Source organism: Taklimakanibacter albus, assembly GCF_016595235.1.
Taxonomy (GTDB): domain Bacteria; phylum Pseudomonadota; class Alphaproteobacteria; order Rhizobiales; family Aestuariivirgaceae; genus Taklimakanibacter; species Taklimakanibacter albus.
In genome coordinates this window covers 1-54,913 of sequence record NZ_JAENHL010000006.1, presented here as the reverse complement: position 1 = coordinate 54,913, position 54,913 = coordinate 1, and the positions used below count along the sequence as shown (strand labels likewise).

At 62.3% G+C, this 54,913-nt stretch carries 57 protein-coding genes, 1 pseudogene and 1 riboswitch (1 of these 59 cut by a window edge); of the genes and pseudogenes, 26 read left to right on the top strand and 32 right to left on the bottom strand.

Annotated elements, in window-relative coordinates; translation table 11 throughout:
* The 3 genes in view from JHL16_RS04910 to JHL16_RS04900 are tightly spaced (at most 12 nt apart) and all read right to left on the bottom strand, a layout consistent with a single transcriptional unit that may run on beyond the window.
* Positions 1-459, bottom strand: partial view of an ABC transporter permease gene (locus tag JHL16_RS04910; RefSeq protein WP_200183776.1) — the 5' portion only. It extends 273 nt beyond the left edge of the window; 459 of the gene's 732 nt are visible here — the first part of the coding sequence; its start codon is at positions 457-459; its stop codon lies beyond the left edge, outside the window.
* A 12-nt stretch (positions 460-471) separates the two neighbouring features.
* Entirely contained in the window at positions 472-1,131 is a 660-nt protein-coding gene (locus JHL16_RS04905; protein ID WP_200184939.1) for an ABC transporter permease, read from the bottom strand.
* Positions 1,132-1,133: 2 nt separating this feature from the next.
* A complete protein-coding gene (locus tag JHL16_RS04900; RefSeq protein WP_200183775.1) occupies positions 1,134-1,964 on the bottom strand; it encodes an ATP-binding cassette domain-containing protein in 831 nt (276 codons plus the stop codon).
* Between the two features lie 211 nt (positions 1,965-2,175).
* On the opposite strand from JHL16_RS04900, the gene JHL16_RS04895 reads away from it, so the two are divergent.
* Entirely contained in the window at positions 2,176-3,126 is a 951-nt protein-coding gene (locus JHL16_RS04895; protein WP_246770803.1) for a LysR family transcriptional regulator, read from the top strand.
* A 9-nt stretch (positions 3,127-3,135) separates the two neighbouring features.
* Here JHL16_RS04895 and JHL16_RS04890 read toward each other — a convergent pair whose 3' ends face one another.
* Complete coding sequence (locus JHL16_RS04890) at positions 3,136-3,978, bottom strand: heme/hemin ABC transporter substrate-binding protein (RefSeq protein WP_200183774.1); 843 nt, start codon at positions 3,976-3,978, stop codon at positions 3,136-3,138.
* A gap of 254 nt (positions 3,979-4,232) precedes the next feature.
* Between JHL16_RS04890 and JHL16_RS04885 the strand changes: the two genes are divergently transcribed.
* A complete protein-coding gene (locus tag JHL16_RS04885; RefSeq protein ID WP_200183773.1) occupies positions 4,233-6,380 on the top strand; it encodes a TonB-dependent receptor domain-containing protein in 2,148 nt (715 codons plus the stop codon).
* Between the two features lie 14 nt (positions 6,381-6,394).
* Positions 6,395-7,471 (top strand): siderophore-interacting protein, encoded by a 1,077-nt coding sequence (locus JHL16_RS04880; protein ID WP_200183772.1) that lies wholly within the window; start codon positions 6,395-6,397, stop codon positions 7,469-7,471.
* A gap of 27 nt (positions 7,472-7,498) precedes the next feature.
* Here the strand turns inward: JHL16_RS04880 and JHL16_RS04875 are convergent, their stop codons facing one another.
* The 5 genes from JHL16_RS04875 to JHL16_RS04855 form a co-directional block, all read right to left on the bottom strand.
* On the bottom strand, positions 7,499-7,972 hold the full coding sequence (locus JHL16_RS04875; RefSeq protein ID WP_200183771.1) for a HEAT repeat domain-containing protein: 474 nt from the start codon (positions 7,970-7,972) through the stop codon (positions 7,499-7,501).
* A gap of 30 nt (positions 7,973-8,002) precedes the next feature.
* On the bottom strand, positions 8,003-8,350 hold the full coding sequence (locus JHL16_RS04870; RefSeq protein WP_200183770.1) for a hypothetical protein: 348 nt from the start codon (positions 8,348-8,350) through the stop codon (positions 8,003-8,005).
* 68 nt (positions 8,351-8,418) lie between these two features.
* Positions 8,419-8,904: a hypothetical protein gene (locus JHL16_RS04865; protein WP_200183769.1), complete on the bottom strand. Its 486-nt coding sequence runs from the start codon at positions 8,902-8,904 to the stop codon at positions 8,419-8,421.
* A gap of 8 nt (positions 8,905-8,912) precedes the next feature.
* Positions 8,913-10,097: a class I SAM-dependent RNA methyltransferase gene (locus tag JHL16_RS04860; protein WP_200184937.1), complete on the bottom strand. Its 1,185-nt coding sequence runs from the start codon at positions 10,095-10,097 to the stop codon at positions 8,913-8,915.
* Between the two features lie 20 nt (positions 10,098-10,117).
* The gene (locus JHL16_RS04855; RefSeq protein WP_246770802.1) at positions 10,118-10,753 is read right to left on the bottom strand and encodes a thiamine diphosphokinase; all 636 of its coding nucleotides are present in this window, start codon (positions 10,751-10,753) and stop codon (positions 10,118-10,120) included.
* 58 nt (positions 10,754-10,811) lie between these two features.
* Positions 10,812-10,916, top strand: a riboswitch (TPP riboswitch).
* Positions 10,917-11,073: 157 nt separating this feature from the next.
* Between JHL16_RS04855 and thiB the strand changes: the two genes are divergently transcribed.
* From thiB to thiQ, 3 genes are read left to right on the top strand one after another with little or no spacing between them, the layout of a single operon-like run.
* Complete coding sequence (thiB, locus tag JHL16_RS04850; RefSeq protein WP_200183767.1) at positions 11,074-12,075, top strand: thiamine ABC transporter substrate binding subunit; 1,002 nt, start codon at positions 11,074-11,076, stop codon at positions 12,073-12,075.
* On the top strand, positions 12,072-13,628 hold the full coding sequence (locus tag JHL16_RS04845) for an ABC transporter permease family protein (protein ID WP_200183766.1): 1,557 nt from the start codon (positions 12,072-12,074) through the stop codon (positions 13,626-13,628). The genes thiB and JHL16_RS04845 overlap by 4 nt, the downstream gene beginning before the upstream one ends.
* Positions 13,625-14,320 carry a thiamine ABC transporter ATP-binding protein gene (gene thiQ, locus JHL16_RS04840; RefSeq protein WP_246770801.1) on the top strand — a complete coding sequence of 232 codons (696 nt, stop codon included), beginning with the start codon at positions 13,625-13,627 and terminating at the stop codon, positions 14,318-14,320. The genes JHL16_RS04845 and thiQ overlap by 4 nt, the downstream gene beginning before the upstream one ends.
* A gap of 9 nt (positions 14,321-14,329) precedes the next feature.
* Here the strand turns inward: thiQ and JHL16_RS04835 are convergent, their stop codons facing one another.
* The 7 genes from JHL16_RS04835 to JHL16_RS04805 form a co-directional block, all read right to left on the bottom strand.
* Complete coding sequence (locus tag JHL16_RS04835) at positions 14,330-14,884, bottom strand: hypothetical protein (RefSeq protein ID WP_200183764.1); 555 nt, start codon at positions 14,882-14,884, stop codon at positions 14,330-14,332.
* Between the two features lie 156 nt (positions 14,885-15,040).
* Positions 15,041-16,966, bottom strand: a complete 1,926-nt coding sequence (locus JHL16_RS04830; protein WP_246770860.1) for a DUF2207 domain-containing protein — start codon at positions 16,964-16,966, stop codon at positions 15,041-15,043.
* A gap of 2 nt (positions 16,967-16,968) precedes the next feature.
* Complete coding sequence (locus JHL16_RS04825; protein WP_200183762.1) at positions 16,969-17,532, bottom strand: LemA family protein; 564 nt, start codon at positions 17,530-17,532, stop codon at positions 16,969-16,971.
* A gap of 115 nt (positions 17,533-17,647) precedes the next feature.
* Entirely contained in the window at positions 17,648-19,462 is a 1,815-nt protein-coding gene (locus JHL16_RS04820; protein WP_200183761.1) for a trimethylamine N-oxide permease, read from the bottom strand.
* Positions 19,463-19,849: 387 nt separating this feature from the next.
* Entirely contained in the window at positions 19,850-21,664 is a 1,815-nt protein-coding gene (locus JHL16_RS04815) for a trimethylamine N-oxide permease (protein ID WP_200183760.1), read from the bottom strand.
* Positions 21,665-21,916: 252 nt separating this feature from the next.
* The gene (locus JHL16_RS04810; protein WP_200183759.1) at positions 21,917-22,402 is read right to left on the bottom strand and encodes a flavin reductase family protein; all 486 of its coding nucleotides are present in this window, start codon (positions 22,400-22,402) and stop codon (positions 21,917-21,919) included.
* A 43-nt stretch (positions 22,403-22,445) separates the two neighbouring features.
* Positions 22,446-22,823, bottom strand: coding sequence for a glyoxalase superfamily protein (locus JHL16_RS04805; RefSeq protein ID WP_200183758.1), 378 nt, complete (start codon positions 22,821-22,823; stop codon positions 22,446-22,448).
* 244 nt (positions 22,824-23,067) lie between these two features.
* Between JHL16_RS04805 and JHL16_RS04800 the strand changes: the two genes are divergently transcribed.
* Both JHL16_RS04800 and JHL16_RS04795 read left to right on the top strand, forming a co-directional pair.
* Positions 23,068-25,452: a trimethylamine N-oxide demethylase gene (locus JHL16_RS04800; RefSeq protein ID WP_200183757.1), complete on the top strand. Its 2,385-nt coding sequence runs from the start codon at positions 23,068-23,070 to the stop codon at positions 25,450-25,452.
* A gap of 145 nt (positions 25,453-25,597) precedes the next feature.
* Positions 25,598-25,855: a GIY-YIG nuclease family protein gene (locus JHL16_RS04795; protein ID WP_200183756.1), complete on the top strand. Its 258-nt coding sequence runs from the start codon at positions 25,598-25,600 to the stop codon at positions 25,853-25,855.
* A gap of 176 nt (positions 25,856-26,031) precedes the next feature.
* On the opposite strand, the gene JHL16_RS04790 is transcribed toward JHL16_RS04795, so the two are convergent.
* Entirely contained in the window at positions 26,032-27,141 is a 1,110-nt protein-coding gene (locus JHL16_RS04790; RefSeq protein WP_200183755.1) for a DUF2332 family protein, read from the bottom strand.
* Positions 27,101-28,471 carry an NAD(P)-binding domain-containing protein gene (locus JHL16_RS04785; RefSeq protein WP_200183754.1) on the bottom strand — a complete coding sequence of 457 codons (1,371 nt, stop codon included), beginning with the start codon at positions 28,469-28,471 and terminating at the stop codon, positions 27,101-27,103. Before JHL16_RS04785 ends, JHL16_RS04790 begins: the two co-directional genes overlap by 41 nt.
* 167 nt (positions 28,472-28,638) lie before the next feature.
* Here JHL16_RS04785 and JHL16_RS04780 point away from each other — a divergent pair, with 167 nt between their 5' ends.
* From JHL16_RS04780 to JHL16_RS04770, 3 genes are read left to right on the top strand one after another with little or no spacing between them, the layout of a single operon-like run.
* Complete coding sequence (locus JHL16_RS04780) at positions 28,639-29,205, top strand: hypothetical protein (protein WP_137858824.1); 567 nt, start codon at positions 28,639-28,641, stop codon at positions 29,203-29,205.
* Positions 29,206-29,209: 4 nt separating this feature from the next.
* A complete protein-coding gene (locus tag JHL16_RS04775) occupies positions 29,210-30,007 on the top strand; it encodes a helix-turn-helix transcriptional regulator (protein WP_200183753.1) in 798 nt (265 codons plus the stop codon).
* 60 nt (positions 30,008-30,067) lie between these two features.
* A complete protein-coding gene (locus JHL16_RS04770) occupies positions 30,068-30,418 on the top strand; it encodes a VOC family protein (RefSeq protein WP_200183752.1) in 351 nt (116 codons plus the stop codon).
* On the opposite strand, the gene JHL16_RS04765 is transcribed toward JHL16_RS04770, so the two are convergent.
* The 3 genes from JHL16_RS04765 to JHL16_RS04755 are packed head-to-tail and all read right to left on the bottom strand — an operon-like array spanning position 30,415 to position 32,049.
* Positions 30,415-30,834 (bottom strand): VOC family protein, encoded by a 420-nt coding sequence (locus tag JHL16_RS04765; protein WP_200183751.1) that lies wholly within the window; start codon positions 30,832-30,834, stop codon positions 30,415-30,417. The genes JHL16_RS04770 and JHL16_RS04765 overlap by 4 nt on opposite strands.
* 28 nt (positions 30,835-30,862) lie before the next feature.
* Entirely contained in the window at positions 30,863-31,501 is a 639-nt protein-coding gene (locus JHL16_RS04760) for an NrsF family protein (protein ID WP_200183750.1), read from the bottom strand.
* The gene (locus JHL16_RS04755; protein ID WP_200183749.1) at positions 31,498-32,049 is read right to left on the bottom strand and encodes a sigma-70 family RNA polymerase sigma factor; all 552 of its coding nucleotides are present in this window, start codon (positions 32,047-32,049) and stop codon (positions 31,498-31,500) included. Before JHL16_RS04755 ends, JHL16_RS04760 begins: the two co-directional genes overlap by 4 nt.
* Before the next feature lie 153 nt (positions 32,050-32,202).
* On the opposite strand from JHL16_RS04755, the gene JHL16_RS04750 reads away from it, so the two are divergent.
* From JHL16_RS04750 to JHL16_RS04730, 5 genes are read left to right on the top strand one after another with little or no spacing between them, the layout of a single operon-like run.
* Positions 32,203-32,472 carry a BufA1 family periplasmic bufferin-type metallophore gene (locus JHL16_RS04750; RefSeq protein ID WP_200183748.1) on the top strand — a complete coding sequence of 90 codons (270 nt, stop codon included), beginning with the start codon at positions 32,203-32,205 and terminating at the stop codon, positions 32,470-32,472.
* Positions 32,472-32,756: a BufA1 family periplasmic bufferin-type metallophore gene (locus JHL16_RS04745; RefSeq protein ID WP_200183747.1), complete on the top strand. Its 285-nt coding sequence runs from the start codon at positions 32,472-32,474 to the stop codon at positions 32,754-32,756. Before JHL16_RS04750 ends, JHL16_RS04745 begins: the two co-directional genes overlap by 1 nt.
* Positions 32,757-32,811: 55 nt before the next feature.
* A complete protein-coding gene (gene bufB / locus JHL16_RS04740) occupies positions 32,812-33,666 on the top strand; it encodes an MNIO family bufferin maturase (protein WP_200183746.1) in 855 nt (284 codons plus the stop codon).
* An 8-nt stretch (positions 33,667-33,674) separates the two neighbouring features.
* Positions 33,675-34,451, top strand: a complete 777-nt coding sequence (locus tag JHL16_RS04735; RefSeq protein ID WP_200183745.1) for an HvfC/BufC N-terminal domain-containing protein — start codon at positions 33,675-33,677, stop codon at positions 34,449-34,451.
* Positions 34,452-34,886, top strand: a complete 435-nt coding sequence (locus tag JHL16_RS04730) for a DoxX family protein (protein WP_200183744.1) — start codon at positions 34,452-34,454, stop codon at positions 34,884-34,886.
* Here the strand turns inward: JHL16_RS04730 and JHL16_RS04725 are convergent.
* The gene (locus JHL16_RS04725) at positions 34,883-35,710 is read right to left on the bottom strand and encodes an SDR family oxidoreductase (protein WP_200183743.1); all 828 of its coding nucleotides are present in this window, start codon (positions 35,708-35,710) and stop codon (positions 34,883-34,885) included. The genes JHL16_RS04730 and JHL16_RS04725 overlap by 4 nt on opposite strands.
* A gap of 132 nt (positions 35,711-35,842) precedes the next feature.
* On the opposite strand from JHL16_RS04725, the gene JHL16_RS04720 reads away from it, so the two are divergent.
* Positions 35,843-36,718, top strand: coding sequence for an arginase family protein (locus JHL16_RS04720; RefSeq protein ID WP_200183742.1), 876 nt, complete (start codon positions 35,843-35,845; stop codon positions 36,716-36,718).
* Here the strand turns inward: JHL16_RS04720 and JHL16_RS04715 are convergent.
* The 8 genes from JHL16_RS04715 to JHL16_RS04680 all read right to left on the bottom strand — a co-directional run bounded on the left by JHL16_RS04715 (position 36,715) and on the right by JHL16_RS04680 (position 44,360).
* A complete protein-coding gene (locus JHL16_RS04715) occupies positions 36,715-37,122 on the bottom strand; it encodes a GFA family protein (RefSeq protein ID WP_200183741.1) in 408 nt (135 codons plus the stop codon). The genes JHL16_RS04720 and JHL16_RS04715 overlap by 4 nt on opposite strands.
* Positions 37,119-37,529, bottom strand: a complete 411-nt coding sequence (locus tag JHL16_RS04710) for a GFA family protein (RefSeq protein ID WP_200183740.1) — start codon at positions 37,527-37,529, stop codon at positions 37,119-37,121. The genes JHL16_RS04715 and JHL16_RS04710 overlap by 4 nt, the downstream gene beginning before the upstream one ends.
* Before the next feature lie 51 nt (positions 37,530-37,580).
* Positions 37,581-37,997 carry a hypothetical protein gene (locus JHL16_RS04705; protein ID WP_137858809.1) on the bottom strand — a complete coding sequence of 139 codons (417 nt, stop codon included), beginning with the start codon at positions 37,995-37,997 and terminating at the stop codon, positions 37,581-37,583.
* A gap of 27 nt (positions 37,998-38,024) precedes the next feature.
* Entirely contained in the window at positions 38,025-39,515 is a 1,491-nt protein-coding gene (locus tag JHL16_RS04700) for an FMN-binding glutamate synthase family protein (RefSeq protein WP_246770799.1), read from the bottom strand.
* A 97-nt stretch (positions 39,516-39,612) separates the two neighbouring features.
* Positions 39,613-40,470 (bottom strand): GltB/FmdC/FwdC-like GXGXG domain-containing protein, encoded by an 858-nt coding sequence (locus tag JHL16_RS04695; RefSeq protein WP_200183739.1) that lies wholly within the window; start codon positions 40,468-40,470, stop codon positions 39,613-39,615.
* A complete protein-coding gene (locus JHL16_RS04690; protein WP_200183738.1) occupies positions 40,458-41,393 on the bottom strand; it encodes a glutamine amidotransferase in 936 nt (311 codons plus the stop codon). The genes JHL16_RS04695 and JHL16_RS04690 overlap by 13 nt, the downstream gene beginning before the upstream one ends.
* A gap of 51 nt (positions 41,394-41,444) precedes the next feature.
* Complete coding sequence (locus JHL16_RS04685; protein ID WP_137858805.1) at positions 41,445-42,917, bottom strand: glutamine synthetase family protein; 1,473 nt, start codon at positions 42,915-42,917, stop codon at positions 41,445-41,447.
* A 96-nt stretch (positions 42,918-43,013) separates the two neighbouring features.
* The gene (locus JHL16_RS04680) at positions 43,014-44,360 is read right to left on the bottom strand and encodes an NAD(P)/FAD-dependent oxidoreductase (protein ID WP_200183737.1); all 1,347 of its coding nucleotides are present in this window, start codon (positions 44,358-44,360) and stop codon (positions 43,014-43,016) included.
* Positions 44,361-44,540: 180 nt separating this feature from the next.
* On the opposite strand from JHL16_RS04680, the gene JHL16_RS04675 reads away from it, so the two are divergent.
* The 5 genes from JHL16_RS04675 to JHL16_RS04655 all read left to right on the top strand — a co-directional run bounded on the left by JHL16_RS04675 (position 44,541) and on the right by JHL16_RS04655 (position 48,541).
* The gene (locus JHL16_RS04675) at positions 44,541-45,272 is read left to right on the top strand and encodes a FadR/GntR family transcriptional regulator (RefSeq protein WP_200183736.1); all 732 of its coding nucleotides are present in this window, start codon (positions 44,541-44,543) and stop codon (positions 45,270-45,272) included.
* Positions 45,273-45,308: 36 nt separating this feature from the next.
* Positions 45,309-46,175, top strand: a complete 867-nt coding sequence (locus JHL16_RS04670; RefSeq protein ID WP_281435987.1) for an EamA family transporter — start codon at positions 45,309-45,311, stop codon at positions 46,173-46,175.
* A 7-nt stretch (positions 46,176-46,182) separates the two neighbouring features.
* The gene (locus tag JHL16_RS04665) at positions 46,183-47,049 is read left to right on the top strand and encodes a phytanoyl-CoA dioxygenase family protein (protein WP_200183734.1); all 867 of its coding nucleotides are present in this window, start codon (positions 46,183-46,185) and stop codon (positions 47,047-47,049) included.
* A gap of 95 nt (positions 47,050-47,144) precedes the next feature.
* Positions 47,145-47,612 carry a J domain-containing protein gene (locus JHL16_RS04660; RefSeq protein ID WP_200183733.1) on the top strand — a complete coding sequence of 156 codons (468 nt, stop codon included), beginning with the start codon at positions 47,145-47,147 and terminating at the stop codon, positions 47,610-47,612.
* Positions 47,613-47,635: 23 nt separating this feature from the next.
* A complete protein-coding gene (locus JHL16_RS04655; RefSeq protein WP_200183732.1) occupies positions 47,636-48,541 on the top strand; it encodes an MBL fold metallo-hydrolase in 906 nt (301 codons plus the stop codon).
* Between the two features lie 6 nt (positions 48,542-48,547).
* Here the strand turns inward: JHL16_RS04655 and JHL16_RS04650 are convergent, their stop codons facing one another.
* Positions 48,548-49,399 carry a carbon-nitrogen hydrolase family protein gene (locus tag JHL16_RS04650; RefSeq protein ID WP_200183731.1) on the bottom strand — a complete coding sequence of 284 codons (852 nt, stop codon included), beginning with the start codon at positions 49,397-49,399 and terminating at the stop codon, positions 48,548-48,550.
* Positions 49,400-49,469: 70 nt separating this feature from the next.
* A complete protein-coding gene (locus JHL16_RS04645) occupies positions 49,470-50,327 on the bottom strand; it encodes a LysR substrate-binding domain-containing protein (protein ID WP_200183730.1) in 858 nt (285 codons plus the stop codon).
* Positions 50,328-50,405: 78 nt separating this feature from the next.
* Between JHL16_RS04645 and JHL16_RS04640 the strand changes: the two genes are divergently transcribed.
* The 4 genes and pseudogenes from JHL16_RS04640 to JHL16_RS04625 form a co-directional block, all read left to right on the top strand.
* Positions 50,406-51,632, top strand: a complete 1,227-nt coding sequence (locus tag JHL16_RS04640) for a 2-aminoethylphosphonate--pyruvate transaminase (protein ID WP_246770798.1) — start codon at positions 50,406-50,408, stop codon at positions 51,630-51,632.
* 30 nt (positions 51,633-51,662) lie between these two features.
* Positions 51,663-52,928 carry a phosphonoacetate hydrolase gene (gene phnA, locus JHL16_RS04635; RefSeq protein WP_200183729.1) on the top strand — a complete coding sequence of 422 codons (1,266 nt, stop codon included), beginning with the start codon at positions 51,663-51,665 and terminating at the stop codon, positions 52,926-52,928.
* Between the two features lie 15 nt (positions 52,929-52,943).
* Positions 52,944-54,404, top strand: coding sequence for a phosphonoacetaldehyde dehydrogenase (phnY, locus tag JHL16_RS04630; protein ID WP_200183728.1), 1,461 nt, complete (start codon positions 52,944-52,946; stop codon positions 54,402-54,404).
* Positions 54,405-54,581: 177 nt separating this feature from the next.
* Positions 54,582-54,913: pseudogene (locus tag JHL16_RS04625) on the top strand (Na/Pi cotransporter family protein); the annotation flags it as partial.

Genomic DNA, 54,913 nt, shown 5'->3' with positions numbered 1-54,913 from the left:
AAGAACGCCTCGGAAGGCGATCGGCAAGATGATCTTGCGCTTCTGCTGGAGCGGCGTCATGCCGATCGCCTGCGCCGCATCGATCATGCCTGACGGTACGGCGAGGATCCCGCCCCGGAAGACCTCGGTCGTATAGGCGGCGCTGTTCAGCGAGAAAGCGAGAAGCGAACACCAGAACGGATCGCGCAGAACGTACCAGAGGCCACTCGACCGTATGAACTCGATCTGGCCGAGACCGTAGTAGATGATGAAGAGCTGGACGAGCAGCGGCGTTCCGCGGAACACATAGGTGTAGGCGAGCACCGGCAGTGAAAAATACTTGTTTCCGGAAGTCCGCAGGAACGCCAAAGGCACGGAAAGAACCAGGCCAATGACGAGGGACGCCAAGGTCAGGATCAGCGTCAGCGGAATCCCGGAAGCGAGGGTCATCATGCTGGTGAGGAGCAGTTCGGCATCCATGACGATGCTCCCTCAATGCCCGCGAACGGCAAAGCGCCGCTCGAGCAGGTTGAACACCACAAGCGCCAGGCTGGTCAGAAACAGATACAGCGCCGATGCCGCCAGATAGAAGGTCAAGGGCGCCCGCATCGATCCCGCGCCGACGGCGGCGACCCGCATGATGTCGGTCAGGCCGACGATCGAGATGAGAGATGTTTCCTTGATCAGGGAAAACCATTGATTGCCGAGCGCCGGCAGCGCGATGCGCATCATCAGCGGCAGAATGATCAACAGCCAGGTCTGCCACGGATGCAGCCCGAGCGACCGCGCAGCCTCGATCTGCCCGCGCGATATGCTGAGGACGGCGCCCCGGAAAATCTCGGCCGTGTAGGCGCCGAACACGATCGTCAGGGCCAGCACACCCGCCGAGAAAGCATTGATTTCGACATAGCGCCCGACGAACGAGCTGATGGCGACGGTGCCGCCGAAATAGATCAAGAGGATGATGAGCAGTTCGGGGACGCCCCGGACGATCGTCGTATAGGCGCCGACCACGACGCGGAGAGGTGCAAAGCGCGACAGCTTGGCGGCGGCCGCCAGCAGGCCGACGATCATGCCGAGCGCTCCGCTGACGAGGGCGAGCAGGACCGTGGTTTTCAGCCCTTCAACGAACTGCATGACGAAGCCGTCCATCGTCACGAATGCCTTTCATCATGCGCCGTGAGGAAGCGGCGGAGGCTGGCCGAAGTGGGGTTCAAGAAAAACGCCGGGCTCGATCCTTCCTCTTCGATGCGCCCCTGATGCATGAAAGCCGCCCGGCTTGAAACCTCGCGCGCGAAGGCGACTTCATGGGTGACGATCATCATCGTGCGCCCCTCTCCCGCGAGCGCGGTCATCACGCGGAGAACCTCCCCCACCAGCTCCGGATCGAGGGCCGAGGTCGGTTCGTCGAAGAGAAGGAGCTTCGGTTCCATCGCCAGCGCCCGCGCAATGGCGACGCGCTGCTGCTGGCCGCCCGACAAATGACGCGGATAGGAGCCGGCCTTGTCGGAGAGGCCAACCTTCGCGAGATACCCGCGCCCGAGCTCGGTGGCGGCCTTTCGGGTGAGCCGATTGACCAGGACAGGCCCCGCCGAAACATTCTCGAGCACGGTCATATGCGGCCAGAGATTGAAGTTCTGGAACACCATGCCGATGGAGGCGCGAACCCGCCGAACCTGATCGTGATCGAGTATCCTCGGCTCGGAATCGCGTTCCGATATCGGACGGAGCCTGAGGTGTTCGCCGTGAACCCAGATATCGCCCCGATCAGGAAGGGTCAGGAGATTTACGCAGCGCAGGAAGGTGCTCTTGCCCGACCCGCTGCTGCCGAGGATCGCGACGATCTCGCCGGCAGCGACGTCGAGAGTCACGCCGCGCAACACCTCGACATTGCCCAGCCGCTTTTCGATGCCGCGCGCCTGGACGCCGCCGGCCGCCGGAGCGATCTGCGATTCAGGCAACGACGTAGCAATTGCTGCACGCATGAAGCTGCACCATCCCTAGTGGTCTCAATTTTCGATTTTTTGCCGGGGCGTCCCGCCCCTGTCGCGTCGGACCGTGGGACAAGAATTGCCTGCTGCTTTGGCGCACGTCAATTTATAAGCAAGATTATTTCTTGATAATCCGTACTTATACTCTTGCCTTCAGGCTCATTCAGATAGCCAGTAGGCCATATCCGAGTATAAGCTGGACTTAATGGCCGGCCAGTTTCCGGCCACCCAAGATGGACCCTCGTTCATGGTGGAAATAGCCAAGACCGGCATCACCCTCCGACAATTGCAGATCCTTCGAGAGGTCGTCAGAACGGGCTCGGAACGCAGTGCCGCGAAGATGCTGGAAATCACCCAGCCGGCGGTCAGCCAGCAAATCAAGCAGCTCGAAACGATGCTCGGCGTTCAATTATTTCTCAGGGACAAGGGAAGGCTCCAGCCGACGAGCCAGACCATGATGCTGTTTCGCGACACGGACGCCACCTTCGTGCAGATGGAAAGGATCTCCCGAACCGTCGCGGCACTGAAAGGCGTCGAAAGCGACACGATGAGCATCGCCACGCCCCATATCTTCTGTCTCGACCTGATCCCACGAGCCTTGCAACGGCTTCGACCTCATCAGCCGCATATGATCGTCCATATCAGATCCGGCGACTATCACGAGATGGCTGAGCATATCCTGGAAGGGCGCGCGGATATCGCCCTCTCGCGCCTGCCCATCGATGAAAACATATTCGATTGGGTTCCGCTCGTCACGGCAACCAATGTCTGCGTCTTCCATGCGGGCCATAGATTCTCCCGCGAGAAGATCATCACGCCCGAGGAAATGAAAGGCGAGCCCCTCATCGACGTCGATCCGCAGTTCAACTCGCAGCAGATGAACGAAAATGCCCTGCGCTATATGGGGATCGAGCCCTATCTCGCGATTCAAGTCGATGTCATCGGCCAGGAAGCGAGCTTCCTGGCGGCTGGGCTGGGCGTAACGATCACCAATTCGTTTGCGGCCAGCCAGCTCAAGGCGTTCAGTCTCGAAATCCGTCCCTACGAGCCAAGCTCCCTCTACCATTACATTCTGTTCTGGCAGAAAGGCCGACGGCTTCCCGCCCTGACGGAGGCGGCGAGGGATGCGCTGGTTGCCTGCGCAAATGACGGATAAGGCAGAGACTCAGTCACCGATCTCCGGATAAAGCGCCTTGGCGAGATCGCGGACGGCTTGCGCGGTGCGCGGTCCGAAGCCGATCATGTAAGGCCCGTCGAGCACGATCAGCGCGCGGTCGCGGGCGGCTGGCGTCTGCTTGAGCGCCGGATTGGCGAAGACGAAGTCGGCTGTCGGGCCGCCCTTGCCATCGCTCATCAACAGAACGACTTCGGGCGCGGCCTTCAGCAGGAATTCCTCAGAGGCCGCCTTGTAGCCCTTCATGCCGCCCAGCGGATTGATGCCACCGGCATAGTGTATGACGGCGTCGGCCGCGGTGTCGGCGCCGGCGGCGCTCAGGCGGGTGAGGCCATGGAAGAACACAACCTTCTTGCGCTTCTCGGGCGGGATCGCGGCGGTGAGATTCGTCGCCGCGGCAAAATCAGCGCGCACGGTTTGGGCGAGCTCCCGTCCCTTCTCCTCAAGCTTCAGGGCGGCGGCGATGAGCGCGATCTTCTTCTCGATGCCTTCGAGCGAATTGTCCTCCGGCACCAGGAGGAGCGGAACGGCCGTCGTCTTCAGGACCTCGACCACCGGTGGCGGGCCGATATCCTCGGAGGCGATGATGAGATCGGGCCCGAGCGCCAGCACACCCTCGGCCGAGAGCGAGCGGCGATAGCCGACATTGGGCTTGGCTAGTGTCGCTTCCGGATAGCGGCTGCCGCGATCGACGCCCACGACACGATCGCCCGCCCCCAGCGCATAGAGGATCTCGGTGACGTCCGGGCCGAGGCTCAGAATGCGCTCGGCCTTGCCCGGGTCGACCGCGCGGCCGGCGGCGTCGGTCAGCGCCTGCGCGTGGGCCTGCGTCATCAAGACCGCCCAAAACACGCCGATGCAGAGCGCCGAAGCGCGCCGGAGATGAGTGAAGTATTTCAATAGAATCAAGCCCCTGAAGAGAAATGCGGAGAATGTGATTCAATCATCACATAATACTTGACTATATTAGTCGGAAATTAATATGCAAGGGATGCGCAGGCCGACGGAAGCTTGGACGCGTCAAACGAGCCCGCCAGACCCTATCGGTTTCAGCCAGCCATTCATCCTCATCAAAAGGAGAAGTGGCCGTGCCACGGACCATCAAGACCCTGCTGCTGGCAGGAACCGCCATCACCTCGCTCCTCATCCTCACCGCCTCGCCGCTGGCGGCGCAGGAGCAGCGCAAGGTGAAACCCGCGCAGGAAGACCAGGAGCCTTCCGAGGCCAAGGCGAATCGCGAAACCGAGCTCGATCTCATCACCGTCACCGCGACGCTCATCGATGCGCCGGTGATCGATTCGCTGTCGGCGACGAGTTATGTCGGGAATAAGGATCTTGAGCGCATCCAGGCCAATACGCCGGCCGACATATTCCGCACCACGCCGGGCGTCGGCGCCACGATGAATGGGGATGATCCGGCGACCGCCATTAATATCCGCGGCCTCCAGCAATATGGCCGCGTCGTCGTGACCCTCGATGGCGCGCGCCAGGACTACTGGCGCGTCGGCCATGGCTCGGGCTCCTTCTATGTCGAGCCGGACCTGCTCAAGGCCGTCACCGTCATCCGGGGCCCCGTCTCCAACGCCTATGGCTCGGGCGGCATCGGCGGCCTCGTCGCCTTCGAGACGAAGGATGCCGGCGATTTCCTCAAATCCGACGAGCAATATGCGATCAGCGAGAAGGTCGGCTACGAGACCAATGGCGTGGGCTGGACCACCAGCACCACGGCGGCGATCCGGCCGCACAAGGCGTTCGACATCATCGGCAATGTGAACTGGCGCGACCGCGATGCGTATGACGACGGCAATGGCGATGAGGTGCGCTGGACCGGCGAGGAAGTGACGAGCGGCTATGGCAAGGCGACCTTCCGCCCGGCCGACGGCCATGAGATCAAGCTCGGCGCCATCCTGCAGCGCTACGATGACTATGTCTCGGGCTCGAGCGGCTCCAATTCGGCGACCCTCAGCCGCTATGACGCCGACACCGTCAACGACACCTATACGGCGAAATACACCTATTCCGATCCCGATGACCGGCTGCTCGACTATTCCTTCACCGCCTATCACAACAAGACGAGGGCCGAGCAGACGCAGGTCTGGCCAGCGGCGGCGGCCGGCAATTTCCGCTTCTACGATGTGCGCACCACCGGCGCCTCGGGCCACAACTCCTCGCGCTTCGATGGTCTCGGTCTCGCCCATACGCTGACCTATGGCGGCGATTACTACTTCCTCGAAGGAGAATCCTCGGCTGCTCATTTCGGCGCCGGCGAGGCCCAGGCCTATGGCGCCTTCATGCAGTGGATGGGCGAATACGGCTCCTGGCTCGAGCTCATCGCGGCGGTGCGCTATGACGGCTACGAGCTCGATGGCGAGACCAAAGCCACGCCGGCGACGCCGCCCGAGGAGGAATCGCTCAACGGCGACAGGGTATCGCCGCGCTTCACGGTCGGCGTGACACCCTTCACCGGCTTCCAACTGTTCGGCGGCTATTCGGAGGGTTACAGGGCACCCGGCCTCCAGGATGTGTTCCGCGGCACCGGCGCCCATGGCAGCGCCGACAGCTATGTGCCGAATTTCAACCTGAAGCCGGAAGTGGCCAAGAGCTGGGAAGGCGGCGTCAACCTTAAATATGACGGGCTTTTCGCCGAGAACGACCTGCTGCGCGGCAAGTTCACCGCCTTCTACACCAAGGTTCATGACTATATCGAAACCGATCTCACGGTGCTGCCGCGCATGGCCGACAATATCGGCACGGCCCGTCTGCAGGGCGTCGAGGCCGAGCTCATCTATGATCTCGGCTGGGGCTTCATCAACCTGACCGGCGCTCTCATCGACGCCGAGCTGATCGACACGAAGAACCCCAAATATGACGGCCAGCCCCTGGAAAATGCGCCGCTCGACAAATTCTCGGCGACGCTCGGCTTCCGCGCCTTCGAGGACCAACTGGTCTTCGGCGGACAGTTCCTGGCGGTGGGCGAAGTCAAACGCACGCAGCGCTCGTCCGGCACGAATCCGGGCCAGGTCGACGGCCCGGCGCAATATAGCGACGCCTACGAACTGGTGAATCTCTTCGCCAACTGGACGGTCTCGGAGAATCTGAAGCTCGATCTCGCGGTCGAGAACCTGTTCGACGTCGCCTATACCGATCCGCAGAGCGCCTGGAGCTTCACATCCGATGTCGAGCAAGGCAAGGGTCGTACCTTCAAGATCGGCTTGACGACGCGGTTCGGCGGTTGAAGGAGTCTATCCTGATGAATGAACTCACCTGCGAAGCCCGCATCGCGATGCCGTCGCCCAACGATTATATCGACCGCATCACCGACCGGCTGTTCAGCTTCGATGCGGTCGTGACGACCAAGGGCGGCGGGATCGGCTTCCGCTTTCCTATCGGGCAGGCGACGCTCGACCTGTCACCCGATCTCCTCACCGTGCGGCTAGCCGCCGCCGATGCCGACCGGCTGGCGCGGCTCAAGGATATCCTGGCGACATCGATCGAGCTGCATGCGAAGCGGGCTCGCCCGCAGATCGTGTGGGAGGGCGATCTCGCCGGCGATAGGAAGCTCGCGCAGTTCCGCGAAATGCGCGTCGTCGAGATCCACGATCTGACGCCGCATATGCGACGGATCAGGTTATCGGGCGACAATCTCGTGCGTTTCGCCGACTTCGAAGGCATGCATGTGCGGGTGCTGTTCCCGACGGCACAAGTGCCGGAGCCTCTATGGCCCGAGGCCGGTCCGAACGGCCTGCCGGTGTGGCCGGCGGAGGAACGCCGCGCCCCTGCCCGCGTCTACACGATCCGCCGGCTCGATGTCGCCGCGGGGCTCATGGACATCGACTTCGTGATGCATGGCGATGAGAGCATCGGCTCGGGCTGGGCGGCGTCGGCACGGCCCGGCAACATGGTCGGGATCATGGGTCCTCTCGGACGGCCGGTGCGCAAGGCGGAGTGGCTCGTGCTGGGGGCCGATGAAACGGGGCTTCCGGCGCTCGGACGCATCCTCGAAAGCCTGCCGGCCGACACGAAGGGTTTCGCCTTCATCGAAGTCGCCGGCAGAGAAGAAGAGCAAAGCATCGCCCATCCGCCGGGCTTCGAGGTGCAGTGGATCCATCGCAACGGAACGGCTCCCGGCGAGCACCGACGCCTGGCCGAAGCCGTCTGCGCGGTGGAACGCCCAGCAAGCATGAAATGCTTCAGCTGGTTCGCCGCTGAAGCGGATGCGGCCAAGACGCTACGCGAATTCTGGCGCGGCAAGCTGGGGCTCGGACGCGACGAGACGCTGGCTGCCGCTTATTGGCGGCGCGGCGCGCTGGGGCCGATGGCGGGATGAAGGGCAAAACACAGTGGAAGGTGGCAGCTAGTTCGGGGAAACACCCGTCTCACATGCCTCGAGCGCTTCAGATGCGATCTCGTCCACATGAGGGTTTTCTGATGGTCCCAAGAAGCAGCGCAGATCATCGACCAGCGAAGGATGCGCGAGTAGCCTGGCAGCCTCGAAGATCTGCAGGCTTGCCCAATCCGCAGTCAGTGCCCTCTGCACAAGAGGCAGCGCCAACTCCGGCGACCGCTTGGCGAGCCCCGATATCGCCTCGCCGCTCACATAGGGGTCGTCGTCAGCAGCCGCTCGCAGAAGAGCTTCGCGCACTTCCGGTGTATCCAGAACGCTGATCGACAGCAGGAAAGCGGCCCAATCCCGGTTCGAGCGATCCTCATCGTCGATCATCGCTAGGAGCAGTCGCAGATCCGCTTCTGTCGGCGGAGCATCCGACGTAGCCGCCTCGCTGGCGACGAAGGATTTCAGCGCATCGGATTTAGGTTCATTTTTAGGCATGGAATACTGTACTCGCTTGCCGATGCCAGTTCACATTCTCTCGAGTTTGATCCGTCCCAGATTGGTCGGAGTCGCGCCGCCAATACTGACCGGTGCACTCCGAAAGCGCGTCCGGGCGTCCTGGCAGGATATCTCGACGATGTAATCTTGGGAACGGGGTGGCCCCACCGTGTGAATACCGAACTCCCCGTTGATCTCCCGGCGCAGAATGCTGCGTCCACCGGCGGAATGAAACAGTTCGAAGCTGCATTTCTCGAACGGGCGGCCCTGAGCATCGGTTACGACCCCCGTCACCTCAAGCACGCCATCGGCAGCAATGGGCATACACCCTGCAATCAGCAAGACCGTGGGCAGTGTCAGAACGAACGTCAATCTCACTAAGAGCTCTCCACGGGGTCACGGACCAAGGTCTTTGCCCTATCTAAAACCCCGACACAAATCCGATGTCACCCGTCAAGCCACTTCGAGACGATAGGGAGGCCCCAGTTCTTTCTGGCTTTTCGTCGTGCGCTTTCATAGGCGGTGAAGTTCTGGGCCAATCGGGCAACCCGGCGAAGGTTCTCATCCACATCCTGGGTATCGACCGCCAAGTCGTAATTCCTGCTTTCGAAAAATTCCATGGCAAGCTGCACCATCACGCGCAAAGTGATTAGCAGCATTGCTTCTTCGTAGATAAACTTGTCATCGACACTCATCACATGGCGCAGCCGTGCGACGTCTGCCTTCGCACCCTTGGCGGCAAGAGATAGTCTTTCTTCGGAAATAAGCTCCTGATCGAGCATTGAGCGCCATTTCCTGTCCAATGGACGGAGAATTTTGCCGTGGCGCAGCAGGTTTTCGATCTCGCCAAGTCTGACAATTGCCGAGTAGTGCGTGCCGGAAGAGGTAAAGCTTTGATATTTGGCCCAGCACTCCTTGAGAGCCTGGTCCATCCGATCATTCATTTTGCAGCTCTTTGAAACAGAGCCACCACCTCCACATGCGCCGTGAAGGCGAACTGGTCGACCGGCGTCACGCGCGTCAGGCGATAGCCGCCTTCGATCAGGAGGCGCGCGTCGCGGGCGAAGCTCGCGGGATCGCAGGAGACGGCGATGACGGCCTTCACCGTCGATTTCGCCAGCTGGCGCGCCTGCGCCTCGGCGCCGACGCGCGGCGGATCGAAGACCACCGCGTCGAAATCTTTCAGCTCGCGCGCCACCAAAGGCTCGCGGAAGAGGTCGCGCGCTTTCGCCTCGACCGGCTTCAGCCCGGAGGCCTTGCGGGTGGCTTCGGTCAGCGCGGCGATTGCCGCGCGGTCGCTGTCGGCGGCGAAGACGCGCGTCTTGCCGGCGAGGCGCAGCGCGAAGACGCCGACGCCGCAGAAGAGATCGGCGACGTATTTCGCCTTGCCGATATTTTCGATGACGAGCATCGCCAGGGTCGCTTCGCCGGCGCGTGTCGCCTGCAGGAAGGAGCCCGCCGGGAGACGTACCGATGCCGTGCCGGCCGAAACCTCCGGTGCGATGCGCGTCACCAGGGGCTCGCGATTGACGGACAACCTGCCCAGTCTTTCGGTCTCGACCAGAGCCGCCAAGGCTGGTGTCGGCTTCCGCTTCGTCGTGACGTCGACATCGAGCCCCGTCTCGCTGGCGGTGAAGGCGACGTCGCAATCACCGATCAGCGCGCCAATGCGTCGGGCGATCTCGAAGGCCGGCGCCAGAGCCGGCACGAGAATAGGACAATGGTCAAGGGGATGGATGTCGTGGCTGCGGGCGGCGTTGAAGCCGGCGATCACGCCCTCCGTCGTCCGCTTCACATGCAAGGTGGCGCGCCGGCGCCCCTCGCCTTGCGCGTCGATCAACGGCTCGACCTCGGCGGCGATGCCCTGGTTCTTCAGGGCCGTGGCGACGAGGCCACGCTTCCACAAACGATAGGTCTCCGACTGCCACTGCTGGATCTGGCAGCCGCCGCAGCGGGTGAAATGCGGACAGAAGGGGTCGATGCGCTCAGGGCTCGGCGTGACGATGTCGCGCAACAACGCGTGACTGCCGGAGATGTCGGCCTCGACCACCTCGCCCGGCAACGCATAGGGCACATAGACCGGGCGGCCATCGACCTCCCCCATGGCCTCGCCATGGCGGCCCATCTCGGTGAGTTTCAGTCTGGTCACGCAACACTCTCAGGATAAGCAAGCGCCACGGCATAACCCTGATTCAGCCGGACGGTGACCGGCCCCAGCGCCACATTCGAGACGGTTAGGCTGGAGCCCAAAGGCACCGAGCGGTTGACGAGCGGCCATTTCACCCCTTCGAGATCAAGCCCGGCGAGATCGGTGAAGGGCACGACGCTGAAGCGGCTGCCGGGCGGCAGGTCGAAATGATGGGTGCCGTTGAGGATCGGATAGGCCTCCTCGGTGCCGCTGGTGATGAAGGAATAAACGCGCCGGCGCCCCAGCTTCAGGATCAGCCCCAGATGCGAGGCGGCATGGTCGGTCTGGCCGCCAAGGCCCCCCACCAGCACGATCTCGCGGGCGCCGAGCTTGATCGCCTCGTCCACCGCGATCTCGCCGTCGGTCTTGTCTTTTTCGGCGGGAAAGGCGTGACGGGTCACGTCCTTATGGCGCTCGGCGAGGTCCTCCGAGGTCGAATCAAAGTCGCCGACCCACAATTCAGGCTCGACGCCCAGCGGTTCGGCATGCGCCATGCCGCCATCGGCGGCGATGATACGCGCCTTCTGTATCTGGGACGCGAGACGCGACGTTGCCGTCAGGTCCCCGCCGAGAAGCACAACGAAACGGGTCATGCCCCAAGCCATAACAGATGAAGCTTGCCAGCGCACCCCTCAATGCCTATGGTCCGTCCCGCTCTCAACGGGGTGCTCATTCTCGAGCTGAGAGGCCCATCCGGGCTAACCCGCTGAACCTGATCCGGCTCATACCGGCGGAGGGATTGCGAGCGGGTTCCAACGAGCCCCTTCCTCCTTCACCCGGTGCAGAGCGCTTCCCGCCAAAGTTGTTCGACTTTGGCGATAAGGAAGCGCTCTGCATTTAACTTAACGAGCCTTCTTGTCCCGTTCGGATTGAAGAAATCCGAACGGGGAAGGCTCTATGGAGGAACTAAAAAATGAAGAAACTTCTCTTCACCCTTCTGGCGTTTTGCGCGATTTCAACCACTGCGCAGGCGACAGAAACGCTGACCGTCTATACTTATGAAAGCTTCACCGCCGAATGGGGCCCCGGTCCTAAGGTGAAACAGGCTTTCGAGAAGGACTGCGGCTGCACGCTCAACTTCGTGGCGGTGACCGACGGCGTCGCCATGCTCAACCGCCTCAAGCTCGAAGGCTCGGGCACCCAGGCCGATGTGGTGCTGGGGCTCGACACCAACCTCACGGCAGAGGCCAAGGCGACCGGCCTGTTCGGTCCGCATGGCCAGGATGCGTCCAAGCTGACGCTGCCCATCGCCTGGACCGACGACACTTTCCTCCCCTATGACTATGCGCATTTCGCGGTGATCTACGACACCGAGACGATCAAGCCGGCGGATGCCTATAAGAGCCTCAAGGACCTCGTCGAAGGCTCACCTGAGCAGAAGATCATCCTGCAGGATCCGCGCAGCTCGACGCCGGGCCTCGGCTTCCTGCTGTGGGTGAAGTCCGTCTATGGCGACAAAGCGGCCGAGGCGTGGACCAAACTCAAGCCGCGTATCCTCACCACGACGCCCGGCTGGTCGGAGGCCTATGGCCTCTTCACCAAAGGCGAGGCGCCGATGGTGCTCTCCTATACGACATCGCCCGCCTATCATATCATCGCCGAGAAGACGGAGCGCTATCAGGCGATGAAGTTCTCGGAAGGCCATTATCTGCAGGTCGAGGTCGCGGGCCTCGTCGCCAACTCGCCCGAGAAGAAACTCGCCGAGCAGTTCCTCGCCTTCATGGAAAGCCCCGGTTTCCAGGACGCGATCCCGGAGAACAACTGGATGTTCCCGACGGGCAAGACCACCAATCCGTTGCCCGCCACGTTCGATCAAATGGTAAAGCCGGACAAGACCTTCCTCTACACGCCTGAGGAAGTGGCCGACCATCGCCGCGCCTGGATCGACGAATGGCTCAATGCGATGAGTAAATGATCGACACGTCCAAAGGCGCACTCCTGGCCGCGAGCCCCACGCTCGCGGCCATTCTCGTCGCGGTCGCGGTGGGGCTCCTGCCGGTTGCCACGATCGGCATCGGCGAAGGCCTGGTCACCGGCCATATCGCTGATCCTTATGTGCTGCGCATCCTGTGGTTCACGCTGCTGCAGGCAGGCCTGTCGACGCTTTTGTCGGTTGCTTTCGCGATTCCGGTGGCGCTGGCTCTGGCGCGCGTCGACTTCCGCGGTCGGCGCCTGCTGCTGCGCCTCTTCGCGTTGCCGCTGGCGCTACCCGCCATCGTCGTCATTCTCGGCATCGTCGCCGTTTATGGCCGAACGGGGTGGGTTTCGACGCTGACCGGCAGCCCGATCAATATCTACGGCTTGAGCGGCATTCTGCTCGCCCATGTGTTCTTCAACCTGCCGCTCGCCACACGGCTCCTGCTGCAGCAAGTGGAAAGCATTCCGCCTGAAAGCTGGCGGCTCGCGGCGCAGCTCGACTTCACACAACAAGCGCGCTTCCGCCTGATCGAATGGCCACAGTTGCGCGCGAGCCTCCCCGGCGTGGCGAGCCTCATCTTTCTTCTTTGCGCGGCGAGCTTTGCCGTCGTGCTGACGCTCGGCGGCGGCCCTTCCGCCACCACGCTCGAGGTCGGCATCTATCAGGCGCTGCGTTTCGACTACGATCCGGCGCGCGCCACCATACTGTCGCTGGCGCAGCTCATTCTGTGCGGCCTCTTCGTGCTGCTTGCCGGCCATTACGCGCAGGCGGCACAGAACTGGCCGGCCCTCAAGGGCATCAGCGAACGTTATGAGACGCATTCGCGAGGCGGAACGCTCGCTCTCTTTTTCATCATAGCCATTGCCGCGATCTTTGTCGGCGCGCCGATCGCCGCGATCATCACGTCAGGGATCGTCGCCGATTTCGTCTGGCCGGCCGTGATCCGTGCCATTCTGACGAGCCTCGCCGTCGCGCTGCCGGCTGCGGCGCTGAGCCTCGTTCTCGCTTGGCCTCTGGCGCGGGCGAGCGCCAAGGCAGTGAGCCCGACCGCGCGGTCGCTGCTCAATCTCTCCGCCCTCCTCACCCTCATCGTGCCGCCCGCCGTCATGGCGACCGGCTGGTTCATCACCGCCAGCCGCGCCGGACTGGCGCTGTCGGCGGCGCCCTATCTGGTCATCGCCATGAATGCGCTGATGGCGCTCCCCTTCGCGCTCGGCACGCTGGCGCCGGCGATGCAGCAATCGATGGCGCAACATGACCGGTTGTGCGCCAGTCTCGGCATCAAAGGCCTGAGGCGGCTCACCCTCATCGACCTGCCGGTGCTGCGCCGTCCGCTCGGGCTTGCGGCGGCCATGGCTTTCATGCTCTCCCTTGGCGATCTCACCGCCATCACCTTGTTCGGCTCGCAGAATCTCATGACGCTTCCCGCCCTCATCTATGCGCAAATGGGCAGCTACCGCATCGACGCGGCAGCGGGCACCGCCTTCGTCCTGGCGCTCTTCACCATGGCCATCATCACGCTCCTCGACAAATGGAGCGGCAGGGCATGATCGGGCTCGAGAAGCTCTTCTTCCGCTATGACGACTTCACCGCGGAGTTCGATTTCGAGATCGCGCGCGGCGAATTCGTCGCCGTGATCGGGCCGAGCGGCTCGGGCAAATCCACCCTGCTTTCGCTCATCGCCGGCTTCGACCGGGCGCAATCGGGGAAGATCCGGCTCGACGGCCAGGACATGACGCTGGCCTCACCGTCGGACCGGCCGGTGACGATGGTGTTCCAGGATCACAATACTTTCGCCCATCTCGATCTGTGGACGAATGTGGCGCTCGGCCTCTCACCGGCGCTCAGGCTCGACGCGGCGGAGAAAAAAGCCGTCGATGAAGCGCTGGCGCGCACCGGGCTCCAGGCGCTCGCGCGCCGCAAGCCGGGTGAAGTCTCGGGCGGCGAGCGCCAGCGCGTCGCGATTGCCCGCGCCCTGTTACGCGACGAGCCGATCCTGCTTCTCGACGAGCCTTTCGCGGCGCTCGGCCCGGCGTTGCGGCGCGAGATGCTCGATCTCGTCAAGGCGCTGCAGGAGGAGAAGAACTACACAGTCATGCTGGTCTCGCATCATCCCGAAGATGCGCGTTATGCGGCGACGCGCACCGCCTTCATGAGCAACGGCCGCATCCTCGCCTTCGAGACGACGCAAGACCTCTTCGCCCGGCGCGATCTGCCGGAGCTTTCGGACTATATCGGATAGATCACTCCATCAGCCGTGCGTCTTCAGGCGCGTGTTGCACGTGCTCCAGAAATGCGGCCATTTCTCGCCGGCGGGCAGCGTGCCCTTGGCCTTGTCCTGCTGCCATTCATTGCCGCATTCATGGATACGCTGCCGGAAGGCAACTTCACCGGCGCTCAAGGGCTTGCCTTTGGCATCGGTCGTCGCGATTGCCGCCTGGTCCGTGCTGGTCGGCTCCTGCGGAACGAAGCTCGGCGTGTCATTAGGAGAAGTCGGCACCTTGGCGGTCTTGGTCTTCTTGGCCGGCGCAGTGACAGGTGCTGTCGTGCTCGCGGCGGCTTTCTTCTTTGTGGCAGTCGTCGTGGCGGCGGCGCCCTTTTTCATCCTGGCGGCGCAGTCGCTGTAATACTTCGACCAGGGAACTCCTTGCGGGACCTTACCTGCCTGCTTGTCTGCCTGATATTGCTGCGAACAGGCGGTCATGGTGGCATTGCTGGCGGCGTTTGCGGGTGCGGCGATGCCCAGAAACGCCGTGCCGGCCAGGAGGACCAGGGCAAGCCCCGGCGTGGCGATGCGATAAGTCATGTTTCGACTCCTCGATGATGCAATGATCCTGAGGGCCCGCAAGACATATGATGCGTCATGAGAGGTCGCTTGCCCTGCCGGTACTCACATGACGTGTTGTCGGCCGGGTGACCTTACCGGGCCATGGCTGCGCAATTAAGCCTCAGTAATGGACGTCTACCAGCCCGAGCCGCCGCCTCCGCCGCCGCCACCACCGGATGACCCGCCTCCGCCGCCACCCGAGAAGCCGCCTCCCGAAGAGCCGGATGTCGAGCCCGGCGGCGATGAGGCCGACGAGGTCGTGCTGGCAAGGCTGGAGCCGATGCTCTTGGTGAAGCCGCCCATGTTGCTGGTGTTCCAATTGTCACCGGAATACCAGGATGGCGATGCCGCGGCACCCGCGGCAGCCGCCGCCGCGAGGACGGCCGCGAATTTCGAGTTCCACTCATTCTCGCAATCGAGCGCCAGCGCATAGGGCAGATACCGCTCGAACAGCTCAGGCGTCTTCTCCGGCGGATGCAGCACCTTGAGGCGCTCCTCCTCCGCCGTCGTCATATACATGCGGAAGCCTTCGACCTGGTCGAGGAGCTTGCGCCCGGGAATCGTCGGGGCGCGCAGCAGCCAGTTGAAAAGAATGCCGAGAATGACCAGCGCCACGGCGCCGCCGGCAAAGCCCCAAAGCGACGGCGATCCCGAACCCAGAAAGAAAATCGACGGCACGGCGCCGCCCGCGACAAAGAACGGAACGAAGAAGCCAAGTGCCAGGAAGGATTTGATCTTGGCGAAGATGCCGCTCGTCTGAAAAATGCCTTTCACCATCGACCAGGTCATGACCAGCAGGATGCCCCACCAGAAGGTGGTCCAGACGGTCACGCCGAGTCCCGCGACCGCATCTTCTCCCGGCAGGAAGGCGGCTCCGGCAAGAAGCGCCACGACCGAAATCGCCACGCCGCCCCAGAACCACCTGAGATTGCGCACGAAGGACACGCCGTCATGCTCCTTCTTGAGCGTCGACAGGACCGCGCTCTTCATCTCGCGCACGGTCTCGTAATTGGCTTTCTCCAATTCGGTCTTGCCGCCGGGTATCGCCTTATAGAGCGCGGCCTCGGCCTGGGTGAGCGGCTGGCTCTGGTCGGCGAGGCGCTGGATGGTGAAGTCGCCATCATTCTCAATGATCTTCAGCCGCTTCTTGACGGCGAGGCCGACCAGCGATGAAGCGAAGGATTTGTCGTCGAAGCCTTGCTTCCAGACATAGCGCATGCCGGCGGGACCCAGCCCCGCGGGCGGCGTGAACAGCGGAATGATCGTGCCCTTGGGAGGATCGCGTCCGACCCGGAACCAGGCGAAAAGGTAATAAAAGAACGACAGGACGACACCGGCCAATATGGCGAAAAGGCCCAGATTGTCCTTCACCTTGTCCTTGGCGATTTCGATCTCTGTCGGCGGCTGGACAAAGCCCTTCGGCCAGCCGACGGCGACGGTGAAACCCTCATAGGGCGCCAGCACCCGCGTGGTGCGCGCCTGATAGCGGTCACCGGTCGTCTGGACGGCCTCGGCATCATGGCCCTTGTCGCCCTGCCGGCCGGTATATTCGGCATGCTGCTTGATCGTCGCGCCCGGCGGCAGCTGGATGACGGCCTCGGCCTTCTCGATCGGGAAAGTCCAGGAATTGCCGGTGACATTCCAATAGAGCTCGTCGAAGCCATCGAAATAGCCGAGCTGGCGCGTCGTCCGGTAGGTGATCTCATAGACATGCGGACCATTGTCGAGCAGCACATCGGCGCTGCCGATGCGGATGCGCTTGCCATTGTCGATCGACATGACCTGATAGGGTTCATCGCGCCCGTCGCGCTTCACGCCGACGACCTCGAAGCCGACCACATAGTTGAGGCCTTTGCTGTCCTTGTAGCGGGTCGGGAAATCGCGCTGGATGCCGCGCCTGATGTCGATGCCCTCCGAGACGAGAGCGATCGTCTCCTTCACCGTTAGGGTCGAGTCGGCATCGATGGTGACGTCGCTCAGGAACGACGTGACACGCTCGGCCGCGCTCACCTGCCCCGCTGCAGCGAGGAGCAGCGCGAGGGAGAACAGGAATGCGCGCATGGTCACGATGCCTTGTTGAATTCCACTTTCGGTACCTGGCGCGCGGCCTGGTCGCCGATCTCGAAGAAGTCGGCCTTGGTGAAACGGAAGAAGCCCGAGATGATATTGGTCGGGAAGGATTCGATCATGGTGTTGAAGTTGCGCACCGCGCCATTGTAGTAGCGCCGCGAGAGCTGGATCTCGTCCTCGACGCCGGCGAGCTTCTCCTGCAGGTCACGAAAATTCGCGTCCGCCTTGAGCTCGGGATAAGCCTCGGCGATAGCGAAGAGCCGGCCGAGCATGCCGGTCATGGCCTGGCTCACCTGCGACTGCTCGGTGACGGTGCCGCCCGATATGCTCTTGGCGCGCAGATCGGCGATGTCGCGGAAGAGCTTGTCCTCATGCGCCGCATATCCCTTCACCGTCTCGACCAGATTGGGGATGAGATCGGCTCGGCGGCGCAGTTGGACATCGATGCCGCTCCAGCCTTCCGCGACGAGGTTCTTGTTCTTAACCAGCGCGTTATAGGCGTAGATCAGGTAGATACCGGCGATGACCAGGACCGCCAGAAGTATGTAGCCCAGCATCGAATCCTCCCCTGTTGAGCTGCGGGAGTATCGGCGGGGTGCCCCCCTCGATCAAGGTAAAATAAAATGGCGGCCGTTGCCGGCCGCCATCGCATTTTCGCGGGATTTACGACCGCTAAGAGGGCAGGACGAAGATCCAGTTGGCGATGAGGACGACGATCAAACCGGCGGCAAGCGTCAAATAAGGCAGCATGCCCGCCTTGCGTTCACCCATGTCGCCTTCACGCAAGCCGAGATCGGCCAATGCCGCAGCCGGGAAGCGTCCACCGTCCTGAGCATAATGGCGGAAGGCAAAGACCGGCAGGATCAGCGCCGCGAAGACGAGGCCGACCCAAAGGGCGTTGGAATAACCCCAGACTTTCGCGCCGGCGCCCAGGAAGATGGCGTTCACGAAAGCGAGCACCGTATTGAGACCGATCAGCCAAGTCGGCGCCTTCCACGGGCGTGCGATATGGCCTGAATCAACCCGATGGATCCAGCCGGCATTGAGATTGAGGAAGTTGAAGATGATGTAGCCGACATTCGACACGGCGAGCACGAAGAAGTAGCCGGCAATGTCGGACGCGATGGCGAGGAGGATGAGATTGAAGCCGAAATCCGTCCACATCGCCCGCGTCGGCGCGCCATGTGAGTTCACATGCGTGAGATAACGCGGCAGCCAGCCGTCCTTTGAGCCCTGATAGAGGGTGCGGGACGAACCCGCCATCGCCGTCATGATGGCGAGGAACAGCGCCAGGATCATCAGGATGACCAGGATCTGCGTCACCACCTTGCCGCCGCCGACCATCGCGGCCAGCGCTTCTCCGATGCCGGTGCCGTCGACGATGCCGGGCGCCAGCATGCCGGCATGGCCCAGCACACCCTGGAAGGTGAAGGGGATGAGGAAGAAGAACACGATGCATAGAAGGCCCGAATAGAAGATGGCCTTGAACGTGTCTGTCTTCGGATTCTTGAGCTCGCGCGTGTAGCACACCGCGGTCTCGAAGCCGTAGGTCGACCAGGCGGCGATATAGAGGCCGCCCAGGAACAAGGTCCAGCCACCGATCGTCCAGGCCCCGTCGGCGCCGGAATAGGCGGCCGTCGGCGGCACCAGCGCCGTCACATTGACGGCATCGATCTTGCCCATGAGGATGGGCAGGACGCCGATGATGACCAGCGGGACAAGCACGATGATCGCGAGCCATTTCTGGGCGCCCGCGGTCGAGGCGATACCACGATGCTGGATCGCGAAGATGATCAGCATCAGGACGGCGCCGATGAAGAAGGTGGCGTTGAGATTGGCTTGCGCCAGGAACGGAATCGGGAAGGTGACGAGCGACCAGGTGCGGATGGCAGGCGTCAGCGCGGCGACACCATCCTGGGTGAGGAGCGCGGTCATTGCGTCCTGCGCCGTCTTGCCGGTATTGGCGGCGAGCCATTCGACCACACGCGGCGACTCCGCCGTGAGGGACGCGGCATTGGCGCTCATCCAATCGAGGACTGCTTGCGACTCGGCAGCCGGGATCGGGAAGATCGCGTTGAGGATGTAGCCCGCCGCGATCGCACAGCCGAGCGAAAGAACCGGCGACCAGGCGAACCAGTTGCACCACACCGACAGAGGCGCGATGAATTTCGAATAACGCAGCCAGGCGGTGGCGCCATAGACCGAGGCGCCGCCCGATTTGTTGCCGAACATGCCGGCAATCTCGGCATAGGTGAAGGACTGCAGGAAACCCATGATCATGGAAATGATCCAGACCAGGAAGGCCAGCTTGCCGGTGGTTCCGGCGATTCCGCCGATCGAGAACAGCACCAGAGGCGGCACGCCGGCCGCTACCCAGAAAGCACCGCGCCAGTCGATGGCCCGATGCAGCTCGCCGGCTTGGGCCGTGACCAGGCCCGGCGAAATCGTTGCGCTGGCTGCCCCGCCAGCACCCTGTTTCGTCGTCATGAGCGACTTCTCCATTTGTTGAAGTGACACGTGCCGCGGAGCGCCCGAAGACGTCTCATCAAGAGGCGGCTGTGATCAGACAATGGGAGAGAGGCCGGCAAAACGCGGAGGCGTCCTGCTTCCTGTTCGAACACGCTCATCCGGAACTGTCGCCCGGCTTTCAGCATGACCGTTTCCCCACTTTATGCTGCCCTGACCCGGCGCGTGACCGCGCGCCTGACGGGCAAGCCGCTTATGTGCGGCCGGTCAGATGCTAAAATGGTATGTTTTTGGTTTCAAGTGGTATTAATTGGGTCCCGTTTGGTAATGATTGGACAAGCCCTATCCGGACCAATTTAAGGCCAATGCCGCCCGGACTTCCGCAATCCGGGCGGGAATTGTCGGCCGTCAGCTCGGCAGCACGAAGATCCAATTGGCGACCAGCACCACGATCAGGCCGCCCGCCAGAGTGAGATAGGGCAGCATGCCCGCCTTGCGCTCGCCGAGATCGCCCTCCTTCAGCCCCAGATCCGACAACGCCTCGGGCGGGAAGCGGCCGCCGTCCTGCACATAATGGCGATAGGCGAAGACCGGGATAATCAGCGCGGCGAGCACGAAGCCGACCCACAGGGCGGTCGAATACCCCCAGACCTTGGCGCCGGCCCCCAGGAACATGGCGTTCACGAAAGCCAGCACCGTGTTGAGGCCGATCAGCCAGGACGGCGCCTTCCACGGCCGCGCGATGTGGCCGGAGTCGATGCGGTGGATCCAGCCGGCATTGAGATTGAGGAAGTTGAAGATCATGTAGCCGACATTGGAGAGCGCCAGCACCCAGAAATAGCCGGTGAGATCGGATGCGATCGCCAGCAGGAACAGGTTGAGGCCGAAATCGGTCCACATCGCCCGCGTCGGCGCGCCATGTGAATTCACATGCGTGAGATAACGCGGCAGCCAGCCGTCCTTCGAGCCCTGATAGAGGGTGCGCGAGGAACCGGCCATCGCCGTCATGATGGCGAGGAACAACGCCAGGATCATCAGGATGACCAGGATCTGAGTCACCACCTTGCCGCCATGCACCATGCCCGCCAGGGCCTCACCAATGCCGGTTCCGTCGACAATGCCGGGCGCCAGCATGCCGGAATGGCCGAGCACACCCTGGAAGGTGAAGGGAATGACGAAGTAGAAGAACATGCAGAGCAGGCCTGAATAGAAGATCGCCCGGAAGGTATCGGTCTTCGGATTCTTCAGCTCGCGGGTGTAGCAGATCGACGTCTCGAAGGCGTAGGTCGACCACGCCGCGATGAAGAGGCCGCCGAAGAACAAGGTCCAGCCGCCATTATTCCACATGCCGTCGACACCGGAATAAGCGGCCGTCGGGGGCACCAGCGCCGTCACATTGGCAGAGTCGATATTGCCCATCACGATCGGCAGCAGGCCGATGACGGCGAGCGGCACGAGCACGATGATGGCGAGCCACTTCTGCGCGCTCGCCGTTGAGGCGATGCCGCGATGCTGGATGGCGAAGATGATCAGCATCAGGATGGCGCCGATGAAGAAGGTGGCGTTGAGATTGGCCTGCGCCAGCCCCGGTATCGGGAAGGAGACGAGCGACCAGCTGCGGATGCCGGGCGTCAGCGCGGCGACGGCGTCCTGGGTGAGAAGTGCAGTGATCGCGTCCTGTGCCGTCTTGCCGGCATTGGCGCCGAGCCATTCCAGCACGCGCGGTGAATCCGCGGCGAGTGAGGCGGCATTGGCGCTCACCCAGTCGAGCACCATCTGCGAGTCGGACGCTGGAACCGGCCAGAGCGCGTTCAGGATGTAGCCCGCGGCGATGGCGCAGCCCAAGGACAGAACCGGCGTCCAGGCGAGCCAGTTGCACCACACCGACAAGGGCGCGATGAATTTCGAATAACGCAGCCATGCGGTCGCGCCATAGACCGAGGCGCCGCCCGATTTATTGCCGAACATGCCGGCAATCTCGGCATAGGTGAAGGACTGGATGAAACCCATCACCATCGAGATCATCCACACCAGGAAAGCGAGCTTGCCGGTGGTGCCGGCAATGCCGCCGATCGAGAAGAGAACCAGAGGCGGCACGCCGGCCGCCACCCAGAAAGCACCCCGCCAGTCGATGGCCCGATGCAGCTCGCCGGCTTCGGTCGTGACCAAGCCCGGCGAGACCGTTGCGCCAGCTGCCCCGCCAGAGCCCTGTTTCGTCGTCATGAGCGACTTCTCCCTATGTTGAAGCGACCGCGGCCGTCAGGCGCCTTGGGCGCCCCGGTGGAACGGCTGTGATCAGGACAAAAGAAGAGAGGCCAAAGAAGCGTCGCGGCGCTTCCCCTCCTGTGCGTACACGCCAAACCGGATCTGTGTCCGGTTGTCAGCATGACTGTTTCCCCACCAGAGGAACCGCAAATGCGGTTCAGGGAGATGCTAAAATGGTATGGTTTTGGCTACAAGCGGTATTAATTGGGCTCACCTGGTGACATGATGATAGCCGCCATGCCAGAAGACCAGCGGCTTGCCCGTCGGGTCGTGGTCAAAATTGAGGACTTCGCCGACGAAGATCACGTGATCGCCGCCCTGATAGGTGTAGGCGGTCTTGCATTCGAAGACGGCGAGCGCATTGGGCAGGATCGGGCAGCCGGTGTCCCAGGTCTCGAATTCGAGCCCCGCCCATTTGTCGTCGAGCGAGCGGGCGAAACGGCGCGACAGCTCATCCTGCCCCTCGCGCAGCACATTGACGGCGAAGTGGTCCGCCGAAAGGTATGACTTGAAGCTGTAGGACCGCTTGCCGAGGCTCCACAGGACGAGCGGCGGGTCGAGGGAGACGGCGCTGAAGGAATTGACCGTATTGCCGACCGGCTCGCCCTTGGGGCCGCGCGTGGTGACAATGGTGACGCCGGTGGCGAAAGAGCCCAAGGCGGTGCGAAAAGCGCGGCTGTCGATAGGCACGTTCATTCGGGTCTCCAAGTAGCTCAAACCGCCATCGGCGCGCCAGCCTTCAGATCCGCTCGCCGACGTCAATGCGATTGCCGTCGGGATCGGCGAGCACGAAGGCCCGCTGGCCATAGTCCTTGTCCTGAAGAGACTTGATTATGCGCACACCAGCCGCCTCACATATTTCATAAAGCGCCGCGACATCATCGACAAACATGTGGCAACTATTGACCGTCGACGCTACGTGGTCCCGCTTCTGGCTGAGGTGAATTTCCGCGGCATCCTTCTTGAGCACCATGAATCCCACCGGCCGGCCGTTCTCGAAAACCTTCTCGAAGCCGAGGACCTGAGAATAAAATGCGTAAGCCGCCTGGATGTCACGAACTGCGAGACCTGGTGCAACTCGGCCGAAAGTGACCGCACGAATAGAATTAGGACTCATCTAAAACGCTCCCGTTTCAAACGGCAGAGGCGGCGGTGCGCATGCCTGGCTAAGGAGCGGTGTCCCTCTGGCGCAGATTGCATAATGTTGCCTCGAGCGGAAGTCCACCGGCTAACTCGGGTTGAAATTAACAAGGCAACTCGCCCATCTCAAACCAATTCCGCCCAATTTCATACCAATTGATTTCCTGTCCCGATCGCGTTAGGCTTTTTCAGACGGCGAAAGGCGCAAGGTTGTCACCGCCATGAACAGATTCGAGACCAGCTTCCAAAATCTAAAAGTCGCCGCCCAGGCGCCACGGCCCAGCCTCGTCTATACGCCGGGCCTGCCGATGCTGCCGCGCGGCACCGAGCTCTACAAGGTCGCGGGTGGCGGCACGCTGGTGCTCGACATCAAGGCCGGCGACCGGCTGACGATTACCGATCTGGAAGGCGGCCAGGCCTGCGAGATCGTCGCGGCCGGTGGCGACGGCAAAAGTGACCCCGCCATTCTAGGCGTCAGCGAAGCCTCAGACGCCCAAGGCATCAAGGCCTCGCTCGGAAGCGACAACGAGTCCGCCCTGCGCAGCCGCAAGGCGCTGGCGCGGCGCAAGATCGATCTCGGCAGCGCCAAGGCCATCCGGCTGTTCGGCGCCACGTCCGCCCCCGGCAGCACGCAGGATTTCACGGCGCGGCGCGACGGTGTCGTCATCATCGGCGCCCCCGGCGGCAAGATGGATCTCGAGGCGCAGGATACGGCGACGCCGCTCCAGGTGAAGGTCGCGCGCGCGACAATCCCGCGCGAAGGCGAGCCCATCCCCCTGCCCGATCCGCTCGCCGATCCCCTGCAGGATATCCGCGTGGGCCGGGCGTCAGCACGCGCGTATACGGTCAAGGCCGGCGAGTTCATCCAGATCATCGATGTCGCCGGGCGACAGATGACCGACTTCCAGTGCTTCTCCAGGCGCAAGCTCGACAAGGGCATTGAAAACGCGCTCGACGGCACGATCACGCGCACCATGACCGGGCGCGCTTATCCGACGCCCGGACTCATCTCGAAGATCTTCGGCTTCGACTTCGAACCGCTGGTCGAGATCGTCCAGGACACGGTCGGCCGGCACGATTTCTTCGCCACCGCCTGCAGCAGCCGCTATTACGACGATGTCGGCTATCCGGGCCATGTGAACTGCACCGAGAATTTCAACGGCGCGCTCAAGCCCTATGGCATCGCCGAACGAAACGGCTGGGAAGCGATCAACTATTTCTACAACACGCGCGTCGACGACCATAACCAGATCTATTTCGACGAAGCGTGGTCCAGGCCCGGCGACTATGTGCTGATGCGGGCGCTGACCGACCTCGTCTGTGTGTCCTCCGCCTGCCCCGACGACATCAATGTCGGCAATGGCTGGAACCCGACCGACATTCATGTCCGCACCTATTCCGACAAAGAAAAATTCTCACGAGCGGTGGCCTATCGCATGACTCCTGACGCCGAACCCCAGCTGACGCGGGAAACCGCCTTCCATCCGCGCTTCTCCGCGCTCACCCGCAATTACACGGAGTATCGCGGCTTCTGGCTGCCGCAGCGCTTCAACAATGACGGCCCGGTCGAGGAATATTGGGCCTGCCGCGAGCGCGTGGCGGTGATGGACCTGTCGCCGTTGCGCAAATTCGAGGTGACCGGCCCCGATGCCGAGGCCTTGATGCAATATTGCGTCACCCGCGACATGCGCAAGCTGTCGCCGGGCCAGGTCGTCTATACCGCGATGTGCTACGAGCATGGCGGCATGATCGACGATGGCACGGTGTTCCGCCTGGCGCAGAACAATTTCCGCTGGATCGGCGGTGACGATTACAGTGGCATCTGGCTGCGCGAGCAGGCCGAGAAGATGGGCTTCAAGGCCTGGGTGCGCTCATCGACCGATCAGCTCCACAATATCGCGGTACAAGGCCCGAAATCGCGCGATCTGCTCAAGGAGATCGTGTGGACGCCGCCGGCGCAGCCCGAAATCGGCGAGCTCGAATGGTTCCGCTTCACGGTGGGCCGCATCGGCGGCTTCGAGGGCGTGCCGATCGTCGTGTCGCGCACCGGCTATACGGGCGAGCTCGGCTATGAGATCTTCTGCCATCCCAAGGACGCCCTCACCGTCTTCGACGCGGTCTGGGAAGCCGGCCAGAAATATGGGCTGGCGCCACTCGGCCTCGAGGCGCTCGACATGCTGCGCATCGAGGCGGGGCTCATTTTCGCCCATTACGAATTCTCCGATCAGACCGATCCGTTCGAAGCCGGCATCGGCTTCACCGTGCCGCTCAAGACGAAGACCGATGATTTCATCGGCAAGGCGGCGCTGATCGAGCGCAAGGAACATCCGCGCCACAAGCTCGTCGGCCTCGATATCGACGCCAATGAAGCGGTGGGGCATGGCGACTGCGTCCATATCGGCCGCGCCCAGATCGGCACCGTCACCAGCGGCACACGGTCACCGATCCTCAAGAAGAACATCGCCCTCGCCCGCATCGACGTCACCCATGCCGAGATCGGTACCGAGGTCGAGGTCGGCAAGCTCGACGGCCACCAGAAGCGCCTCCCCGCCCGTATCGTGCGTTTCGCGCATTATGATCCGGACAAGACTAAGCCGCGGAGTTAAGCGGCAGTTTCGGCGGAACTCCTCTCAACGTCCCTCACCCTGAGGTGCGAGCGAAGCGAGCCTCGAAGGGTCCGTCAGGACGGACAAGAACAGAATGCCTTAGGTCTATATCCTGCATTGTGCTGACGGGAGCTAGTACACCGGCATGACGCGTGGCGAGGAACCCGATCAACGTCTGTCCGAGCATCAAATGAAGCTATCCCCAGGCGCCTACACGGCGTCACGACTTCCAGTCCAGCTTGCTTATTCGGAATACTTCGAGCTCGTCGTCGATGTAATTGCGGCGGAACGTAAGATCAAAGGATGGTCTCGTGCCAAGAAGGAAGCGCTGATCCAGGGAGACTGGAAGCTGATTCAGGCTCTCGCCAGAAGACGCGGTGGCAAGGACAAGGCTTTATCCTGACGGACCCTTCGAGTCTCGCTGCGCTCGCACCTCAGGGTGAGGGATGGAGAGAAAGGCTCGGCATGCGGGCTAGTTCCAAGGCATTCCTGTCAATCCTGATGGACCCTTCGAGGCTCGCTACGCTCGCACCTCAGGGTGAGGATTGGAGAGAAAAGCTCAGAGCGGAGCACCTCACCTCACCCCATCCACTTCACCCACCGGCCATGGGCGTCGCCGGTGGCGAGCAGATGATCATCGCCCGGCCAGACGCGGATGCGCAGCGAGAAGGCCTTTTCGATCTCGGGATCGACCTCGAAGCGCATCCAGGCGAGCGGGGCGTCGCGTGTCGCCGCGGCGCCTCTCCGCTCCATATGCGCCGTGATCCGGTCCTGGCTCGCTTTGGGGAAATATTGGAACGCGATCGAGTGGAACAGGACCTGCATCTCGCCCCAGGCCGGCGTCGCGCCGATCCGGCTTTCGACCCAGACCGCCGCATCGCGCTTTTCGACATGAATGGGATGATGCTGCGCGATGGCGAAGGCGGCGTTCAGGCGTTTCACCCGCGGGGCCTGATCGGGCCAGACATAGGCCAAAAGCCGTTCACGGTCCTGCGGCAGCGAAACATCGAGCGGCGCAAGATCGCAGCCGGCGCGGGCCACCACACGGGGTGTCAGCGCAGGCGGCGAGCTGCCCTCCCATTCCGGGGTCAGGAACAGAGCCGCGCCCATCGCACCGAAGACATCCTCGCCGAAGCGATAGGCGTAGCGGTCGAGATTGAGATTGAGCCCGGCGCTGGCGCCGACCTCGTAAAGGCGCATCGGCAAGGGGAAATGCGCCCACAGCCAGCACAGGCCGGCATAGAGGATGGATGAGCGGCCGACCTCGTTGGTCTGCGGCGCCCGATCGAGCCAGGGCTCGATCTCAGGCCCGGAGGTCGTCAGGGCCTTCGCCACCTGGGCCCACAAGGCCTCGCCGTCGGGCAGCGGGTTGGGCGGATATAAGCGCGCCAGCTCAGGCAAACGGCCCTTGCGGACCACTCCATTGAGCGCGCCGGCGAAACGCAAAGGGACCGAGTCCGCCTTTCCGTCCGGGTCGCCCTGCCAGGAAAGAATAGCCTCGCCGACCGAGGTCGACCGGTCGAGCCTCTCGGCGGCCAGCGCGCAAAGAAGCGAGGTCAAGGGAGAGCCCAGAGCGCGGCACCATTCCGCCTGAACGCGGAAAGCGGCGCGGACTCTCGCCTCGCTGTCTTCAGGAGAGGTTTCGACCTTACTCGGCCGCCTCCCGCCGTTGTCCTTTTTTCCCGTCACCCAGATATGACTCCATGGAATCGTCCATGGCGTCAACCCACGGCGTGTGGTGGGAAGGAGACATGGTGCCGGTCATCAGCGAACGATAGGCGTGGTTGCGGAAGCCCATGATGTCTTCCGCCTTGTGATGCTCCCATTCCATGAAGGTCTTGTTGGTCGCCTCGATATCGAATTTCGGATAATCGATGTCCTCCAACAACTCCTTCACATAGTCGCCCTGGTACCAGATCATCTGCTCGGCATCGGCGAGCTTCTCCTCGCGCTTGCGCCAGGCCTTGCTGTGCTTGGTCATCTTGTCCTTCGACGGCAGCTTGATGCGGCCCATGATGACGTCGCGGGCATACCAGGCCTGGGCGTCGAACATGTTGAAGGTATAGAACTGGTCCTGCATGCCGATATAGAAGAGACGCGGATTCTCCTCCCACACGACCCCCTTATAGAGGCCCAAAGGCCACAGGCGGTTCGCCGTCTTGAGGCGCAGATCGTCGGTGAGGAAGGGGAAGTGATGCAGATAACCGGTGCACAAGATGATCGCGTCGACTTCCTTGGTCGTTCCGTCCTTGAAGTGAGCGGTCCTGTTCACAAGCTTCTGGAGCAGCGGACGTTCCTTGAAATTATCCGGCCATTTGAATCCCATCGGCTTCGAGCGGTAGCTGGTGGTGACCGATTTAGCCCCGTATTTCCAGCATTGCGAGCCGATATCCTCGGCCGAATAGCTGCGGCCGACAATCAGCACGTCCTTGCCCTTGAATTCGAGTGCGTCGCGGAAATCATGGCTGTGCATCACGCGGCCATTGAAGGTCGGCAGGCCATCGAAATACGGGACATTCGGCGTCGAGAAGTGGCCGGACGCCACCACGACATAGTCGAATTCCTCCGCATACATACGATCTTTCTTGCGGTCATGCGCGGTGACAGTGAACTTTTTGGTCTTTTTGCTGTAGGTCACCATGCGGACGGGGGTGCAGAAGCGCACCCATTTGCGCACGCCGGCTTTCTGCACACGGCCCTTGATGTAGTCCCACAATACGGCGCGCGGCGGATAAGAGGCGATCGGCTTGCCGAAATGCTCCTCGAATGTGTAGTCGGCGAATTCGAGGCATTCCTTGGGGCCGTTGGACCACAGATAGCGGTACATGCTGCCATGCACGGGCTCGCCATGCTCATCGAGGCCGGTGCGCCAGGTGTAATTCCACAGCCCGCCCCAATCCTCCTGCTTCTCGAAGCAGACCACTTCGGGGATCTTTGCCCCTTTCTTGCGGGCCGACTGGAATGCCCGCAATTGCGCCAAGCCGGATGGTCCCGCACCAATCACCGCAACTCTTGTCATTTCCTAGGCTCTCCTCAGTTGCCAGCCCTGCCCTCATGGCGGGCGGACATTTATTTATTTTTGACTTGCCGACCAATTCTGACCACTATTAGGCCAATTCTGAACCAATTTTGCAATCGGAAATAACATATTGCAGTGCGGCATAGGTCGGGATCAGAGTGGATTTAATGAAACGACTCTCCAACAGTGAACTCAAGAGCAATTTTATTGCCTGGCAGTGCCGGCTCCGTCAGATGGCGATGCGGGACCATGGCGGAACACCCATGCCGGGCTTCCGGCCGCAGGTCTCGAGCCTCAAGGGCGAGATCATTATCCCTGAGATGACGATCCTCCTGGTGCCCAACAACCCCGAAGAGAGCACCGCCTTCTTCAAGTTCCAGCTGCAGAAGACCAATGACCACCGCCAGGCCTTCGAGGCGGGGCTCAAGTATCTGGCGGCGGATTTCTACCAGCTGCCGGAACTTTTTTCGGACGAGATCACCGCGGTTTTCGCCAAAGGCTCGGCCATTGCCGAGCGGCTGGCCAAGCTCAAGACGGTGCTGCTCGATTTCGAGCAATATGCCCAGCGCTACCGGCTCTCCTGCGCGGTGAAGCGGCTGGCGCCGCGCGACATCTCGCGTGAGGCGAGCCTCTGGCACAACCGGCTGTTCAATCCCAATCTCGGCAATGATGCCGAGGTCCTGAGCTTCAGGCCCAATTGGAAGAACGCCATGGCCGAGCCCTGGCCCGGCTGAGCCCATGCTGACGGTCCGTGAAGCCAGGAAAGAAAAAGGCCGGCTCATCATCGACCGGCTGTGGTGTGTGACGGATCCGAAGGCGGCTGGCGAAGAGACAATTCTGCCGTCGGGGCGGGTGCAGATCATCTTCAGCCTCTCAGGACTTCCGCTCAGCGAGCATGCCCCCAACGATCCGCAGCTTGATGCGCGCGCGTTGCAGGTTGTTCAGGGCCCTTCGACACGACCGCGCCGCGTATCGCTGAGCTCGCAGACGTCGCTGTGCGGCGTGAGCTTCAAACCCGGTGGCGCGGGCGCCCTCCTCGGACCGATCGACGGCCTCACCGATCACGTGGTCGATCTCACGCGTGTCTGGCCCGGAGACGCCATGCGTCTGCGCAAGCGGCTTGAAGCTCTCGAAACGCATGAGGCGAGACTCGATCTGCTCGAGGATGAGATCGAGGAGCAAATAGGCGACACGGCGGAAGCGACAACGGTGACGCGCGGGCTGGAGCGGATGAGAGAAGGTCACGCCATCAAGGATGTGTGCGTGGAACTAGGATTATCGCCGCATCTCTTTAGAAAACTCTTCCTCAGTAATGTCGGACTCACGCCTAAACATTATCTCAGGATCGAGAGATTCCGCGCCGCGCTCAACCTATTGTCGCCGGACGCGTCTCTATCCGACGTGGCCTTCGATGCGCAATTCGCTGACCAGCCTCATATGACACGCGAGATCGAGCAGTTCGCTTCGACGACACCCGGCCGCCTCAAAACCAGCCGGCGGCCTTATGCCGGGCATGTTCGCGATACCGACCGTTAGTTTTCATTCAAGACATCTCCGGATCGCCACACCTAAAGTCATTTCTCTGGAGGTGCTGGAATGACTGTTTTGCGCATCGTTGCGAATATCGCGACCGACGACGTCTCGAAGCTGCGAAAATTTTATACCGAGCTGTTGGGGCTCAAAGCCGTCATGGATCATGGCTGGTTCGTGACCCTGGCATCCGATGAAACGAGCATGGCGCAGATCGGCCTCGCCAGCGAGGGCGGTTCCGGCACGCCAGTGCCCGATCTCTCGATCGAGGTCGATGATGTGGACGAGATCTATCGGCGCGCCAGGAAGATGGGCTGCAGGATGGTCCATGAGATCACTGACGAGCCGTGGGGCGTCCGGCGTTTCTTTATCGCCGATCCCACGGGCAAGATCCTGAACGTGCTTTCACATCTTTAAAATTCAATCTTGACCGAAGCGGCGCTGCGCTTGGCCTCGCCGTGATAGACGGCCTCGATATTGTTGCCATCGGGATCGAGCAGGAAGGCCGCGTAATAGCCCGGATGATAGGGCCGCTCACCGGGCGCGCCGTTGTCGCGGCCGCCAAAAGCGAGCCCGGCCTTGTAGAAGGCGTCGACCGTGGCCCGGTCCTTGGCCTGGAAGGCCAGATGATGCCGGCCGGTCAGCTGGCCGCTCGCCGCGCGGCTGTCGGCGGTCGAGACGAAAAGCTCATCGGCCCAAAAGTAGGTGTCGGCCGATCCACCGATGGGAACATCCAGCACCTTCAGTACCGCCTCGTAGAATTTTCGGCTGGCGGCAAGGTCCCGCACCACCAGCTGGATATGATCGATCAGACGGCCGCGATGAAGTTCCATGGTTTCCCCGCTCAGGTGGTAGCGCGCCCTACCAGGCGAGCCAGCGACGGCCGGCAAAATAGCCGACGATGGTCACGATACCAATAGCGAGCGAATACCAGGTGAGCACGAAAAGCGGGCTGTCGTCGGTGCAATGGCTGGCATAGAGCGTCGCGGCAATGGCGCCAGAGGCGAGGCCCGCAAGGGCGCCGGCGAGGCCCGGATCGGCGGGTGCCGCCCGCCGCAAGGCCATCAGGAAGGCAGCCAGAGGAACAATCGCGAGCGAGGGGATCACCGTCAGGCAGAACCACCAGTTCTTGCCGATGAGGCGCGGCAGCCAGGTCGAGGACGGCATCACCGAAAGCTCCGCCACCACGGCCAGGATGATGAGAACCGGAGCGGCGGCAAGCGCCAGAAGGCGCAAGCCCGGCACGGCTTCGGGCCGGACGATGGTGAAGATGAGCCAGATCGTCGTCGCCGCCAAAGTGAGCGTGAAGACGAATTTGAACAGAAAGCGATAGGTTTCCGCCGCCGCGGCAATATCGGGGCGGTAGCCGAGCACGGTCAGGAACAGGATGGCGGCGATGAGCGCGCCGCCCACAAGCGCAACGGACAAGGCGCCGCGCGGTTTTCCCGCAACCGCGGCACGGTCCTGCACCAAGGCCTCGATGAGATCGTCAGTCCTCACTTGTCGCTCTCCCGGTAGATCGCGGACAGCGCTTTGACCGCACGATGCAAGGTCACACGGATGGCCCCCTCGGTCATGTTCAGACGCTCCGCCGTCTGGCGCACCGAGGCGCCCTCGACGGCCAAGGCACGCACCACATTGCGTTGCTTTTCATTCAGATTCTCCAGCATGCGGGTGATGTCATGGCCATCGAGCCCCGCCGGCTGCTCCTCCGCCGCGAGAATCTCGGCCATATCCTCGATCCGCACCTGGATGCGATGGCCGCGGCGGCGCATCTGGTCGATGAATTTGTTGCGGGCAATGGCCGATATCCAGGGGCCGATGGGCCGGTCGCTGTCCCAGGTCTGGCGCTTGAGATGGATGGCGAGCAGCGTGTCCTGGACGACATCCTCAGCGTCACCGGCGGAGAGGCCGTAACGCGCCAGATTGCGGCGCGCCAGACCGCGAATAGCCGGCGTCACCGCTTTCAGGAAGTCCCTGTAAGCGGTCTCATCGCCAGCCGTCGCAGCGCGCATCAGCACGGCCCATTGCTCCTCATCAGCGTTCATATGCCCGGGTATTCCCTTCTTCGCCGGTCATGGTCAATTCGTTACAGCCTAGCCCGCCCTCCATTTTTTTGTACAGGCTGTAATGCTCCGCCCCTTTCCTCCCGAATATCCCTCTGTGGGCCGGCGAGGCTCACGATACTCAGGAGGAGACCCATGAATCGTCGTTCCCTCAATCTCGCTCTGGCCGGTTCGCTCGCTACCGCCCTAACCGTTCTCGCGCTTCCGGCCAAGGCCCAGGAGACCGAGAAATGTTACGGCGTAGCCATGAAGGGCCAGAATGACTGCAAAGCCGGGATGCATGACTGCAAAGGCATGTCGACCAGCGACTATGACAGCGAATCCTTCAAGCTCGTTCCCAAGGGCACCTGCACGTCGATGGAGACGCCCAAGGGCAAGGGCACGCTGGAGCCTATGAAGTCGTAATGGCCGCCTTCGTCTCAAAGGCCATGCTGGCTGCCTCGCTCGCCACCGCCGTGACGCTTCTCACCATGCCCCAGGCCTCGGCCGGCGGCGAAAAGGAGAAATGCTACGGCGTGGCACTCAAGGGCCAGAATGACTGCGCCGCCGGGCCGGGCACCACCTGCGCCGGAACATCCAAGGTGGATTACCAGGGCAATTCGTGGAAGCTCGTTCCCAAAGGCACCTGCGTCACGATGCAGACGCCCTTCGGGCCAGGCTCGCTCGAGCCCATCACGCGGCCATCCTGACACTCCATCGCGGCGGGAGATGTCCCGCCGCGATCTCCCGTTTTGGAGGTCTCATATGAAACACACGAAACTTCCCTCGCATGCCGGCGTCGGCTTCAAGCCGGAGCATTTCGATACAATCACCGAAAAGCGGCAACCGATCGGCTTCTTCGAGGTTCATGCCGAAAACTACATGGGCGATGGCGGGTTACCGCATGCGCAGCTGACGCGCCTCAGAGAGAATTATGCGCTGTCGCTGCATGGCGTCGGCCTGTCGATCGGCTCGGCGCAGGATCTCGATCGCGATCATCTGATCCGCCTCAGGCGTCTGTGCGAGCGCTACCAGCCGGAAAGTTTTTCCGAGCATCTCGCCTGGTCGAGCCACGATACCACATTCCTCAACGATCTGCTGCCGCTTCCCTATACGCGGGAGACTCTGCTTCACGTCGCGGAGCATGTCGACCAGGTGCAGGAAACGCTCGGCCGCCAGATGCTGCTCGAAAATCCGGCGACCTATCTGCTCTTCGCCGAAAGCACGATCCCGGAAACCGAGTTCCTGGCCGAGATCGCCCGCCGCACCGGTTGCGGCCTGCTGCTCGACGTCAACAATGTCTTCGTCTCGGCCACCAATCACGGGCTCGATGCGGCGGCCTATCTCAAAGCCTTCCCACTCACATACGTCGGCGAGATCCACCTGAGCGGTCATGCGGTAACGAAAGACGAGACCGGTGCTCCGCTTCTCATCGACACGCATGACACGCAAGTCGCCGATCCGGTCTGGGCGCTTTATGAAAGTGTGATCGCGCGCACCGGTCCGACCGCGAGCCTCGTTGAATGGGACGACAATATTCCGGCCTGGCCGGTCTTGGCGCGCGAGGCCCAGGCGGCGCAGGTGATCCTCGACCGGGCCCGGCGCCCGGCAGCCGCGTGAGGCCCGTCATGATGAACACAACCCAATCCCGCTTCGCCGAAGCTCTGCTCGACCGGACAAGGCCAGTGCCGGCCGACGTCACGTCGTGGACGGGCAGCGCCCCCGTCAAACGGTATGGCGTCTATCGCAACAATGTGGCGACCGGGCTGGCGCGGGCACTGGCGGCGCGTTTCCCCGTCACCGAAAAGATCGTGGGCGAGGAATTCTTCACCGCGATGGCACGCGATTTTGTGCTCGCGCATCCGCCGACATCGCCGGTGCTGCTCCATTATGGCGCGGACTTCGCCGGGTTCGTCGCGGATTTCGTACCCGCGGCGAGCCTGCCCTATCTTCCCGATATCGTTCGACTGGAAGATGCCCAGACCCGCGCCTATCATGCGCGCGATACCGCACCGATCTCACCGGACGTGCTGACGCGCGTCACATCCGAACGCATGAGCGGCCTCACCTTCCACTTCCATCCGGCGGTGCGCCTCGTGCGCTCGGCCTTTCCGATCGTGACGATCTGGTCGATGAATGCCGGCCTCCTCCCGCTTGCGCCGATCAAGGATTGGCGGGCGGAAGATGCCCTGGTGACACGGCCCGAGCTGTCGGTCATCACCCGGCAGGTCTCGCCCGGCAGCGCCATTTTCCTGCTCGCCTTGATGCGGCACGCGACACTTGGTGAAGCCTTCGACGAGGCACTGCAGGCCGATGCCGAGTTCGATCTCGGCCGTAATCTCGCCGAGCTCATGCGCTCGGGCGCGCTCATCGATATCGTCGCTGAACCGTCCCTGGAGGCCTGAATGGTCCTGGTCGAGAAAGCCATCGCCTTGCTCGAGCGTATTCCCTACACGCTCATCGCCCTTGTCGCCCGGGTAGCGCCCGCCGCCGTCTTCTGGCAATCGGGACAGACCAAGCTCGAGGGCTGGCATCTTTCCGACAATGCGATCTATCTGTTCCGCGAGGAATACAAGCTGCCGCTGGTCGATCCGGTGATCGCGGCGCATCTCGCCGCCTTCGCCGAGCATTTCTTCCCCATCCTACTGGTGCTGGGGCTCGCCACGCGTTTCGCCGCTCTGGCGCTGCTCAGCATGACCCTCGTCATCGAGATATTCGTCTATCCCGACGCCTGGCCGACCCACGGCACCTGGGCCGCCTGCTTCCTCCTCCTGATGGCGCAAGGCGGCGGCAGGTTGTCGCTCGATCATCTCATCGGGAGGCGCTCGACCGGGGGCTAAAGAGGCGGCGGCTGCGGCGCGGCATCGGCACAGCCGGCCACCTGCTGGTCGAAATCGATGATCGATCCGGTCATCATGCCCGACTCGTCGCTTGCCAGATAAGCAATGGCGCGCGAGACCTCATCCGTCTTGAGCAGGCGCCCGAAAGGCAGCTTCTTCTCGGCCTCGGAAAGCCAGCCCGCCTCGGCATTGTGATAGGTCTTCATGATACGGTCTTCGCCCGGCGTGTCCATCCAGCCGATGCACAGGCCGTTGACCCTGATGCGGTGGCGCATGAGACTGAAGGCGACATTCTTCGTCAGCGTGATGAGCGCGCCCTTGGAGGCGCAATAGGCGGTGATAAAGGTCTGGCCACCATGGCCCGACATCGAGATGATATTGACGATGGTGCCGCCCGTTTCCTCGCGCCGCATCAGCTTGGCGGCGTCCTGTATAAGGAAGAAAGGCGCCCTGACATTGACCGCGAACATCTGGTCGAAGAGCTCCGGGCTCGTATCCCAGATGGTGCCGCGGTCGGTGATGCCTGCGACATTGACGAGAATATCGGCGCGGCCGAAGGCTTTGTCGGCGGCGGCCACAACGGCGCGGCTGTCATCGACGGTCCCCAGATCGGCTTTCACGAAGACCGTCCTAGCGCCTTTTTTGTCGAGCGCCGCCTTGACCTTCTCGCCGTTTTTCTCATTACGGCCGCAGATCACCAGGCCCTTGGCGCCGCGATCGGCGAAAAGATGGGCGGTCGCCTCGCCCAAGCCTTGCGTGCCGCCGGTGACGATGGCGACCTTTCCGTCGAGTGAAGAAAGCTGATAGGCGCCGGCACTGGTCATGATGCAGGGATCCTCGCTTTGAGACTGGAGGATAGCAATCTAGCGGATTTCCTTCGCCCTTCGCCATCCGGTTTCACAATGGGTACAAGAACTGGAGCCAACTTCGCCGGACATGCTAGGCTCACATCCACGATGCCACGCTACCAGATCATCGAAGCCCCTTCCGTGCTCGGCCTGTGGCCCTCGGGCGTCCAGGATGCGCCGCGCGTGCTCCTGGAGATGGGGCTCGGCACCGGCCTTGGCCTAGAGAAGACAACCCGGCTCGAGGCGCCGCACTATGATCCGCGCCGCGATCCCAAGACGAAGCTGCTCAATCCGGCGGGGCTTCTCAGCTTCAGCCAGCTTCTCGCTCGCGAAGTATGGAATGTGATCGAGGACGGTGCCACGCCTATCGTGCTCGGCGGCGACTGCAGCATCCTGCTCGGCCCGGCTTTGGCGCTCCGCCAGCGCGGCCGCCATGGACTGCTCTTCGCCGACGGCCATATGGATTATTGGGATGCGGCGCTCGAGCCCTATGGCGAGGCGGCGTCCATGGATCTCGCTCTGGTGACCGGGCGCGGCCCCGCGCTCCTCTCCAATATCGACGGGCTCGGCCCCTATTTTGAACCTGCGGACTGCGTCGCCTATGGCACGCGTGACCATCTCTACAGTTCCGATTTCGTCGAGACGCCCTATCCGGCCGAGATCATGCGCCTTGATGTCCAGGAGGCGCATGCGCTGGGCGCGGCCGGCGTCGACCAGGCACTGGCGCGGCTCACTCACGAACGGCTTCAGGGCTTCTGGATCCATTTCGACGTCGATGTGCTCGATGACAAGATCATGTCGGCGGTCGACTACCGGATGGAGAACGGGCTCTCCTTCAAGGAGCTGGAACGCCTGCTCGGCAGCGCCTTCGCGACGGGCAAGGTCAAGGGCATGACGCTCACCATCTACAATCCCAATCTCGACCCGCAGCGTTTGATCGCGCGCCAGCTCGTCGGTACACTGCTGGAGATCCTGCAGCCCTAATCGGGCTCGCCCGGGAACTGCACCGCCTCTTCCGGGATATTGAAGCCCGGCATCTTGCGTGACGTCCAGATGTGGACGGCGGCCGAAAAATCGACCGGCTCGTCGAGCGAACCCGCCTTGACGGACAGGCTGTCGGCGACGCCTTCCCGCTCATGCCAAAGACGTGAGCCGCAGGTCGGGCAGAAGAAGCAATGGACATGCCGGCCGCTGTCGGCACGGCGTATCCAGCGTTTCGGCGCGCCTCTCGTTATGCGGAAGCTTTCGCGCAGCACGATGAACGACATGCCGAAGGCCGACGCTGACTGCTTGCGGCATTCGGTGCAATGGCAAGCATAGAGCGCCAAGGGCTCACCGGCACATTCATAACGCACCGCGCCACATTGGCATCCGCCGGTCCGCCTCATTCCTCAGGCTCCCCGGGAAACTGCCTGGCCGCCGCCGGGATGGTCACGCCCGGCAGCTTGCTTCGGGTCCAGATATGAATGGCTTTTGTCAGATCAGGCGGCTCGTCGAGCGACCCGCCCTTGAGGACAACGATACCGGGCGCGTCCTGCGGCTCATCCCACAGCCTGCTGCCGCAATCGGGACAGAAGGCGCTACGGATCTCGATGCCGCTGCCGCCCTGTCTGGACCAGAATTCAGGCGCGCCTTTGATGAGCCGGAAACCATCGCACGCCACGGGTAACGAAATGCCGAAGGCCGAGGCCGATTGCTTGCGGCATTCGGCGCAGTGACAGACGACGACCGCGAATGGCTCGCTCGCGCATTCATAGCGGACAGCGCCACACTGGCATGTGCCGGTTCGTGCCATGTTCTGTTCTATGGCAGGCCCCGCGGGTGATCAATGACCACCCGCCGGAAATTATCCGACCTTGCGATAGGCCTTGTTCAGCTGCACCATCGGATGCTTTGGCGACATTTGGAACTTGATCAGCAATTCGCGCGCCATCATGTCGCGATCCTGCTGATTGTTCGGCAGTTTCACATTCTTCGGAATGCGCACCCAGCCATTGCAGTTGCGGTCGAAGATGGCGGGCTCGCCCTCCTCGTAGCCCATATGAACGTCCTCGAGCCAGTTGAGGTCGTCCCAGCCCATAAATTCCAGATAACCTTTGAGGAAGGGCGTGATGCGATTGTAGTCAGGGATCAGGTTCACGTCATAGCGGTAACCGATATGCTGGCCGATCTCCTTCTCGCGCGAGGAGGAAAGGCCGGCCTTGTCCTTGATGAACTGGTCGACCGACTTGATGTCCGAGCCTTTGTAGCTTGTGCCTGCCATTGTGTTTCTCCTTCGGAGAGAAGCCGATCAGTATTTGTGATAGTTGCCGCCTTCCAGGCCGACCGTGTAGTTGGTGCCGGCGAGCGGCACCTTGCACATGGCCGAGGCTTCCATGGTGAGGGCCGCCAGATCCTCGGGCTCGAGCGAATGTATATTCGTCTTGCCGCAGGCACGGGCGAGCAGCTGGGCTTCCATGGTGAGCGTGTGGAGGAAGTTGTAGACGCGCTCGGCCGCCTTGTCGGGGTCGAGGCGCTGGCGCAGCACCGGATCCTGCGTCGCGACGCCGACCGGGCAACGGCCCGTATGGCAGTGATAGCAGAAGCCCGCATCGACACCGATCTCGGCCGGATAGTCGGTCACGCCGTCGATATGCTTATTGCAGTTGAGCGCCATCAATACCGAATGACCGATGGCGATGGCGTCGGCGCCGAGCGCCAGCGCCTTGGCGACGTCGCCGCCATTACGGATGCCGCCGGCATAAACGAGCGAGATCTCGCCCTTTTTGCCGAGCTCATCGATGGCGCGGCGTGCCTCGCGGATCGCGGCGATGCCGGGGACACCCGTATCCTCGGTCGCAATGTGCGGGCCGGCACCCGTGCCGCCTTCCATCGCGTCGATATAGATCGAGTCCGGATCGCACTTCACCGCCATGCGCACGTCGTCATAAACACGTGCGGCGCCGAGCTTGAGCTGGATCGGGATTTCCCAGTTGGTCGCCTCGCGGATCTCCTGGATCTTGAGAGCCAAATCGTCGGGGCCGAGCCAGTCGGGGTGACGGGCGGGTGAGCGCTGGTCGATGCCGGCCGGCAGCGAGCGCATCTCGGCGACCTGGTCGGTCACCTTCTGGCCCATCAGATGGCCGCCGAGGCCGACCTTACAGCCCTGGCCGATGAAAAATTCGCAGGCATCGGCCAAGCGCAGGTGGTGCGGGTTGAAGCCGTAGCGCGACTGGATGCACTGATAGAACCACTTCATCGAATAACGCCGCTCGTCGGGGATCATGCCGCCCTCGCCCGAGCAGGTGGCCGAGCCCGCCATGGTCGAACCGCGCGCCAAGGCGATCTTGGCCTCATAAGACAAGGCACCGAAGGACATGCCGGTAACATAGACCGGAATGTCGAGCACCATCGGGCGCTTGGCGCGCGGCCCGATGATCGTCTTGGTGTCGCATTTCTCGCGATAGCCTTCGATCACGAAGCGGGTCAGCGTGCCGGGCAGGAAGGTGAGGTCATCCCAATGCGGGATCTTCTTGAACAGCGAGAAGCCGCGCATGCGGTAGCGGCCAAGCTCGGACTTGATGTGGATGTCGTTCATGACCTCCGGCGTGAAGATCTTGGACGAGCCGAGCAGATATTTCTTGCTCTCGGCCGGCGCCCGCGACAACGCGGCAAGCCCGGTGGCGGTGCGCTTGACGGCGCTCTTGCCATTGGTCTTGGCCAGCGCCTTGGCGGCGGGTTTCGCCTTGGCCTTCACCGGCGCCGCTTTCGCTTTGGTTTTCTTGGCTGCTTTTTTAGCCATGTCAGGTCCTCACCTATGATTCACCATTCCGCGCGGACGCACCGCTCAGAGTGTTCTTATTCAATGGATCCCGGCTTTCGCCGGGATGACAGACGGCCTAGAGCACCAGCTTCTTCTCGCCGGGTTCGAGATTGTCGTAATTCCACAGCTGCTTGCCGGCGACGATCTTCTTGAAATGGCCGATGCCCTTCTTCGGATAGAGCCCGTACATTTTGAGCTTGCGGGTCAGCCATTCGCGGTCGAGGTCGGTGATCTCGCCCGGCACCGCGTCGACGCCGAGGCTGCGCGCCTCGCCGCCCAGATAGATGGTGCCGTCATACATGGAGTCGCCGAGATTCTTGCCGGCATTGCCACAGATCACCATGCGGCCGCGCTGCATCATGAAGCCGGTGAACGAGCCCGTATCGCCGCCGACGATGATGTTGCCGCCCTTCTGGTCGATGCCGGTGCGGGCACCGACAGAGCCTTTGCAGACGATGTCGCCACCGCGCAAAGCCGCGCCGAATTGCGAGCCGGCATTCTTCTCGATGAGAATGGTGCCGGACAGCATGTTCTCGCCGCAGGCCCAACCGACGCGGCCCTTGACCTTCACATTCGGCCCGTCGAGCAAGCCTAGAGCGAAGTAGCCGCAGGAACCTTCGATATAGAGATTGAGCCGGTTGAGGATGCCGACCGCGATGGAATGTTTGGAGCCCGGATTTTGCAGCACGATCGTGCCATAGCCGCGCTTCATGAGATCACGCAGCTGGCTGTTGATCTGCTTGGTATCGAGCTTCTCGCAGTCGAGCTCGGCGCGCTTGTTGAAGTCGACATCGAGCGCGTCCGGATAGCCGTAACCCCCGACTTCCTGCGTCACATCGAAGAAGCGCTGCTGCGTCTTGCCGCGCAAAGCTTCGGTGTGCATGCCCAGGTCATGCGAGACATGGGCCTGTTTCGTGGTGGTCAAGCCCGCCATACGCGAACCTCCTCATCATAGGGATCCCAAGTGTCGATCTCATGCGGAATGACGGCGCGGATGGCCACTTCCTCGGAAGCGAGCGCCACGAGGTCGTCGCTTTCGTAGAGAACCATGGGTTTCGCCGCCATGGTGTCCTTGGCCATGCCAAGCGAGTCCTTGGTCGACACGAGATAAGTGAAGACGCCGTCGATATCCTGGATCGACTGGCGCAGCGACTCTTCCAAGGTCGCGCCATGCTCGAGATTGTAGGCGGTATAGACCGCGAGCAATTCCGAGTCGCAGTTCGACATGAAGCGATGGCCGCGGCGCTCGAATTCGCGCCGCATCATCCAGTAATTGGTGAGCTGCCCGTTATGAACGACGGCAATGTCGTTATAAGGATAGGCCCAATAAGGATGGGCGGAGCGGATATCGACATCCGACTCGGTCGCCATGCGAGTATGGCCGATGCCGTGGGTGCCCTTGAACTTGCGCAGGTCATATTGCTGCGCGACCCGCGCCGCATCACCCAGATCCTTGATGAGCTCGAGCGCATTGCCCATCGACAGGATCTCGGTACCTTCGACATCCTCGACATAGTCGGCGAGCTTCTTCATGTCGCCGTCATATTGGATGCGATAGCGAAAAGCGTAGTCGGTGACATCGTCCTTGTCGATGATCTGGACGCCCAGCGTCGCCAGACGCTCCTCGACCTTGGCGCGCCGGCGCTTGACCTCATCCTGGATGTCGAAGCCCTTCGCCATGTCCTCCTGCTCGGCCACCTTGAAGCGCATGACAAATTCGTTGCGCCCGGGGGTGCCGTAGATCGCGTAGCCGGTCGAGTCGGGTCCCCTATGCTTGAGCGACTGGAGCATCTGGGTCATTTCCTGACCGATGTTCCCCGATCCGTTGCGGTGGATGAGCCCTGCTATCCCACACATGTTAATCTCCTTTGGTTTTCGTTCCCGCGCCCTGCAGGGCGCAGGAGGAATTCACGGCAAGCAATTGAGATAAGTTTCGAGATCCCAATGCGTCGAGGTGTGGAGGAAACGCTCCCACTCGTCGCGCTTATACTCGTCATAGAGACGGTGCATCTCGCCCGGCATCGCCGATTTGATGACGTCGTCCTTCTTCAAGGCTTCGAGCGCATCGCCCAAGGTCATCGGCAGGCGGCGAACCTGCTTGCCGGCCTCCATCGCGGCGTAGATGTTGCGCTCTTCCGGCTTGCCGGGATCGATCTTGTTGCGAATGCCATCGTCGGCGGCCTTCAGGATAGCGCCCGCCATGATGTAGGGGTTCACCATCGAGTCGACGGCGCGGTATTCGAAGCGGCCAGGTGCAGAAACGCGCAGACCCGTGGTGCGGTTCTGGAAGCCCCAATCGGCGAAGACCGGCGCCCAGAAGCCCGTATCCCACAGACGGCGATAGGAGTTGACCGTCGAGCAGCCGATGGCGGTCAGCGCGTCGAGATGCTTGACGATGCCGCCGATGACATAGAGTCCGGTCTTGCCCGGAAGCTGCGCGTTGGAGGTCTCCGGCATGAACGTATTCGTGCCGCCGCGGCGATACATGTAGTTGTGCTCGAAGCCCGGGAGGTTCTTCGCATCATTTCCGAGTATCTTGAACTCGTCCTTGCCGCCCTTCCACAGCGAGATGTTGTGGTGGCAACCATTGGCCGACACGCCCATGAAGGGCTTGCACATGAAGCAGGCGATGATGTTGAACTCGCGCGCCACCTGCGCGCAGATCTGGCGATAGGTGGTGAGACGGTCGGCGGTGCGCAGCGCATCGTCGTAGTTGAAGTTCAGTTCGAGCTGGCCGGGCGCATCCTCATGATCGCCCTGGATCATGTCGAGGCCCATCTTCCGGCCATATTCGATCACCCGCATATAGACAGGGCGCAGGCTCTCGAACTGGTCGATATGATAGCAATAGGGATTGGAATAGCCGCCATTCGGGTTGCCGTTCTCGTCCTTCCTGAGCCACATCATCTCCGGCTCGGTGCCGTGACGCATGCGCAGGCCATGATCCTTCTCGAACTTGTCGTGGATGCGCCGGAGATTGCCGCGGCCATCCGAGGTGAGATAGGCGCCTGGATTTTCCTTTTCCTCGCGGTTGCGGAACAGCGTGCAGAACATGCGGGCGACCCGCTTGTCCCAGGGCAGCTGCATGAAGGTTTCGGGCTCGGGCACGCCGACGAGCTCGGCCGCTTCCGGGCCATAACCCAGATATTCACCGCGCCGGTTCATGAAGAGGTTGACGGTCGCGCCATAGACGAGCTGGAAGCCGCCATTGGCGATGTTCTCCCAGTGATCGGCCGGGATGCCCTTGCCCATGATACGGCCGGTGATCGAGACGAACTGCAGGTAGAGATATTCAATACCGAGCTGGTCGATCTTCTTGCGCACCTGTTTGATCATCTCGGCGCGACCGTCGGTTTTTATGAATTTCTCATAATCTGTCATGTGGCGTTTCCTCTTGTTTGTCCGGTCCTTTGGTTGCGCCGGGCGTATCCCGACTTGGTAGAACCGGTTGGATCAGGTTAAGGCACTGTCAGTCGATCAACTCCAGGGGAAGGGGCTGTTGGAGACGGGGTGGAGCTTGCCCTCGGCATAACGAGAGAAGCGGAAGGGCTCGAGAAGCTTCGATTTCTCGCCGACGATCTCCTGGGCGGCGAGCTTGCCGACGCCGATCATCTTGTAGCCATGGTTCGAATCCGCGATGACGAAGACATTGTCGCGGAAGACATCGAAGACCGGGAAATTGTCGGGCGTGAAGCAGCCGAGGCCGCCGGATTTCTCGTCCTTCTTATAGATGCCGATCTGGCCCTCGAAACGCTTCTGGCAATGGGCCAGCATCGAGCACCAGGTCTCGATGAAATCATCGCCGACGATGAAGTCGGGCGAATCGGGGCCGTAAGGATCGATGGCGATCTTGTCGGGCTCGCCCTCGACCTTGTAGGGCGACGCGCCGCCCTGGACACCGCCGAAATTGAAGTCGGGCTTGTAATAGAGGCCCCAGAGCTTGTCGGTGAGAAGGCGGCCGTCGACATCGGAATGAAGCGGCGCGTCGGTGTCGACATGGATGACCGGCGGCATCTTGCCGTCATTGGTCTTGTGCATATTGGGATCGACGCCCAGCGTTCCCTCCTCCAGGCACCAGTATTTCCACATGCGCACATTGTCGTGCATCTTGCCGTCGCGGCCCTTGATCGAGACGGTGCGCGGCAGGTCCAGCATGTTCCAGATCTGGTTGACCCACGGCCCCACGCCGACCACGACATAGTCGCAGCCGATGCGGCCCTTGCTGGTCAAGACTCCCGTCACGGCCTGTGAATTGCTGCCGAATTCGAAGCCATTGACCTGGACACCGGTCATGATGCGCACGCCCTCGGCCTCGGCCTTGGAGGCGAGACCGTAGATCGAGGCGGTGTTGTTGGCGTAGCCGCCCTTCTTCTCATGCAGGACGGAGGTGATGCCCTTGGCCTGCCAGTCGTCGAACAGGCCTTTCATATAAGTCATCGAGTCCTTCTCGCCTTCGATGAAGGTCGAGGTGTAGCCGATGGACTTCTGCTGCTCGTAGATGGTGCCGACCTGCTGATGCATGACCTCGGGCGAGATCTGCATGTAGCCGACGGCATGATAGGAATAGGCCTTGGGATCGCTCTCCCAGACCGACACCGAATGCGCCATCAATTCGCGCATGGCCGGCTGGTAATAATTGTTGCGCACCACCCCGCAGGCGATGCCGGAGGCGCCGGCGGCGATCGAGGTCTTGTCGAGGACCAGGATGTCCTTGCCCGACCCCTTGCCGGTCTCTTTCAGCTTCAATGCCAGATGATAGGCGGTGGAGAGACCGTGAATACCGGCCCCGATGATCACATATTTCACACCGGACGGAACTGCCATGACGCGCGTTTTCCTCCTGCGAACCCACTCCCCAGCGGATTGGGCTGAACCGGTTTGATTGCTTTTTTCGGGACAAAACCCACGGTTCTGGCATAATGATCCACAAATTCAGACCGATTGCAAACCAATTTTTGCCAATTACAACCAATTGAGACCATGACCCCTGAACTGCAAGAAGAAATGCTGAAGACCCGGAGCCCCCTCGAAACGGAGGGAGAGGACCCGCAGCTCGTCGCCACCAGGGGGGCGAATTCGATCACGTCGCGGCTGAAGCGGGCGATTGAAAGCGGCGTTTATAGCGACGGCGATCAGCTGCCGCCCGAGCGCCAGCTCGCCGTCGCCTTCGGCACAGCGCGCTCGACCATCCGCAAGGCGCTGGACCAGCTCGAACAGAAGGGCCTGGTGGTCCGCCGCGTCGGCTCCGGCACCTTCGTCAGCTATCAGGGCCCCGTGCAGGACGCGATGTCGGATGTGACCGATCTCATCTCTCCCCTGCAGCTCATCGAGGCCCGAATCGCCATCGAGCCGTCGATGACGCGGCTCGCGGCGCTGCATGCCTCGGCACGCGATCTCGATGCGATCGAAAGCATCCTGTTGCGCATCGAGGCGACGAATAACGACCAGGATCTGTTCACCAAGCTCGATTCCGAGCTGCATCTGGCGATCGCGCGCTGCTCGCGCAATCCCCTGCTCTACCGGCTCTATCAGCATATCAACACGGTGCGGAATCACGCGCAGTGGGAGCAGATGAAGCAGATCATCCTGGTGAACGAGAAGATCGACGTCTACAATCAGCAGCATCGCGCCATCTTCGAGGCGCTGAAGATGCGCGATCCCGCGACCGCCGCCGACCTCATCGCCAGGCATCTCGAAACGGCGCGCCAGGATCTGGTCGGCGCCGACAGCATCTGACGACGGCAATCAGACCCATGACAAGCGGGCGTTAAGATGAATCCTGTGTTTCTCGGCACAGCAGCGGCCTTGTGCTGGGGAATGCTCGACTTTCTTGCCGGCAAGACCGGCCGCCGCATCGGCCCGCTGCCGGTCACCGCGGCCGTTACGCTGTTCGGCCTCGTGCTGATCAGTCTCTGGCTGCTGGCTTTTGGCGAGTTGCCTACCCTGCTGCGCGGTGATGTCTGGTGGCCGGTCGTCGCCGGCATCGGGGTAGCCCTTGCCACGTTATTCCTGTTCACGGCGATCACCTCGGGGCCTATCTCGCTCGCCGTGCCGGTGGCCATGTCCTATCCGGCGACCAGCGTCCTCCTTGGCGCTTTCCTCGGCAGTATCCCGAGCCTGACGCAGCTCGCTTTTGTCGCTCTCATCCTCATCGGCGCGTTCCTCGTCGCCTGCGGCGAGAGCGAGACCGGATCCGCCGCGCTCGAGGAGACACCTGGGCGCTGGCGGCGCACCATCACTTTCGCCATCCTCGCCCATCTGACTTTCGTCGTCGGCGTTTTCGCCGGTCAAAAATCGGCTCTTCTCTTCGACGAAATCCAGTCGGTCTGGATCTCGCGCCTCGCCGGTGCCGCGATCATGCTGCCGCTGGTGCTCGCCCGGCCGGCGCCGATCCGGCCGCAAATACCCTATCTGCCGGTGCTCGCGGCAATGGGGCTGCTCGACGTCTTCGCCATCACGCTGCTCTTCGCCGCCGGCAAGAGCGCCCAGCCCGAGCTCGCCAATGTCTGCGCCACGGCTTCGGGCGCCATCACGATCGTCCTCGCCTGGATTTTCCTGCACGAGAAAATCGCCTATCTTCGCTGGCTTGGAATAGCCGCCACCTTCTCCGGGATCGCCGCCCTCTCCGCATTCAAGTGAGGTTTCCATGATCGCCATCACTCAGAAGCATCTCGATGATTTCTCCCGAGACGGCTTCGTCGCCGTCGAGGGCGCCCTCAATGAAGATCAGATCGCCAAAGCACGGTTGCGCTTCGAGCCCTTGTTCTCAGGCAAGTTCGAGACCGGGCTTTATCCCGACGAATGGAACTGGCGGTTCGGCCGCGACCGCGAAGACCTCACCCGGCAGATCTGCAACGGCTGGAAATCCGACCTCACCATCGCGTCGATCGTGCTGCGTTCCGATGTCGGCGAGGCCTGCGCCAGGCTGCGCGGGTGGCCGGGTGCCCGCATCGGGCAGGACAATGTCATCTGGAAGCCGCCGGGCGGCAAGCCGCTCGGCTTCCACCAGGATGATTCGTACAATGGATGGATCGAGCCCGGCGAAATGATGACCTGCTGGATCACGCTCGACGACACCAAGGCGTTTCAGGGAACGATCGAACATGTGCGCGGCTCGCATCGCTGGCCGATCTCGCCGCCGATCAAGCAGTTCCACGCCCCCGACGACCCGCTGGCCGATCTCAAGCCCGCGGCGGCAGCGGCGGGCATAGACAACTACGAGATCGTGCCGATCGAGGTGCCGGCCGGCACCGCGGTGTTCCACCATGGCCGCACCTGGCATGGCTCACGCGACAACAAGGGAACCAACCCGCGCCGCTCGGTCATCGCTCATTGCATCTCGTCCACAGCAAAATTTCATCCGAGCGAAATCAGCTATATTTACTCGCGCTACAAGAAGGCGCATTCGACCGACATGGACGAAAGCTATTTTCCCGTGCTCTGGCAAGAGGATGGCTACCGCACCGCATGGGTCGACGGCTATATGAGGCAAGGCCGGATGGCGGCGGCGTAAACCAAACCGATTAAATTTTAACGACAATTATAATAGTTCCCTAGGCGCTGGTCGGGCAATCTCACGGCATTGAAAATGCCTGGGAATCGCCGCCGATGTTCGGATCAAATGAAACAGAACGCCAGCGCGTCGCGGTCACGCTGACGCTCAGCACGGGCGAAGTTCTGAACGGCCATGTCTTCCTGGCAACGGCGCAGAAGCTGCGCGATCTCCTGAACAATCCGGACCAGTTCATCGATTTCGAGAAGCGCGACAACACGCTGACGATGGTCGCCAAGCGGTCCATCGCGATGATCGCGGCGCTCGACCTGCCGCGCACCGACCATCTCTATCGGCGCACCGTCAGCCCGGCCGCCTTCGATCCCTATCATACGCTCGGTATCGACCGCGGCTCCAATGCGGGCGAAGTGCGCGCCGCCTATCTCGCCAAGGCGCGGCTCTATCATCCCGACAAGCTCGCCAGCAAGGATGTGCCGAAGGAAGTCGGCGACTATATGAACGCCATGTTCATCCGTATCCAAAAGGCCTATGACGAACTGGAAACGACCAAAGCTTCGGTTTGAGGCAACCAGATTCGCAAGGCTCCATGATCGAACAGAATCCCGTCGCGCATCTGCGCGTCCTGAAACCCTTTCCCTTCGTCTATGCCTTTTATGACGGGCGCATTCCCGATGTCCGGCTCCATGCGGAAACGGAGAATTGGCTCGACGATGGCGGCTTCGCGCTCGGCACGGCGAGCTACGTGCTCGTCGACGAGGATGACGCCCTTGTCTATGACACGCATCTTTCGCCCGCCCATGCGCGCAAGATCAGGACCTTCCTCGATCGCTTGGGCGTGAAGCGCATCCGCGTCGTGCTGAGCCATCACCATCTCGATCATGTCGCCGGCAATGAGGCCTTCGCCGATTGCGAGATCATCGCGCAGGAGCTGACGCTTCGCCATCTCGAGAAGAACCGCGCCGGGATCGAGGCCGGCACCTATCATGGGCAACCCGCGATCAAACCGCTCGTCCTGCCGAAGACCATCTTTGAAAAACATCTCAAGCTCGAAGTCGGCCGGCTCGATGTCGATCTTCATCACGCGAATATTCATAGCGACGACGCCACACTTTTACATATTGAGGAGCTGGGGCTGCTCTTCGCCGGCGACACGCTGGAGGACACGGTCACCTATGTGGCCGAGCCGCGGGCGCTCGACACGCATTTGGCCGAGCTCGACCGCCTGTGGGGCTGGAACGTCTCGCGCATCCTGCCCAATCACGGCGACCCGCTGGTCATCTCGGCGGGTGGCTATGAGAAGCCCCTGATCCGCGCCACCCAGCAGTATATCCGCATGCTGAAGCGCTGCGTGGCCGAACCCGAATTACGTGAAGAGAAACTCGAAGCGCTCATCGCCGGGCCGCTTCAGGCCAAATGGGTGAACTACTTCGCACCCTATGAGGCGGTGCATCGCAACAATGTCGCGGAAGTCGTCGCCGCGCACGGCAACTAGGTTCTTTTATTCGGCCGCCACCGCCGGCACGACCATCTCGATCGCGAAGGGCCGGTCATGGGTGAGCGACGGGATGCGGCCGCGCGTCTTCGCCACTTCGGCGAGATCGATCTCGGCGGTGATCACGCCTTCACTGTCGCCGCCATCGGCCAGAACGCGGCCCCAGGGGTCGATGATCAAAGAGTGGCCGTAGCATTCGGAGCCGCCGGCGAGCGTGCCATATTGACAGGGCGCGATCACGTAAGCGCCGTTCTCGATGGCGCGGGCACGGTTGAGAATGTGCCAATGCGCCTCGCCGGTGATGCGGGTGAAGGCCGCCGGCACTGCCAGCATCTGGGCGCCGGCTTTGGCCAGCGTGCGGTAGAGCGCGGCGAAGCGCAGATCGTAGCAGATCGACAGGCCGACCGGTCCACCGACGCACGGCGAAAGCACCGCTTCCGAGCCCGGCATGATGGTGGCGGACTCGCGATAGGAATGGCCGTCGCCCAGATCGACGTCGAACATATGGATCTTGTCGTAGCGCGCCGCGATGGCACCATCGGGCGCCAGCATGTAGCTGCGATTGAAGATGCGCCCGTCGGCGGCCTTGATGCCGATCGAGCCGACGAGAATCCAGGCCTTGTACGCCTTGGCGAGGGCCGCCATCGCCGGCAGGACCGGGTGATCGCTTTCCGGCACGGCGAAGGGATGCAGCATGCCGTTCTTGGTATCGAGTCCGGCGCAATATTCGGGAAGCGCGATGAAAGACGCGCCCGCGGCGCCGGCCTTGTCGACCAGCTTGGCCAAGATGGCGATGTCGGCTTCCACATCAGGCGTCGCGCAGTTCTGAATGCAGGCCGCGATGAATTTCTGAACCATGTGTTCACTCTATACCAATCGGGCGTGAAGTCACATCTCAACTTGTTGAGAATTGACGCAATGGCAGGCGCTACCGGCGTAAGAGCCCGAGCACGGCGCGGATGATATGAAGATCAGCGCGGGCGGTAAGGCAGACCAGCCATTCGCTCATCCGCGCCTGCCAGTCGCTGAAGCGCAGCATATGGAGGCGGGCATCCGGCACGATTTCGGCGCTCGATATGACGCCGATGCCCATGCCGCTCGCCACCGCCTCGCGCGCCGCCTCCCGGCTTTCGATTTCCATGACATTGGTCAGCACCAGCGCGCGGCTGGCGATCTCGGCGAGGAGAAGGCCTCTGGTGGCGGAGCCCTCTTCGCGCAAGACCACCGGCTGAGCCACGAAGTCGGCGAGCGAAATTTCCTGACGCCTGGCGAAGGGATGGGTCGCGGCGCTGAAGGCCTGGATATCGTCTTCGCGCAGGAGCCGGGCATGATAGTCCTGCTGCGGCGGCGCCTCGGCGATGACGGCGAAATCGATCTCGAAACGGTCGAGCCTGGCGAGCAGTTGCGCCGAATTGCCGGCGACGAGGCGGACCTGGATCTTGGGGTAGCGTTCGCGGAAGCGGCGGATGAGCGGCAGGACATGGGTCGCCGCATCGGCGCCAATGCTCAACAACCCCTCTTCCAGCCCTTTGGCGCGCGACAGGAGCTCCAGCGCCTCGGTTTCGGCCTCGAACATCCGCTCGGTCACGGCGAAAAGCTTGCGGGCGAAAGCGGTCAGCTCGACACCGCCGCGCCGGCGCAGGAACAGCTCTGAGCCATAGGCGTCCTCAAGCTTGCGGATGTGATCGGAAATGGCGGGCTGGGTCAAAGCCAGCCGCTCGGCGGCTTTGGAGAAGCCGCCATTCGCCGCAACCGCGTGAAAGGCCTTCAGCTGGGCATATCGCATGGCCATATTCTTACATCAGTCAAACTTATATTCAATATATGATCTTACGATTTGACTTATGTATGGGTGAAGCGCGAGATGGACACACAGGCAATCACCCCCTTCCTCGAGGCCCCGTCCATGACCGTCGCCACCGCTCTTGCCGCCTCCTTCATCCCCACCTTCAACGGCCCCGAGGGCCAGGAGGACATGCCCTTTCTCCTCACGCCGGGCCCTCTCACCACCTCGCGCGGCGTGAAGATCGCGATGCTCGCCGATTACGGCTCGCGCGACATCGAGTTCCGCGAAATCGTCAAGCGCATCCGTGCCTCCCTGCTCGATCTCGCCCATTGCGGCCCGAATTATGAATGCGTGATCATGCAGGGCTCCGGGACCTTCGCCATCGAAGCGGCGCTCGGCAGCTTCTGCCCGGCCAAGCGCTACAAGACGCTCGTCGTCTGCAACGGCGCCTATGGCGAGCGGGCGGCGAAGATCCTCAACCGGCTCGGCCGGCCGGTGGTTACCCTCGACAAGGGCGACAGCGAGGCGCCGACGCCGGAAGACATCGTCGCGGCGCTCAATGCCGACCGCACCATCAGCCATCTGTGGATCATCCATTGCGAGACCACGTCCGGCATCATCAATCCCATCGAGGCGATCTGCAAAGCCGTCCAGGGCCGGGCGCTCACCATCATGGTCGACGCCATGTCCTCCTTCGGCGCCATTCCCATCGACATGACCGCCTGGAACATCGACGTGATGGTGTCCTCATCCAACAAATGCATCGAGGGCGTGCCGGGCTTCTCCTATGTGCTGGCCAAGCGCTCGCTTCTCGAAGAGAGCGAAGGCCGTTGCCATTCGACGGTGCTCGATCTCTATGAGCAGTGGACGGTGCTCGAGAAGACCGGTCAGTTCCGCTTCACGCCGCCTACCCACGCACTCGTCGCCTTCCAGCAGGCGCTGCAGGAATATGCCCATGCCGGCGGCCTCCCCGCCCGCTCGGCGCGCTACAAGCACAATGCCGAGGTGCTGGTTAAGGGCATGCGCGAGATGGGCATCGAGACGCTGCTCAGCGACGACGAGGCGGGTCCGATCATCCAGACCTTCCTCACGCCGCGCGACCCCAACTTCCATTTCGATACTTTCTATGAGGCGCTGCGGCAGCGCGGCTATGCGATCTATCCGGGCAAGCTCACCAAAAGGCCGAGCTTCCGCATCGGCACGATCGGGCAGATCGACGAGGCGGTGATCCGCGGCGCGCTGACCGCCATCCGCGAGGTCTTCGCCGAGATGAAGGTCACCGACATGCATCCGTTAGAATCTTAAGAAATAGAGTCCGGAAAACGAGCCAACCTCATGATCCAGAATCAAAAATCCGTTTCCGTCAACGGCCGGACCTATGCCTGGCCGGAAGCGCCCTTAGTGGTCGTCTGCTGCGACGGCAGTGAGCCCGCTTACATGGAAGAGGCCCGCGCCAAAGGCCTCATGCCTAACCTCGACCGGATGATCGGCAAGGGTGAGAATCGCCTCGGCCTCTCGGCCATGCCGAGCTTCACCAACCCCAACAATCTCTCGATCGTCACCGGCCGGCCACCCGCCGTCCATGGCATCTGCGGCAACTATCTCATCGACCCCGAGACGGGCCGTGAAGTGATGATGAACGATCCCAAATGGCTCAGGGCGCCGACCATCTTCGCCGCCTTCCAGAAGGCCGGCGCCAAGGTCGCGGTGGTGACGGCCAAGGACAAATTGCGCCTCCTTCTCGGAAAGGGCCTTGCCTTCGACGGCAGCGCTATCTGCTTCTCCTCCGAGAGGGCCGACAAGGCGACCCTCCCCGACAACGGCATCGAGGATGCGCGTCGGCTCACCGGCCTCCCCGTTCCGGATGTCTACTCGGCCGAGTTGTCGGAATTCGTGTTCGCGGCGGGCGTCAAGCTCCTGGCGTCCATGAAGCCCGACCTCATGTATCTGTCGACCACCGATTACGTCCAGCACAAGCACGCGCCGGGCGCCGCCAAAGCCAACGATTTCTACGCGATGATGGACCGCTATCTGGGCGAGCTCGACGCCCAGGGCGCCATCGTGGTGATCGTCGCCGACCATGGCATGAAGGACAAACATCTGGCCAATGGTGAGCCGGACGTGGTCTTCCTGCAGGATGTGCTCGATGAGAAGTTCGGTGCGGGCAAGACCAAGGTGATCCTGCCGATCACCGATCCTTATGTCGTCCATCACGGGGCGCTCGGCTCCTTCGCCACCGTCTATCTTTATGGGCCTACACCCCAGGAGGCGCTTGCCTTCATCGCCCGCCAGCCCGGCATCGATGTGGTGCTCGGCCGTCCGGAAGGCTGCGCCCGCTTCGAGCTGCCGGAAGATCGCATGGGCGACCTCATCATCGTGTCGGGCGGCGAGAAACACAGCAAGGTGATCGGCACCAGCCGCGACAAGCATGATCTGTCGGGCCTCACCGAGCCGCTGCGCTCGCATGGCGGACTCTCCGAGCAGGAGATCCCGATCATCGTCAACCGCAAGACGCAAGGGCTTGCCGGCACGTTGCGCAATTTCGACGCCTTCGCCATCGGCTGCAATCACATCGCGGCCCGGCAAGACGCGGCGGCATAAGCGAAAGTCATTCAGATGAACAAGATCACGCCCACACGTGCCGTCATCAAGGAAGCCATGCGGATCGGCGGCAAACGCGTCGAAACCGACGATGTGGTTCCGGTCCACTATCCCTATACGAACGAGATCATCGGCACGGTGCCGGCGGGACGCGCCGAACATGCGGCCAAGGCCTTCGCCATCGCCAAGGCGTTCAAGCCGAAGCTCACCCGCTATGAGCGCCAGCAGATTCTGTTCCGCACCGCCGAGCTCCTCCGCGACCGGCGCGACCAGCTCTCCGACCTCATCACGCTCGAGCTCGGCCTGTCCAAGAAGGACTCGCTCTATGAATGCGGGCGGGCCTATGACGTCTATTCGCTCGCCGGCCAGCTCGCCATTCTCGATGACGGGCAGATCTTCTCCTGCGACCTCACTCCGCAAGGCAAAGCGCGCAAGATCTTCACCAAACGCGAGCCGGTGGGCGTGATCTCGGCGATCACCCCCTTCAACCACCCACTCAACATGGTCTCGCACAAGGTGGCACCGGCCATCGCCACCAATAATTGCGTCGTGTGCAAGCCGACCGAGCTCACGCCGCTGACCGCGATCGCCCTCGTGGATATCCTCTATGAAGCGGGCCTGCCGCCCGAAATGTTCCAGGTCGTCACCGGCTGGCCGAAAGACATCGGCGACGAAATGGTGACCAACGACAATATCGACATCATCACCTTCACCGGCGGTGTCCGGGTCGGCAAGATCATCGCCGGCAAGGCCGGCTACCGGCGCGCGGCGCTGGAACTCGGCGGCAACGACCCGCTGATCGTGCTCGACGATCTCTCCGATTCCGATCTCGACAAGGCGGCCGAGCTCGCCGTCCAGGGCGCCACCCGCAATTCCGGCCAGCGCTGCACCGCGGTGAAGCGCATCTTGGTGCAGGAACGTGTCGCCGACAAATTCTCGGCTCTGGTGCTGGAGAAGGCGAAGAAGATCAAGTTCGGCGACCCGATGGCGCCCGAGACTGATCTTGGCACCGTCGTCCATGCGGAGGCCGCGGCCCTGTTCGAGAAACGCGTCCATCTGGCGGCCGAACAGGGTGCGAAGGTGCTCTACAATCCGGGCCGTCAGGGAGCACTCCTGCCGCCGATCACGCTCGACCATGTGCCGCATGAATCCGAGCTCGTCTTCGAGGAAACCTTCGGGCCGATCATTCCGATCGTGCGGGTTCCCAATGACGACGAAGCAGTGATGCGCATCTCCAACTCGACCTCCTTCGGACTGTCCTCCGGCGTGTGCACCAACCGGCTTGACCGCATCACCCGTTTCGTCGAAGGACTCAATGTAGGCACCGTGAATATCTGGGAAGTGCCGGGCTATCGTATCGAAATGTCGCCCTTTGGCGGCATCAAGGACTCCGGCAATGGCATCAAAGAGGGTGTCCTGGAGGCGATGAAATTCTACACCAATGTGAAAACCTGGTCCCTGCCCTGGCCAGCCTGATCGCGGTTTCCGCTCCTCTTCGCTCTGGCCCGCAAATCTTTTCAGCGGGAGAAGCGCGGTGACGGTCCCCTCCCCCTCGGACCCGATGGTGAGGTCCAGCGCCAGAGCGCATGACTCCTCCCGACCGGTGGTCTCAGCGCCGGGTGGGGAGGACGTCATCTTCATGGGCATCGACGGATGACCGCCGGCACGACCGTGATCATCGAGCTTCTGGGCGGCATAGCGATGCTGCTGTGGGGCGTGCGTATGGTGCGCACCGGCATCATGCGCGGCTGGGGCGACCGGCTGAAGCATTTCATCCAGCAGCGCCTCGGCAACAATATCTCGGCCTTCCTGGCGGGCGCCATGGCGACGGCGACGCTCGGCAGCGCCACCGCCATGGCCCTCATCGTTGCCGGCCTCGCTGCCGGCGGCGCCATCGGCACCTCCATCGGTCTGGCGGTGCTGCTCGGCGCCGATGTCGGGTCGGCCCTCGTCTCGGCCGTCTTCGCCTCCAGCAGCTCCTATGC

What these genes read in the sequence shown, in the direction of transcription:
- JHL16_RS04905 (WP_200184939.1), bottom strand. Translation starts at nt 1,131, where the DNA reads ATGGACGGCTTCGTCATGCAGTTCGTTGAAGGGCTGAAAACCACGGTC.
- JHL16_RS04900 (WP_200183775.1), bottom strand. Translation starts at nt 1,964, where the DNA reads ATGCGTGCAGCAATTGCTACGTCGTTGCCTGAATCGCAGATCGCTCCG.
- JHL16_RS04895 (WP_246770803.1), top strand. Translation starts at nt 2,176, where the DNA reads ATGGCCGGCCAGTTTCCGGCCACCCAAGATGGACCCTCGTTCATGGTG.
- JHL16_RS04890 (WP_200183774.1), bottom strand. Translation starts at nt 3,978, where the DNA reads ATGACGCAGGCCCACGCGCAGGCGCTGACCGACGCCGCCGGCCGCGCG.
- JHL16_RS04880 (WP_200183772.1), top strand. Translation starts at nt 6,395, where the DNA reads ATGAATGAACTCACCTGCGAAGCCCGCATCGCGATGCCGTCGCCCAAC.
- JHL16_RS04875 (WP_200183771.1), bottom strand. Translation starts at nt 7,972, where the DNA reads ATGCCTAAAAATGAACCTAAATCCGATGCGCTGAAATCCTTCGTCGCC.
- JHL16_RS04865 (WP_200183769.1), bottom strand. Translation starts at nt 8,904, where the DNA reads ATGGACCAGGCTCTCAAGGAGTGCTGGGCCAAATATCAAAGCTTTACC.
- JHL16_RS04860 (WP_200184937.1), bottom strand. Translation starts at nt 10,097, where the DNA reads ATGGGCCGCCATGGCGAGGCCATGGGGGAGGTCGATGGCCGCCCGGTC.
- JHL16_RS04855 (WP_246770802.1), bottom strand. Translation starts at nt 10,753, where the DNA reads ATGACCCGTTTCGTTGTGCTTCTCGGCGGGGACCTGACGGCAACGTCG.
- thiB (WP_200183767.1), top strand. Translation starts at nt 11,074, where the DNA reads ATGAAGAAACTTCTCTTCACCCTTCTGGCGTTTTGCGCGATTTCAACC.
- JHL16_RS04845 (WP_200183766.1), top strand. Translation starts at nt 12,072, where the DNA reads ATGATCGACACGTCCAAAGGCGCACTCCTGGCCGCGAGCCCCACGCTC.
- thiQ (WP_246770801.1), top strand. Translation starts at nt 13,625, where the DNA reads ATGATCGGGCTCGAGAAGCTCTTCTTCCGCTATGACGACTTCACCGCG.
- JHL16_RS04835 (WP_200183764.1), bottom strand. Translation starts at nt 14,884, where the DNA reads ATGACTTATCGCATCGCCACGCCGGGGCTTGCCCTGGTCCTCCTGGCC.
- JHL16_RS04830 (WP_246770860.1), bottom strand. Translation starts at nt 16,966, where the DNA reads ATGCGCGCATTCCTGTTCTCCCTCGCGCTGCTCCTCGCTGCAGCGGGG.
- JHL16_RS04825 (WP_200183762.1), bottom strand. Translation starts at nt 17,532, where the DNA reads ATGCTGGGCTACATACTTCTGGCGGTCCTGGTCATCGCCGGTATCTAC.
- JHL16_RS04820 (WP_200183761.1), bottom strand. Translation starts at nt 19,462, where the DNA reads ATGACGACGAAACAGGGTGCTGGCGGGGCAGCCAGCGCAACGATTTCG.
- JHL16_RS04815 (WP_200183760.1), bottom strand. Translation starts at nt 21,664, where the DNA reads ATGACGACGAAACAGGGCTCTGGCGGGGCAGCTGGCGCAACGGTCTCG.
- JHL16_RS04810 (WP_200183759.1), bottom strand. Translation starts at nt 22,402, where the DNA reads ATGAACGTGCCTATCGACAGCCGCGCTTTTCGCACCGCCTTGGGCTCT.
- JHL16_RS04805 (WP_200183758.1), bottom strand. Translation starts at nt 22,823, where the DNA reads ATGAGTCCTAATTCTATTCGTGCGGTCACTTTCGGCCGAGTTGCACCA.
- JHL16_RS04800 (WP_200183757.1), top strand. Translation starts at nt 23,068, where the DNA reads ATGAACAGATTCGAGACCAGCTTCCAAAATCTAAAAGTCGCCGCCCAG.
- JHL16_RS04795 (WP_200183756.1), top strand. Translation starts at nt 25,598, where the DNA reads ATGACGCGTGGCGAGGAACCCGATCAACGTCTGTCCGAGCATCAAATG.
- JHL16_RS04785 (WP_200183754.1), bottom strand. Translation starts at nt 28,471, where the DNA reads ATGACAAGAGTTGCGGTGATTGGTGCGGGACCATCCGGCTTGGCGCAA.
- JHL16_RS04780 (WP_137858824.1), top strand. Translation starts at nt 28,639, where the DNA reads ATGAAACGACTCTCCAACAGTGAACTCAAGAGCAATTTTATTGCCTGG.
- JHL16_RS04775 (WP_200183753.1), top strand. Translation starts at nt 29,210, where the DNA reads ATGCTGACGGTCCGTGAAGCCAGGAAAGAAAAAGGCCGGCTCATCATC.
- JHL16_RS04770 (WP_200183752.1), top strand. Translation starts at nt 30,068, where the DNA reads ATGACTGTTTTGCGCATCGTTGCGAATATCGCGACCGACGACGTCTCG.
- JHL16_RS04765 (WP_200183751.1), bottom strand. Translation starts at nt 30,834, where the DNA reads ATGGAACTTCATCGCGGCCGTCTGATCGATCATATCCAGCTGGTGGTG.
- JHL16_RS04755 (WP_200183749.1), bottom strand. Translation starts at nt 32,049, where the DNA reads ATGAACGCTGATGAGGAGCAATGGGCCGTGCTGATGCGCGCTGCGACG.
- JHL16_RS04750 (WP_200183748.1), top strand. Translation starts at nt 32,203, where the DNA reads ATGAATCGTCGTTCCCTCAATCTCGCTCTGGCCGGTTCGCTCGCTACC.
- JHL16_RS04745 (WP_200183747.1), top strand. Translation starts at nt 32,472, where the DNA reads ATGGCCGCCTTCGTCTCAAAGGCCATGCTGGCTGCCTCGCTCGCCACC.
- bufB (WP_200183746.1), top strand. Translation starts at nt 32,812, where the DNA reads ATGAAACACACGAAACTTCCCTCGCATGCCGGCGTCGGCTTCAAGCCG.
- JHL16_RS04735 (WP_200183745.1), top strand. Translation starts at nt 33,675, where the DNA reads ATGATGAACACAACCCAATCCCGCTTCGCCGAAGCTCTGCTCGACCGG.
- JHL16_RS04730 (WP_200183744.1), top strand. Translation starts at nt 34,452, where the DNA reads ATGGTCCTGGTCGAGAAAGCCATCGCCTTGCTCGAGCGTATTCCCTAC.
- JHL16_RS04725 (WP_200183743.1), bottom strand. Translation starts at nt 35,710, where the DNA reads ATGACCAGTGCCGGCGCCTATCAGCTTTCTTCACTCGACGGAAAGGTC.
- JHL16_RS04720 (WP_200183742.1), top strand. Translation starts at nt 35,843, where the DNA reads ATGCCACGCTACCAGATCATCGAAGCCCCTTCCGTGCTCGGCCTGTGG.
- JHL16_RS04715 (WP_200183741.1), bottom strand. Translation starts at nt 37,122, where the DNA reads ATGAGGCGGACCGGCGGATGCCAATGTGGCGCGGTGCGTTATGAATGT.
- JHL16_RS04710 (WP_200183740.1), bottom strand. Translation starts at nt 37,529, where the DNA reads ATGGCACGAACCGGCACATGCCAGTGTGGCGCTGTCCGCTATGAATGC.
- JHL16_RS04705 (WP_137858809.1), bottom strand. Translation starts at nt 37,997, where the DNA reads ATGGCAGGCACAAGCTACAAAGGCTCGGACATCAAGTCGGTCGACCAG.
- JHL16_RS04700 (WP_246770799.1), bottom strand. Translation starts at nt 39,515, where the DNA reads ATGGCTAAAAAAGCAGCCAAGAAAACCAAAGCGAAAGCGGCGCCGGTG.
- JHL16_RS04695 (WP_200183739.1), bottom strand. Translation starts at nt 40,470, where the DNA reads ATGGCGGGCTTGACCACCACGAAACAGGCCCATGTCTCGCATGACCTG.
- JHL16_RS04690 (WP_200183738.1), bottom strand. Translation starts at nt 41,393, where the DNA reads ATGTGTGGGATAGCAGGGCTCATCCACCGCAACGGATCGGGGAACATC.
- JHL16_RS04685 (WP_137858805.1), bottom strand. Translation starts at nt 42,917, where the DNA reads ATGACAGATTATGAGAAATTCATAAAAACCGACGGTCGCGCCGAGATG.
- JHL16_RS04680 (WP_200183737.1), bottom strand. Translation starts at nt 44,360, where the DNA reads ATGGCAGTTCCGTCCGGTGTGAAATATGTGATCATCGGGGCCGGTATT.
- JHL16_RS04675 (WP_200183736.1), top strand. Translation starts at nt 44,541, where the DNA reads ATGCTGAAGACCCGGAGCCCCCTCGAAACGGAGGGAGAGGACCCGCAG.
- JHL16_RS04670 (WP_281435987.1), top strand. Translation starts at nt 45,309, where the DNA reads ATGAATCCTGTGTTTCTCGGCACAGCAGCGGCCTTGTGCTGGGGAATG.
- JHL16_RS04665 (WP_200183734.1), top strand. Translation starts at nt 46,183, where the DNA reads ATGATCGCCATCACTCAGAAGCATCTCGATGATTTCTCCCGAGACGGC.
- JHL16_RS04660 (WP_200183733.1), top strand. Translation starts at nt 47,145, where the DNA reads ATGTTCGGATCAAATGAAACAGAACGCCAGCGCGTCGCGGTCACGCTG.
- JHL16_RS04655 (WP_200183732.1), top strand. Translation starts at nt 47,636, where the DNA reads ATGATCGAACAGAATCCCGTCGCGCATCTGCGCGTCCTGAAACCCTTT.
- JHL16_RS04650 (WP_200183731.1), bottom strand. Translation starts at nt 49,399, where the DNA reads ATGGTTCAGAAATTCATCGCGGCCTGCATTCAGAACTGCGCGACGCCT.
- JHL16_RS04645 (WP_200183730.1), bottom strand. Translation starts at nt 50,327, where the DNA reads ATGCGATATGCCCAGCTGAAGGCCTTTCACGCGGTTGCGGCGAATGGC.
- JHL16_RS04640 (WP_246770798.1), top strand. Translation starts at nt 50,406, where the DNA reads ATGGACACACAGGCAATCACCCCCTTCCTCGAGGCCCCGTCCATGACC.
- phnA (WP_200183729.1), top strand. Translation starts at nt 51,663, where the DNA reads ATGATCCAGAATCAAAAATCCGTTTCCGTCAACGGCCGGACCTATGCC.
- phnY (WP_200183728.1), top strand. Translation starts at nt 52,944, where the DNA reads ATGAACAAGATCACGCCCACACGTGCCGTCATCAAGGAAGCCATGCGG.